Here is a 56,302-nt window from a genome sequence, read left to right as displayed (position 1 = left end):
CGACCGCATCCTCGTCTTCAATTCAGGTTCGGTGACGCGCGAACTCACCGGCGCGGATCGCACGCGCTACAACCTTTATCATGCCGCCTATGAGGCCGCCTGATGCAGCAGATTGCTTCTTCATCCTCCGCAGCCCGGGAAGGCGGCCTGAAAAGCGTGCTCCAGCGCTTCCCCTTCGTGCCGGCGCTGATCATCCTTGTCGCGCTGGTGGCGCTCAACGGCTTCTTCGAGCCGCGCAGCCTGAGTTTCGGGTCGATCACCGGGCTCGTCAGCACCTATCTGGCGCTGATGCTCCTGGCGGTCGCGCAGACCTATGTGGTGTATGCGGGCGACATTGACCTGTCGGTTGGCGCAATCGTGTCCCTGGTCAATGTCGTCATCATCGTGCTGATGGAGAAATGGGGCGGTGGCGGCCTGACCGTGCTTGCCGCTTGCCTGGTCGGCGTGCTGACCGGCATCGCCTGCGGCGTCGTCAACGGCATCATGATCGCGGGCCTGCGGCTGCAGGCCATCGTCGCCACTTTCGCCACCAGCATCTTCTTCACCGGGCTTGCGCTCTATGTGCTGCCGGTGGCGGGAACGCCGGCGCCGGAGGCATACTGGCTGACCTATGGCGGCACCTATTTCGGCATCCCCTTCGTGTTCTACGTCGTTGCGGCGGTTGCGCTGGTGCTCGGCATACTGGCGCGCATGAGGCTGAGCACCCAACTGCTGGCCGTGGGTGACGACGCAATGGCCGCCTTCCAGAGCGGCCTGCCGGTGACGCTGATCCGAATCAAGGGCTATGTGCTGTGCGGCCTGTTTTCCGCGCTGGCGGCGCTGTGCGTTACGGGCGACACCGCCAGCGGCGATCCGCTGGTTGGCGGCAAGATGACGCTCTACAGCGTCGCGGCCGTGGTGCTTGGCGGTTCGGCGCTGTCGGGTGGTGCCGGCACCGTCACCGGTTCGGTGATCGGCGCCCTGATCATCGGGCTTATCAATTCGCTGGTCTTCTTCGTCGGCACGCCGTCCGAATGGCAGAACCTGGTTCAGGGTCTCGCCATACTGATCGCGCTGATGGCCGGCGTTCTCGTCAGCCGGGGAGCGCGCGCATGAGCACCGAAACCGCTGTCTCGACCATCAAGGCGCCGTCGCGGGCGATCGAGTTCCTGAAGCGTCCGCTGGTGGTGGCGCTGATCCTCATCGTGGTGCTGCTGGCGCTCGGCGAAGCGCTGTCGCCGGGCTTTGCTTCGCCCATGCAGATCCTGCGCCTGCTCATCGTCGCTTCGGTCATGGGCATCGTGGCGGCCGGGCAGAACCTCGTTATCCTGGGCGGGCGCGAGGGCATCGATCTTTCCGTGGGGGGCATCGTCTCGCTGGCGGCAATCGTTGCCGGCAATGTCATGAACGGTGCGGACGGCGGCATCCTGCCGGCACTTCTGGCCTGCATCGCGGTGGGCGCGCTGTTCGGCCTGTTCAACGGGCTCGGCATCACGCTGCTGCGCATTCCGCCGCTGGTGATGACGCTCGGCATGCTCGGCGTGCTGCAGGGGCTGCTGGTGGTGATCCGGAACGGGCTGCCCTCGGGACGGGCAGCGCCGGCATTGTCGAGCTTCGTGACGCAGCCTTTCCTGCTTGGCCTGCCGGGCATCATCTGGCTCTGGATCGCCATCGGGCTCTTCATGGCCTTCCTGCTGAAGCGCACGGTGTTCGGCTATCGCATCTATGCCATCGGTTCAAATGAGCAGGCGGCCTATATGGCCGGTGTGCCGGTGAAAACCATCCGTGTCGGGCTGTTCATGCTTTCGGGCATGTTCGCCGCGCTTGCCGGTTTCTGCCTGCTCGGCTATTCGGGCTCGTCCTTCTCCAATGTCGGAGAGCAGTACATGCTGCCGTCGATCATCGCGGTGGTGCTTGGCGGCACGCCGTTGGCCGGCGGCAAGGGCGACTATACCGGCACCATGGCGGGCGCGGTGCTTCTGGTGGTGCTGCAGAGCATCCTCACCACCATCCATATCGACGAATCCGGACGGCAGATGGTGTTCGGCGCCACGCTGCTGGTGCTGATGCTGTTTTATGGCCGCGGCCGGGCGATGCGAGGCTGACCGTCGAACGATGAGCAGTCGCGCCAAGATCAAGGATATCGCAGAGCGTGCTGGCGTGTCGCCGGCCACGGTGTCGCGCGCGCTGTCGGATTCCGGTCTGGTCGCCGAGCCGACGCTGTCGCGCATCCGCGAGGCGGCGCAATCGCTGGACTACCGGCCCAACGTGCGGGCCCGCAACCTGCGCACCCAGAAATCCATGGCGGTGCTTCTGGTGGTGCGCGACGTCAGCAATCCGTTCTATCTGGAGATATTCAAGGGCGTGGAGGCCACCGCCCGCGAGGCCGGCTATTCGGTGCTGATGGGCAATACCGAGAACCATCCGGGCCGCGAACTCGAATATTTCGACATGCTGCGCGACGGCCATGCCGACGGCATGATCCTGATGAACGGCAAACTGCCTTTGAGCCAGTCGCGCGACCCCAAGCAGCTTGGCCGGCTGCCCATCGTCGTGGCGCTGGAGCTGATCGAGGATTGCGTGCTGCCGCATGTGCAGATCGACAATGTCGGCGCGGCCTGCGGCGCGGTGAAACACCTGCTTTCGCTTGGCCACCGGCGCATCGCCCATATCTGCGGCCCTGTGCCGGAAGTCATGAGCGTGCTGCGCCGGGAGGGCTATCGCAAGGCCATGGCAGCGGCCGGGCTGGCCATTCCCGAAGGCTACGAGCCGATCGGCGACTATACGATCGCCTCTGGTGCCGCGCTGTGCCGGGAGCTGTTTTCGCGGGCGGACAAACCGACCGCCCTGTTCATCGGCAATGACGAGATGGCGTTCGGCGCCATCAACGAACTGAGGCGGCTCGGGCTCGACGTGCCGGGCGACGTTTCCGTCGTCGGCTTCGACGACCTGTTCCTGAGCGAGTGCTTTTATCCGCCGCTCACGACCGTCAGCCAGCCGCGCGCTCAGATCGGCCAACTTGCCATGAACCAGCTTTTGAAGGTCATGAACGGCGACGCCGCTATCGAGCCGCTGGTCGAGATCGAGACGACGCTGAAAATCCGCGGGTCCACCGGCCCGGCCAAGACATCCGACAATTGATCGATTGAAAGGAAGGCATCCATGAGCAATCTGCCGAAGGAGAGGCTGCGCGTAGGGTTTGTAGGCAGCGGTTTCATTGCCCAGTTCCACCTGAAGTCCATGGTCGGCGTGCGCAATGTCGATGTCGTGGGCGTCTACAGCCGCAAGGCGGAAAACCGCGCGCATTTCTCGGCTATGGTGACGGAACTCGGCCTCGGCGCCTGCAAGAGCCATGAGACGCTGGAAAGCCTGCTGCGCGACGAAAGCGTGGATGCCATCTGGATCCTTTCACCCAACTACACCCGCCTCGACACCATGCGCACGATCCACGCCGAGGTGAAGGCCGGCCGCTCCAGGGTGTTCGCGGTGGCCTGCGAAAAGCCGCTGGCGCGCACCATCGCCGAGGCGCGCGAGATGCTGCGCCTCGCGCAGGATGCGGGACTGAACCACGGCTATCTGGAGAACCAGGTGTTTTCCACGCCCGTCCTGCGCGGCAAGGAGATCGTCTGGCGCCGTGCCGCCTCCACCACCGGCCGGCCCTATCTGGCGCGCGCGGCCGAAGAGCATTCCGGCCCACACGAGGCCTGGTTCTGGCAGGGCGACAAGCAGGGCGGCGGCGTGCTCTCCGACATGATGTGCCATTCGGTGGAAGTGGCGCGCCACCTGCTGACCGAGCCCGGGGCGCCGCGCAAGTCGCTCAGGGTCAAGTCGGTGAACGGCACGGTCGCCAATCTGAAATGGACGCGCCCGCATTATGCCGACCAGCTCAAGCAGCGCTATGGCAGCGGCGTGGACTATCGCAATCATCCGTCCGAGGATTTCGCCCGCGCCACCGTGTCTCTCGAGGACGAAGAGGGCAACGAGCTGATGATCGAGGCGACGACCTCGTGGGCCTATGTCGGCGCGGGCCTGCGCATCCAGCTCGAGCTGCTGGGACCTGAATATGCGATGGAGTTCAACTCGCTCGACACCGGGCTCAAGATATTCATGTCGCGCGCCGTTACCGGCTCCGAAGGCGAGGATCTGGTGGAGAAGCAGAATGCCGAGCAGGGCCTGATGCCCGTTCTGGAAGACGAAGCCGGAATTTACGGCTATACGGACGAGAACCGCCACATGACGGAATGCTTCCGCAAGGGCGAGACGCCGCTCGAGACCTTCGAGGACGGGCTCGCAGTCGTGGAAATCCTGATGGGGCTCTATCGTTCGGCCGAAATCGGTGAGACGGTGCGCTTCCCCGCACCTGAACTCGAAGATTACGTGCCGGTCGTCGCACGCCATATCAGCTAGGTCTGTCCCTCACTCGTCATGCCAGTACCGCCTCTCCTCGTCCTCGGAAACGTCAATGTCGATCTCGTCATGGGGGAAATCGACGGCTGGCCGGCTGTCGGCACGGAAATCGTGGTGCCGCGCAGCGAGATGCGACCGGGCGGCTCGGCAGGCAACACGGCGCTGGCGCTGAGCGGCATGGGCATTGCGCATCGGCTGGTGGCCAGCGTCGGCAACGACGGGATGGGCAAGTGGCTGGCCGAGAGTTTCGACGCAGCCTGCTCGACATGGGTGACGGACAATTCCGACACGACCATCAGCGTCGGCATTGTCCACAAGGGCGGCGACCGGGTGTTCTTCACCGCGCCGGGCCATCTGCATCATGCGAGGCTGGACGATCTGCTGGCGCAGATTCCGGCCGCGCCGAGCGGGTCGAGTTTTGCCTGCATATCCGGCGGCTTTCTGATGCCGTCGCTGGTCGAGGGCACGAGCGAGTTGCTGCGCCTGCTGAAAAGACAGGGCTGGCAGACCGCGATCGACCCGGGCTGGCCGCCGGAAGGGTGGACCGCGGCCAACATGGCCCGCTCCTTCGAGTGGCTCTCGCTGGTCGATTATGCTCTGCTCAATGCCGAGGAAGTGAAGGGGCTGGCGGAAGACGACGACCTCGATGCCGCCATCATCAAGCTTTCCGCGCGCCTGGGCGGCGGGCAGACCCTTGTCATCAAGAAGGGGCCGGATGGGGCTGCGGCAGTGCGCGATGGCATGCTGCTGTCGGCCAAGGCGCCGCCGGTCAAGGTTATCGATACGGTCGGCGCCGGTGATACGTTCAACGCCGCCTTCCTCGCGGCGCTGAGCCGGGAGGAGGGAGGGCAGGCAGCGCTGGAACACGGCGTGCGTGCGGCCTCGCTGGCGATCTCGACTTTTCCGCGCAAATACAGCGCCTGAGAATGTGCGCTGCCGCGCCGGTATCGGTTGTGAGCGATACCGGCAGCGCTTAAGCTCCATACCCTGAACCATTCCCCAGGCTTCTGAACGGGAGGTCGGCATGGGATTTCCGAACAGGGTGTTCGGCCGCGACACGCGCCATTCGGCGGTTCGGCGGCTGGCGGCCAGCCTGTCGCTGGTTGGCGCATTGCTTTTCTCTGCGACAGCCCTGACGCTGGCGCGCGCGGCGGAGAACCCGCCGTCTCTGGCGGTCGCGGGCTTCTTCCTCGTCGATACTTCCGGCGAGCAGCGCGATCAGACGGCGGAGCACGAGGCGCGCCTCGTCCGCTTCGATGCCATCATGCAGGATGAATTGTCGCAAAGCGGCCGCTTTACGTTGAAGCAGATGACGTGTCCCGACCCGCGCTGCTCCGGGCGGAGCATGACGCTTGCGCAACTGCTTGCCAGCGCGCGGGAAACGGACGCGCGGTTTCTCGCCATCGGCGCGGTGGAGAAGATGAGCACGCTGGTTCTCTGGGCGCGGCTGGAAGTCTACGACGTTGCGTCCGGCCAGATGGTGTTCAATCGCCTCTTCACCTTCCGCGGCGACAATGACGAAGCCTGGCGGCGCGCGGCGGATTATGTTGCGCGCGAGCTGATCAGGAACGCACCGGCCGGGTGAGGGGTCCTCGTCCCCGACGGAAGGATCGCCGCGCCGTGGCGGGTGTCCCGCCCCGATCCGTTACGAGCGTCGACCCTTCCCCCGGCAGGGGCAGGGAAGGGGAGCGGTCGCTTTTTCCCGGAGCAGTTCTGTCCGTGCTGCTTGAGGAGGATGCTTTCGGATGGCGGGATTTTTGGCAGCCCGGTCATGCTCCCGCTGCCGCGAGCGACGCCACGGCTCACGCCGCGGCGGTTTCAGCCTGCGAAAGCCGTTCCGACAGGTTTCCATGATAGAGCGCGGCGATCAGGTCCGACTGCGTGACGATGCCGGCCAGCTTGCCCTGTTCATCGACGATGGGAAGGTGATGCAGCCCCGCATCCGCCATCATCGGAACCAGCCTGGCGATCGGCGTTTCCGGGTCGGCGGTGCGGACCGGCGTGCTCATGGCCTCGGCGACGGTTCGCTTGAGGCTTTGCCGGGGCCGCATGGCGTGACGCAGCCGCCGTCCCAGCCCGAAATGCAACTCGCCATGCGGTCCCCAGGCGGCGTTCTCCATAAAGTCGGTCTGGGTGATGATGCCCACCACATTGCGGTCTTCGGCGACCACTGGAAGCGCCTTGATGTGGTGCTGGCAAAGCATCGTCCATGCCTCGTGCAGCGAAGCCTCGGGCGCAACGTTCGCCACGTCACGCGACATGATGTCGGCGCAGCGGATTTCGCCAAAGCGCCGGTGATAGGCCTGCATCTCGGCCTCGTGCAGAAGCGTGTCGAGATGGTCCGTGCCGACATCGACAACTTCGCCGCGCCGCGCCAGCGCCGCTTCGAGATCGGCGGCGGTGAAGCCGACGCGCTGCATGGGCAGAGGGTCGGTGGTGCCGTGCGGATTGGCCGCCGGCAGCGGCGCCAGATGCGGGTAGCGGCGACCGGTGAGATTGTTGAAGGCGAGTGCGGTCGCGAGCATGAGCAGCGAGTTGATGCCCACAGGCCAGAGCGCGAAGCCATACCCTGCCGCTTTCACCGCCGGCCCGCCCAGAACCGCCGTCAGCGCCACCGCGCCGGCGGGCGGATGGAGGCAGCGCAGCGGCAGCATCGCGCCGATCGACAGGGCGACGGCGAGCGCGGCCGCAATCAGTATATCGTCGATCCACAAAGCGCAGGTGATGCCGATGAAGGCGGCGGTCATGTTGCCGCCGATGATCGACCATGGCTGCGCGAGCGGGCTGGACGGAACAGCAAACAGCAGCACGGCCGAGGCCCCCATTGGGGCGATGAGCAGCGGCGAGGCGGCCGTCTCGCCGATCGCCATTTTCATGAGCAGTCCGGTGACGAAAATGCCGACGAGCGCGCCGCAGAAAATGCGCAAACGCTCGATATTCCCTACCGGTGGCAGGGTAGGGACAAGCCGTTTGAATGGACGCAAGGGATTCGGCATGAACAGGCGCTCGTGATTACGGGCGCGCAGTTATGCCCGGCAAGGCTGCCGTCGCAAGGCATGGCTTTGCGCAATCTGTCGCATTTGGGCAATTCGCGACTTTTCCGGCCCGCCTGGTCCTACTCGGGAGATTTTTCGTAATGCGCGGGATTTCCCGACAGCAGCACCGCCAGCCATCTGCTTGCGGGATATTGCGCGCAGTAGACGACAAAGGCGATCAGGATCGGCACGCCGATGAACGCGCCGGATATGCCCCACATGAAGCTCCAGAAGAACACCGCGAAAATGACGGCAAAGGGCGAGATCGTCAGCGAGGCGCCGGTCAGCAATGGCTCCAGATAGCTGCCGATGATGAACTGGATGAGGTTTAGGCCGACGAAGACGATGACCGCGGTCTGCCAGGAATCGAATTGAGCGATCGCAAACAGGGTCGGAAATACGGTCGCCACCAGCGGCCCGAGGAAGGGGATGTAGTTCAGCGCGAAGGCTATGGCCCCCCATGCGGCTGCAAGCTCAAGGCCGGCGACCAGCGCAAACCCCCAGACGACAAGGCCGGTCAGCACGCTGGCGAAGCTGCGCACCACCATGAAGCGTCGCAGCTTCCGGCCGATCTCGCGATTGGAGATGAGGATCTTCTCGCCATAGGGCTGGGCGGCGGGGGAGGCGAGACGGCGGTTGAAGTCATCGACCTCCAGCAGGCCCAGCATCAGGAAAATGAAGACCAGCACCGCAAACCCGGCAAAGCTGTTGAGACGGGAGGCGACCCCTTGCGTGAAGCGGACGAGCCAGGCCATGTCGAAATGGTTGGCGAGCGGGCCGGCGACGGTGATGCCATGACTTTCCAGCCACATCGCCCATTCCATATAGATGGCCTGATAGCGCCCGGTGTTGAGCAGCATCCATTGCGCGAGCTTGGTGAAGCCCCACACCACTGACGAGCCGACGATGACGATGACCACGATTGTTGCCGTCAGCGTTATCAGCAAGGCCAGCAGCTTCGGCATCCACCTCTGGAGATATGCCTGTACCGGCCAGACCATGGCGATGGTGAACAGCGAGAAGGTGAGCGGAACGAATATGGAGCGCGCGAAATAGAGGAAGGCCAGGACCAGCGTGGCCGTTACCAGCGGGTTGACCGAACGGCCGGCGGTTACACCGATCATCTCCCTCTCCACGATGGGGTGCGCATGATGCAAGGCGTAGCAGGTGCCGCGATTCTGCTCAATGCACCAGATTTGTGGCGGATGACGCAGCTCGGTCGAACCACGTCATCCGGCAGCTTTCAAGCCGGCCGGTGCGCTGGCGCACGCTGGGTGCGATAAGCGCGATCGTGCACCATCATGCCGGCGAGCATCGCGGCGACGAACAGCATGGTCTGCCACAGGCCGAGCGAGAGCGACGCGACCGCCGGGCCGGGGCAAAAGCCCGCCAGGCCCCAGCCCAGTCCGAAGATGGCCGAACCCGCTATCAGGCGCGCGTCGATCCGATTGTTCGACGGCAGGTGGAACTGCGTGTCCAATACCGGCCGTCTCATGCGCTTCGATAGGGTGACACCTGCGAAGGCCACCACCACGGCACCGCCGAGCACGAAGGCGAGGCTCGGGTCCCAATTGCCGAAAATGTCGAGGAAGCCCTGAACGCGAGCCGGATCGAGCATGCCCGACAGGGCGAGACCGAAACCGAACAGGACGCCAGCGAGAAGCGCGGCGGCGATTTGCGCGGGTCGTGACGTCATAGCCCCATTCCCCTGAGAAGAGTGACGGCCAGAACCCCGGCCGTGAGGAAAGACAGCACGGCCACGAAGGATCGTGGCGAAAGCCTTGCCAGCCCAAGCACGCCGTGGCCGCTGGTGCAGCCGGAGCCCATGCGCGTGCCGAAGCCGACGAGCAGCCCGGCGAGAATGATCAGCGGCCAGCCGACCGTGATCGTCACCTGCGGCCAGGAGCCGAAGAGCGCCAGGAACAGCACGGGGCCGGCCACCAGTCCCAGCACGAAGGCCAGATTGACGGAAATGTTGGCGCCTTGCGCCAACCGTCCCACAATGCCGCTGATGCCGGCGATGCGACCGTTGAGGACAAGCAGTATGGCTGCCGACAGCCCGATGAGCATGCCGCCGGCAAGTGATGAGAGATAGGCGCTCATGCGCGTTTGCCTTTCCCGCAGAATATGCCGTAGAGGGCCTCGATCAGCAGGGCCGCTTTTTCGGCGGTGAGCCGGTAGATGATCTGCTTGCCTTCCCGGCGTGTTTCGACGACGCCGGCCTGACGCAATACGGTCAATTGCTGGGAGAGCGTAGGCTGACGTATGTCCAGCATCTCTTCCAGTTCGCCGACGGAGTATTCGTTTCCCACGAGGGCGCAGGCAAGCATGAGCCGTCCGGGATGAGCCAGCGTCTTGAGCAGCGAAGCCGCATTCTCGGCCTCGGCGCTCATGGTCCGCAGGTCGTCCGGATGAGGCAGGATGCCGGTGTTCACCACGGCGCACCTCGCAAGGCATCGAGCGGGAATTTGAGATAGCGGCGTCCGTTTTCCTCCGGTTCCGGCAGACGGCCACCGCGGATATTGATCTGCAGCGCATGCAGGATCAGCTTGGGCATGGGCAGCGTGGCATCGCGCGTTTCGCGCAGCTTCACGAAGGAGGCCTCGTCCTGCCCGGCGATGTGCGGGTTGGACTTCTTCTGCTCGGCGACAGTGCTTTCCCAGCGCGGTGCGCGGTTCCTGGGCTGGTAGTCATGCCCGGTGAACAGCCGCGTATCGTCCGGCAGCGCAAGAATGCCCTGTATGGAACGCCACAATGCCTGCGCGCTGCCGCCGGGGAAATCCGCGCGGGCGCTGCCGCCGTCGGGCATGAACAACGTATCGTGGACAAAGGCGGCATCGCCGATCACATAGGTGATCGAAGCCAGCGTATGGCCGGGCGAGAACATGACCCGAGCGTCGATATTGCCGATCCTGAAGGTGTCGCCATCGGCGAAGAGGCGGTCCCATTGCGAACCGTCCGTCTGCAATTCCGGCCAGTTGTAGATGTCTTTCCAGAGCTTCTGGACGTCGATGACCCGCTCGCCGATGGCGGTGGGCGCGCCGGTTTTCCCCTTCATATAATGTGCCGCCGAGAAGTGATCGGCATGCGGATGGGTGTCGAGAATCCATTCGACTGCGAGCCCTTCCCTGCCGACATAGTCGAGGATGGCGTCCGCATTCATCGTGCTGGTCGAACCGGATTTCTCGTCGAAGTCCAGCACGGGGTCGATGATCGCGCATTTCTTCGTGGCCGGATCGGAGACCACATATTGCACACTGAAAGTGCGTGGATCGTAGAAGGCTTTCACATGCGGATGCCGTGCGGCGTTGCGCTGAAGCCAGCTGGCGGCGCCCGAGAGGTCGAAGCCGCGATCCTTGCCGAAAGCCAGCACGTCCTCGGCCTTCATGCGGCCGTCCAGCACTTCGCCCAGCACATAGAGGATGAGCGCTCGCGTGCCGGATTTGCAATGGGCCAGAACCGGCCCCTTTGCATCATCGAGCGTGGCCTGAAAGGCGCGGATGTCGGCTTCCGTGATGGTGGCGCCGGTGACGGGAATGAAACCGTAGGAGAGCCCGGCATTTTCTGCCGCGCGATGTTCCGCACCCGTGCCGGGCTGTACCGCGTCCTCACCGTCCGGCCGGACATTGACGAGCGCCTTGAACCCTTCCTCGGCAAAAGCGGTGAAATCGTTCAGGTCGGGCTGGCCTGCGACCGAAAGCCGGTCGTTGATCTTGGCGGTTTGCGCTGACATACGTGATCTCTCCAGATTCAATATTCACTTTAATATAATGTATTTTGTAATATTGTGAAGTGGAAATCGCAGGCTCATTCTTCGAGCAGGACACCAGCCTCGCGCGCGGCTTCAACGAAGGCGTGCCGCGCCTCGGCGGCCGAGCGCACGCCGTCCAGTGCTTTCAGGCAGGTGTCGCGGGCTTCATGATGGCGGGCGCCGCGCTCGCCCGGCCAATGCACGCTCATGAGGAAATCGACCGCTTCCCGCGTCGATCCGATGACGTGGACCTTGTCGAGCCTGATCTTGACGGGTTTCGTGAACCGTTTTTCGCTCATGGCAAGCCTCGAACCGGAATCAACGCCGGTGATCGGGCATGCGTTCCATGGCGCCTGCGGCCGAAAGGATCAGGCGCGGCAGAAAGCACTTGACGTTGCGACAATTTCGCATTGAAACTGGACCAATCCAGAATTGGTCCGGACCATTGTACCCATCCATGCAGCATGCCGATGGATAGTGCTCAGGGAAATTCCAACTACGCGCTGGAAAAGCTGCGCGAGCTTTTGCGGTCGGACGATGTGGCTGCGGACGGCAAGCTGCCGACCGAGCGGGCCCTGTCCGAAACGCTCGGCGTCAGCAGGCGCGCAATCCGTCGCGCGCTGGAGGTGCTGGAGACGGAGGGCCGAATCTGGCGGCGCCAGGGGGCGGGCACCTTTGCCGGCGCGAAACCGGATGACTGGAGCGAGCGCCTGGACGCCATCGTGGCAGGCACCGACTTCATGGAGATCATGGAAGTGCGTCTGCGCGTGGAGCCGCAGCTTGCTCAGCTCGCCGCGCTGCGCGCCAAGCCGTCCGATACGGAACGCATGTACGACCTGGTCGAAAAGATCGCCAGAAGCACCGACGCCGACGGGCGTGAGCTCTGGGACGGCGCGCTGCACAGGACCGTTGCCCAATGCGCCGGAAACCACTTTTTCCTGGCGATCTTCGACGTCATCAACCGGGTTCGACAGGATGAGGCGTGGCAGATCATTCGTGAGCGCGCCCGCAATGCCGGGGGAACGCGCCCCGTAACCCACAGCCAGCATCTGGCGATCGTCGACGCGATTGCCGCCCGCGACCCCGCGCGCGCGGGCGAAGCCATGCGCCAGCATTTGCTGACGCTGCAGGAAAGCCTCATTCGCATAACGTCGCTCGATCGCAGCGAAATGCAGACCGAGGAAGAAACCGGCCAAAGAATGATTTTGTAACATCGGGCCGGCACAGGGGCGAACTTTAAGGGAGGAAAACGAAATGAAGATCGCCAAGTTGCTGCCAGCATTGGTATCCACCGTGCTGCTCGCATTTCCCGCATATGCCGCCGAGTTGAAAATCGGGTTGCAAGACGATGCCGATGTGCTCGACCCGGCGCAGTCGCAAACCTTTGTCGGCCGTATCGTCTATACGGCCCTTTGCGACAAGCTGGTCGATATTTCACCTGATCTGAAGATCGTGCCCCAGCTCGCGACCGAGTGGAACTGGTCCGACGACGGCAAGGAACTGACGATGAAGCTGCGCGAGGGCGTGAAGTTTCACGATGGCACGCCGTTCAACGCCGAAGCCGTGGTCTACGACATAGAGCGTTCGATGACCTTGCCGGAATCGCGGCGCAAAAGCGAATTGAAGTCGGTCGAAAAGGTCGAGGCTGTCAGCGAATATGAAGTCAAGTTCACGCTGAATAACCCGGATGTGACGCTGCTCGCATCCTTGTCCGACCGTGCCGGCATGATGGTTTCGCCCACGGCCGCCAAGGAGATGGGCGCCAATTTCGGCAACAAGCCGGTCTGCTCCGGTCCGTTCAAGTTTGTCGAGCGCGTGCAGCAAAGCCGCATCGTGCTGGAGAAGTTCGAGGACTACTGGAACAAGGACAATATCTTCATCGACAAGGTCACTTATCTGCCGATCCCCGATACCACGGTGCGGCTTGCCAATCTGCGTGCGGGCGATCTCGACATGATCGAGCGGCTGGCCGCAAGCGATGCGGAATCGGTGAAGTCTGACCCGAACCTTTCCTATGAGAGCGTTGTCGGCACCGGCTGGCTGGGCATCTACTTCAATGTCGGCGACGATCCGAAAGCCGACAATCCGCTCGGCAAGGACAAGCGTGTCCGGCAGGCGTTTTCGCTGGCGATCGACCGGGAGGCGGCAAACCAGATCGTCTATGAGGGCACTTCCATGGCTGGCAACCAGCCATTCAGCCCGAAAAGCCCATGGTATGACAGCAACTTCCCCGTTCCCGCCCGCGATATCGAAAAGGCCAAGGCGCTGCTGAAGGAAGCCGGCCATGATCGCGTGCCGGTGGAAATGCTGGTCACCAACAACCCCGTCGCGATGCAGTTCATGCAGATCGTCCAGTCGATGGTGGCCGAGGCCGGGTTCGACGTCTCGCTGAAGACGACCGAATTCACCACCCTGCTCGATGAAATGAGTGCCGGCACCTATCAGGTCGGCCGCGCCGACTGGTCGGGCCGGTCGGATCCCGATGGCAATATCCATCAGTTCCTCACCTGCAAGGCAGCGCTCAACGATTCCAAATACTGCAATCCTGAAGTCGACAAGCTGCTGAACGAAGGCCGGCAGTCGCCGGACAACGCCGTGCGCAAGCAGAAATACGATGAAGCCATGGCGATCCTGCAGGATGACGTGCCGATGACCTTTATCGGCCATCAGGCCTGGATCTGGGCGCTCAACAAGAAGGTCAGCGGCTTCGTTCCGACACCGGACGGCATGATCAGGCTCGTTGGCGTGAAGAAAGCCGATTGAGACGCCGTGGAGCCGGGCGAAACCCAGGCCCGACTCCACATCACATATCGGTTGGCAGGAAACGCACATGTTCAGCTACATCGTGAAGCGGCTGCTCGTCGCCATTCCAACGCTTCTGATCATATCGGTGTTCGTCTTTTCGCTGCAGAAGCTTCTGCCCGGCGATCCGGTTCTGGCCATGGCCGGCGAGGAGCGCGATCCGCAACTCATCGAATATCTGCGCGAGAAATATCGCCTGAATGATCCGGTGCCGATTCAATATATCCATTGGCTGGGCTCCGCGGTGCAGGGTGATCTGGGCATGTCGCTGCGCACCAACCAGCCGGTCCTGACGCTTGTGGCGCAGAAGCTTCCGGTCACCGTCCAGCTTGCCATCATGTCGATGCTGTTCGCCTTCGCGATCGGCATTCCGATGGGCATTCTGGCGGCGGTGAAGAAGAATACGGCGCTCGACTATGTCGCCAACGTCGTCGCGCTGTCCGGGCTTTCGATCCCGAACTTCTGGCTCGGGATCATGCTGATCCTGCTTGTGTCGGTGCATCTCGGCTGGCTGCCCGCTTCCGGCTACCGGCCGTTCTTCGAAGACCCGCTGAACTCCATCAAGACCATGCTGATGCCGGCTTTCGTGCTGGGCAATGCGCTGGCGGCGACGCTGATGCGGCACACGCGTTCGGCCATGGTGAGCGTGCTCAGCGCCGATTATATCCGCACCGCCCGCGCCAAGGGGCTTGCGGAGCGCTCCGTGGTGCTTGAGCACAGCTTCCGCAATGCGGTGCTGCCGATCGTCACGCTGAGCGCCCTGCTGTTCGGCGAGCTTCTGGCCGGCGCCGTGTTGACCGAGCAGATCTTCACCATTCCCGGCTTCGGCAAGCTGATCGTCGATGCCGTCTTCACCCGTGACTATGCGGTGGTGCAGGGGGTGGTTTTGTGCACCGCGGTGGGCTTCATCCTGATGAACCTCGTCGCGGACGTCCTCTATGTCGTCCTCAACCCGCGCATGAGGGCCAGCCTATGACCACGCTCGACCAGGTCCGCATCCCCGTCGCCTCCGCGCAGCGGCCCGCCAGTCGCGCCTGGCGCAAGCTCAAGGCCAACAAGGGCGCTCTTGTCGGGCTGTTCATCATCGCCTTTTTCGCCCTGCTGGCGGTGGCCGCCCCGCTGCTTCCCATTCCCGATCCGAACGCCACGAGCTGGTCCGCGATCCGCAAGGCCCCTTCCGCCCTCAACTGGCTGGGCACGGACGATATCGGCCGCGACATCCTCTCACGCATGATCTGGGGCGCTCGGGCTTCCCTCATGGCAGGTGTTCTTTCGGTAGCGATCGCCGTCGTCGTCGGCGTGCCGTTCGGCCTCGTCTCGGGCTATTTCGGCGGCTGGATCGACCAGATCATATCGCGCGTCACCGAAGCTTTCCTGGCGATGCCGTTTCTCATCACGGCCATCGCGCTTGCCGCCTTCCTTGGTCCCAGCCTGATGAACGCCATGATCGCCATCGGCCTCTCGGCTATGCCCGTCTTCATAAGGCTGACGCGCGGACAGGTGCTTGCCGTCAAGACGGAAGACTATGTCGAGGGCGCGCGTTCGATCGGTCTCCGGCATTCCAGCATCATCACGCGCTACATCCTGCCCAATGTCTTCGCGCCCATTCTCGTGCAGGCGACGCTGACGATCGCCACCGCCATCATTGCGGAGGCCAGCCTTTCCTTCCTCGGCCTTGGCCAGCAGCCGCCTGCGCCGAGCTGGGGATCGATGCTGAATGTGGCGAAGAACTATCTCTCACAAGCGCCATGGATGGCGATGTGGCCCGGCGCGGCGATCTTTCTCGTGGTGATCGGGTTCAACCTTCTGGGCGACGGGCTGCGCGATGCGCTCGATCCGCGCGAAGCATGATTTTTCCAAAGGACATTCAGGCATGAACGCATTCACGACCCGTCCCGAAATCCTCGGCACCTTCGGCGTTGTCGCCTCGACGCACTGGATCGCTTCGAGCGTGGGCATGAGCATCCTCGAGAAAGGCGGCAACGCCTTCGACGCCGCGGTAGCCACCGGCTTCGTGTTGCAGGTCGTGGAGCCGCATCTGGTCGGCCCCGGCGGCGACATGCCGGCGCTCGTCTATTCCCGCAGGAAGGACAAGGTCGAGGTGATCTGCGCGCAGGGACCCGCACCCGCCGGCGCCACGATAGAGCGCTATACCTCCGAAGGGCTGTCGCTCATTCCCGGCGACGGTCTTCTCGCGACCGTCATTCCGGGCTCCTTCGACGGCTGGATGCTGATGCTGCGCGACTATGGCAGCATGAGCGTGCGCGATGTTCTGGAACCCGCGATCTATTATGCCGAGCGCGGCCATCCGGTACTGCCACGCGTCGTGGATACCATCGCCGGCGTTGCCGATCTCTTCGAACGCGAATGGCCGACCTCTCATCAGACCTGGATGCCCGGCGGCAAAATGCCGACTGCCCATTCGAATGTCAGGAACCCGGTCCTTGCCGAGACCTGGAAGCGGATCATCGCCGAGGCCGAGGCAAAGCGTGGACGCGAAAACCAGATCGAAGCCGCCCGCGATGCCTTCTACCGGGGCTTCGTCGCCGAGGCGATCGGCGTCTATCTCGAAACGGCGGAGGTTATGGATTCCTCCGGCAGCCGTCATAAGGGCGTGTTGACGGCAGACGACATGGCCGGATGGTCCGCCACCATCGAGGAGCCGCTGACCTATGATTATCACGACTGGACCGTCGCCAAGACCGGCCCATGGGGGCAGGGTCCGGTGTTCCTGCAGACGCTTTCGATCCTGAAGGGTTTCGACATTGCCGGCATGGACCCCGTGGGCGCGGATTTCGTCCATACGGTCACTGAAGCCATGAAACTCGCCTTCGCGGATCGCGAAGTCTACTACGGCGACCCGAAATTCGCGGACGTGCCGATAGAGCACCTTCTGTCCGATACTTATGCGGCGGCGCGCCGCAAGCTGATTTCCCCGCAGGCATCGCTCGACCTTTGTGCGGGAGTGGTGCCTGGCTTCGAGCGGCAGCACGATCTCGTCATGGAGATGCTGAGCAAGGATTCGCAGACCGGCGCCGTCTACGAGCCGACCATGGCGCATCTGTCGCAGAAGCGCGGCGACACCGTGCATATCGACGTCATCGACCGTGAAGGCAATTTCGTTTCGGTCACGCCCTCGGGCGGATGGCTGCAATCGTCGCCGACCATTCCGGGCCTCGGTTTCTGCCTGAATTCGCGGGCGCAGATGTTCTGGCTGCAACCGGGCCTGCCGACCTCGCTTGCTCCGGGCAAGCGCCCGCGCACGACGCTCACGCCCTCGCTCGCGCTCCATGAGGGCAGGCCGACGCTGTCCTTCGGAACGCCCGGCGGCGACCAGCAGGAGCAGTGGCAGCTTTCCTTCTTCCTGCGCCATGTTCACCACGGCCTGAACCTGCAGGCCGCCATCGACGGGCCGCTGTTCCACACGGCGCATTTTCCGGCATCCTTCTATCCGCGCACGCGCGAGCCCGGCAGCCTGATCGCGGAGGCGAATTTCGCCGCCGACGTGCTCAATGCGCTGCGGGCGAGGGGGCACCGGCTGACTGTCGCCGACGAATGGACGGTCGGTCGGCTGACGGCGGCCAGGCGTGATGCCGACGGGTTGCTGCGCGCGGCGGCCACGCCGCGCCTGATGCAGGCTTATGCGGTGGGACGGTAGCGATGATCCGTCCGAAAACCGCTTCACACTTTTCGGCATCATGGTCTTGCGAGTAGTGCGATGAATGCGACATTGCCTGGCTCCCGTGTTCCTGTCGGCAAGGCCCTGTCGAGGGAACCTGTGCTTTCGGTTTCCAATCTCACCACGTCCTTCCTGACCGATGGTGCGTGGCGCACGGTGGTGAGCAATGTCTCGTTCGACGTCGCACCGGGCGAGACTGTCGCCATCGTCGGTGAAAGCGGCTCGGGCAAGAGCGTGACCTCGCTGTCGATCATGCGCCTGCTCGCCAGGAACTCCAGCCGCATTGACGGCCGCGTCGTGCTCAACGGCAAGGAGCTGCTCTCCCTGTCGGACAAGGAGATGCGTCAGGTTCGCGGCAACGATGCCGCGATGATCTTCCAGGAGCCGATGACGAGCCTCAATCCGATCTTCACCGTCGGACGGCAGATTTCCGAGGCGCTGACCTGCCATAGCGATATTGGAAAAGCACAGGCGCGGGCCGAGACGATACGCCTGCTGGAGAAGGTGCGCATTCCCAATGCGGCGTCGCGTTTCGACGACTATCCGCACCAGTTCTCGGGCGGCATGCGCCAGCGGGTGATGATCGCGATGGCGCTGGCGAGCCGGCCGAGGCTCCTGATCGCGGATGAGCCGACGACCGCGCTCGACGTCACCATTCAGGGGCAGATCCTCGACCTCATCAAGGTCCTGCAGGAAGAAGAGGGCATGGCCGTTCTCTTCATCACCCATGACATGGGTGTGGTGGCGGAGATCGCCGACCGCACGATCGTCATGTACAAGGGGCAAGCCGTCGAGACGGGAAAAACGGCGGACATTTTCCACAATGGCCAGCATCCCTATACCCGCGCGCTGCTTTCGGCGGTGCCGCGTCTCGGCTCGATGAAGGGGCATAAATGGCCGCTCAGGTTTCCGGCCGTGGACATGGCGACCGGACAGCGCAGCAAGCCGGACGAAGTCGCCGGCACGGTCGATCGCAGCACTACGCCGATCCTGACGGTGAAAAACCTTTCCACGCGCTTCGACATCCATGGAGGGATTTTCGGACGCAAGCTTGGTGCGGTCCATGCGGTGGAAAACGTCTCGTTCGATCTCTTCCAGGGCGAGACATTGGCGCTGGTCGGCGAGTCCGGCTGCGGCAAGTCCACCACCGGTCGCTCCATCATGCGCCTGGTTCAGCCGAATGCCGGCAAGATCGATCTCGACGGACGTGATGTTCTGAACCTCGATACATCGCGGCTGCGCGATCTTCGACGCAATATCCAGATGATTTTCCAGGATCCGTTCGCCAGCCTCAATCCGCGCATGACGATCGGTGCGACGGTTTCCGAACCGATCGTCGAACACGGCCTGGGTACGCGGACGCAGGCCCGCGAGAAGGCGGCCGATCTGCTCGACCGCGTCGGTCTGAGCGCGGACATGATGGGGCGCTATCCGCACGAATTTTCAGGCGGCCAGCGCCAGCGTATATGCATCGCCAGGGCTCTGGCGCTCGATCCGAAGATCATCGTGGCCGATGAAAGCGTGTCGGCGCTCGACGTCTCGATCAAGGCGCAGGTCTGCAACCTGCTGATGGACCTTCAGCAGAGCCTGCGCCTCGCCTTCCTGTTCATCTCGCACGACATGGCGGTGGTGGAACGCGTCAGCCATCGCGTCGCTGTCATGTATCTCGGCGAGATCGTGGAAATCGGGCCGCGTGAGCTGGTCTTCGGCAATCCGCAGCATCCCTACACCAGGAAGCTGATGGCCGCCGTTCCGGTGCCCGATCCGTCGCGTCGCGGCATCAGGCGCAATCTTGCCGCGGATGAGCTCAAGAGCCCCATCCGGCCGGTGGGCTATATCGCGCCCGAGCGCATCTTTCGCGAGGTCGGGGCGGGGCATCTGGTGCGGATCGAGGAGGCGTCGGCCTGACGGCGGGGACAGCCTCCCGTGCCGTCCCCATCGCAAACATTTCCCCTCAGACCGGGTCGGCGACCATGTGGCCGCTGCCGACGTCGCGCAAAACCAGCCGTGCGGGTTCGTCGCCGACCGTACGCGCCGGGCTCGGAATTTCGCCGTCGAGGCGCGCGAAGCGTTGTCGGCGTCGGGCCGGATCAGGAACCGGCACGGCTTCGATCAGCCTGCGCGTATAGGGATGGCGCGGGTCGGAAAAGACCTGGTCGCGCGTGCCCATTTCCACGATCTGTCCCAGATACATCACCGCCACGCGGTCGGAGATGTTCTCCACCACGGCCATGTCGTGCGAGATGAACAGATAGGCGATGCCGAACTCCTGCTGCAATTCGCGCAGCAGTTCCAGCACGCGCGCCTGCACGGACACGTCCAGCGCCGAGACACTTTCGTCGGCGATGACCAGCTTGGGCTGCAATGCGAGAGCGCGCGCGATGCAGATGCGCTGGCGCTGGCCGCCCGAAAATTCGTGCGGATAGCGCTCCATCTGCGAGGCCGACAGCCCAACCCGCTCGAACAGTGCGGCCGCGCGCTCCTGCCTTTCGCGTTTTGACGCAACGCCATGAACGAGCAGCGGCTCGGCCACCAGATCGCCCACGCGCATGCGCGGGTCCAGCGAGGCAAAGGGATCCTGGAATACCATCTGCACGTCGCGGCGAATGGCTTTTCGCTCAGTGCCTTTCAGCCCGGTGAGATTGCGCCCGCCGATCAGGATGTCACCGGCATAGGGCAACAGCCCGGCCAGCGCCTTGGCGGTGGTGGACTTGCCGCAGCCGGATTCGCCCACCAGAGCCAGCGTCTCGTTGGGCTGGATGGCGAAGCTGACGCCTTCCACGGCATGGACGCGCCGCTGCACGGTGCCGAACAGGCCGCCGCGCAAGTCGAAGCGCACCTGAAGATTGCGGGCGACGACGACGGGTTGCGGTGCGGTTTCGGGGACTGCATCCCTGGTGGCCTGCCGCCCGGCGCCCGAGCCGATGCGCGGCACCGCCGCCAGAAGCTCGCGCGTATAGGCGACCTTCGGTCCCGCGAAGATATCCTCCACGCTGCCTTGCTCGACCATGCGGCCGTGGCGCATGACGATGACACGGTCGGCCATCTCGGCCACCACGCCCATGTCGTGGGTGATCAAAATGACGCTGGTGCCGTGCTGGCGCTGCAGGTCGCGCAGCAGTTCCAGCACTTCGCCCTGAACGGTCACGTCCAGCGCCGTGGTCGGCTCGTCGGCGATCAGCACTTCCGGCTCGAGCGCGAGCGCCATGGCGATCATGACGCGCTGGCGCATGCCGCCCGACAGTTCGTGCGGGAACTGCTTCAGCCGCTTTTCGGCTTCCGAAATGCGCACCGCCTTGAGCGCTTCAAGAGCGCGCCGCCGCGCCTGCGCGCGTGAAAGATCGGTGTGGGTCTCGATCGATTCCACCAGTTGCCGGCCGATCGACAGGACCGGGTTGAGCGAGGTCATCGGCTCCTGGAAGATCATGGCCACGCGATTGCCGCGCACGCGCCGCATCCGGCTCTCGTCCAGCGCGGCAAGGTCCAGTTGGCCGAGGCGGATGGAGCCGGCCGCAACGCGCGCGCCGGGCTGGGGCAGCAGCCCCATGATCGCCAGCGATGTCATCGACTTTCCGGAACCGGATTCGCCGGCAATGCAGAGCGTTTCCCCACGCCCAAGCGTGAAGGAAAGATCGGAAACGACCTCGCGCTCACCCTCTTCGCCACGCACCGCGATGGTGAGGCCGGAGACGTCGAGCACGGCCGCGGCCGCCTCCCGGTCGGCGGGGGCCGGAGCCCCCGTCCGGTGGTGGGTATCGGGCGCCATCATTCGAAAACGCAGCGCGGGAAGTAGAAGGACACGACCCAGTTCGGCATGTCGACGATTTCGCTGATGCGGAGATCGCCGCAGACCGACACCAGCATGTAGGCGTCCACCGGGTCCAGATTGTACTGGCCGGCGAGCAGGTCGACCATCTGCGCCACAGCGCTCCTTGCGCCTTCCATCAGGTCGGGGCCGATGCCGGTCGTCACCTCGTAGCCCTTGGCGTCGAGATGGCGGGTCACAGGGCCGGGCGTGGTGAAACGCGGCATTTTCAGGTTCGCGCCTTTCACCAGATCGAGCGTCAGCACCACGTCCATCGGGCTTTCGATGGCCGTGCCGCAGACTTCGCCGTCGCCCTGGGCCGCATGCGTGTCGCCGACGGAGAACAGCGCGCCCGCCACTTCCACCGGCAGGTAGAGCGTGGTGCCGGCGGCGAGGTCGCGGATGTCCAGATTGCCGCCGACGCGGCGCGGCGGCACCACCGAATGCAGCCCCTTTTCGGCCGGCGCATTGCCGATCGTGCCGGCGAAGGGTTTTAGCGGCACGCGCCCGTTCTTGCCGAACAGTGCCGGTTCCAGAGAGGACGGATCATATTTCCAGACCGTCAGCGCCGGTTCCTTGAACTGGTCGGCCAGAAGGCCGAAGCCTGGGATGTTCGCCGTCCAGCCGAAGCCGGACGGCTTGAACTGCTCGATAGTGACCTTGAGCGCATCGCCGGGCTCGGCTCCATCGACATAGATCGGCCCGGTCACCGGGTTGATCTTGCCGAAGTCCAGCGCGGCGATGTCCTCGACCGTGCTGTCGGGCGTCAGCTGCCCGCCCGAGGAATCGAGGCACTGGAACTGGATGGTCGAGCCCGGCGCCACCGTCTCGGCCGGGACAAACGAGTTGTCCCAGCCGAAGTGATGATGGCGTCCGTGGATGGTGTAGTTGCAGTTATTGCACATCGTTCACATACACATGGTCGTAGTTGACGGGGATGTGGACCGGGTCGACATAGAGGTTGTCGGCGCCGCCCATGCGCGAGGACTTGAGCGTGAAGCGCTGCTCGTTGAAGACCGGCGCCCAGGGGGCGTCTTCCATGATCTTCACGTAGATGTCGCTCCACATCTTGTTGCGCTCTTCGGCCTTTGCCGGATCGACGATGGAATCGGCCGCCTCGGCTTGCTTGTCCAGGTCCTCGTTGCAGTACCACGACCAGTTCCAGCCGCCCGGCACCGCGCCGCCGCAGCCCAGGATCGGACCGTAGAAGTTCGACGGGTCCGGGAAGTCGGCAATCCATGCCATGCCGCCCGACCAGATCATCGGCGCGCCTTCCTTCTCGCCGCCGGCGGCGATGACGTTGGCCTGGGCCAGCGCCTGGATGTTGGCCTTGATGCCGATGGCCGCCAGATCCTGCTGGATACCCTGCGCGATGCGCGGGTTCGGGTCGGTGTTCATGACATAGAGTTCGGTTTCGAAGCCATCGGCCTGACCGGCTTCGGCCAGCAGTTCCTTGGCCTTGGCCGGATCATAGGCGTAGCCCTTGTAGTCCTTGGCGTAGCCGGGCATCGACGGGGGCAGCGGCTGGTTGGCCGGCACCGCGCGATTGTTGATGAGCTGGACGATACGGTCCTTGTTGATAGCCATGTTGACCGCCTGCCGCACCTTGACGTTGTCGAAGGGCGGAACGTTGACGTTCATGGTGACGTAGCCGGTGTGGAGCTGACCGCCCTCGACCACGCGCGCCTTCTGCTCCGGATCGTTCATCACTTCCTGGAACTTGGCGGGCGGGATGCCGTCGCCCGGCACGTCGATCTCGCCCTTCTGGAGGCGCAGCAGCGCCACGATCGGCTCCTGGCCGATCTCGAAGGTGATCTTGTCGAGATAGGGCAGGCCCTTGTTCCAGTAGTCGGGGTTCTTTTCGAACACGACGCGCTGGCCGAGCGTCCACTCGCCGAGCTTGAACGCACCGGTGCCGACCGGGTTCTTGCCGAAATCGGCACCGTACTTCTCGACCTCTTCCTTCGGCACGACATGGCTGAAGTTGATGGCCATCACGTGCAGGAAGGTGGCGTCGGGGCGGGTCAGCTCGAACTTGATGGTGTAGGGATCCACCACGGTGATGCCGGAGACGCCGTCGGCCTTGCCTTCAGCGGCTTCGTCATAGCCCTTGATGGAGGCGAAGAAGCCCTGTCCAGGGCTCTGCGTCTTGGGGTCCACCACGCGATCGATCGAGTATTTCACGTCCTCGGCCGTCATCTCGCGGCCGTTGTGGAACTTGACGCCCTTGCGCAGCTTGAAGGTGAAGGTCTGGCCGTCCTCGGAAATCTCGTAGCTTTCGGCCAGGTCGGGGCGCAGCGTGGTGGTGCCGGCTTCGTAGTCCATCAGGCCGTCGAACAGGCTCTTGATCATCGACCAGTTCTGCCAGTCGTAGCCGATGGCGGGATCCAGCGTGGCGACGTCGTCCTTATAGGTGATGATGATGTCGCCGCCGGTCTTGGCGTTCGGATCGCGTTCCTCGGCCTGGGCGCTGGCGGACATGGCGAGCATCAGCGCGAGCGCCGAAGCCGCGACCGTGCTTGTCAGAAGTCTTTTCATCTCAAGTTCCCTTTCCCTCTGGTTATCTGAGTTTGATGCGTGGATCGATGAAGGGCGCAATGATGTCGGCAAGGAAGTTGCCGAGCACGATCGCAAACGCCGATACGAGCGTGATGCCCATGATGATGGGGATGTCGACGCGCTGGATTGCCTGCCAGACGAGCTGGCCGATGCCGGGCCAGCCGAACACGCTTTCCACCACGACGATGCCGCCCATGAGAATGCCGATGTCGATGCCGATCATGGCGATGATGGGCAGGATGGCGTTGGGCAGTGCGTGGCGCATCAGCACGGTGACACGCGCCAGCCCCTTGGCGCGGGCGGTGCGGATATAGTCCTGACGCAGCACGTCGATCATGGATGAGCGCATCATGCGCGCGTACCAGCCCGCGCCGAGGATACCCACGGTGAGCGAGGGCAGGACCAGATGCGAAAAGGTGCCGTAGCCGCCGATCGGAAACCAGCTCAGGCGAACCGCGAACACATAAAGAAGCAACAGCCCCACCACGAATTGCGGTGCCGACACGCCGATGAAGGAGGCGACCATGAGCGACTGGTCGGTGTTGGAGCCGCGCCGCACGGCAGCCACCACGCCCATGGTGAGCCCGATCGCCAACTCGCAGACGATGGCGCCGACCATCAAAAGCAAGGTGGCCGGAAGGCGCGCGACGATGAGCTGCGCGACCTCCGAGCGCTGGATGTAGGAGCGTCCGAGATCGCCGTGCAGCAGGTTCCACAGATAGCGCCCGTACTGAACCAGGAAGGGCTGGTCGAGACCAAGCTGGCGGCGGATGCTTTCCACCGTTGCGGGCGTGGCGCTGCGCCCCGCGATCTGGCGGACCGGATCGGCGGGAAGAAGGTACAGCAGTGCGAAGGTGATGAGCGAGATGCCCAGCAGGATCAGCACGGATTGGATGAGGCGGCGGCCGAGATAAGCGATCATCACCGCCCCTGTTGTGTCGGGTCGAGGATGTCGCGCAGCGCATCGCCGATCAGGTTGAAAGCCAGCGCCAGCGCGAGGATCGCGATGCCGGGGAAGAACACCAGCCAGGGTGCGGCCTGGAAATAGGTCTGGTTCTCGAAGATGATGTTGCCCCAGGAGGGTGTGGGCGGCTGCACGCCGATACCCAGATAGGACAGCGTGGCCTCAAGCAGGACCGTGGTGGAAATGCCCAGCGTGCCCCACACGATGATGGTGGGCAAAAGGTGCGGCAGGATGTGCCGGAACAGGATGCGCGGGCTGCCGGCGCCGATGGTGCGCTCGGCATCGATGAACTCGCGCTCGGCCAGCGAACTCGTCTGCGTGTACATGACGCGCGCGGTCTGCACCCAGTTCACCAGCGCGATCACCAGAGCCACGATCCAGAGGCTGGGCTGGAACACCGCGGCCAGACAGATAGCCAGAAGCAGCGCGGGAAACGCCATCATCAGATCGGTGAAGCGCATCAGCACGCTGCCCACCCAGCCGCGGAAATAGCCGGCGATGACGCCGACCAGCGTGCCTATGAGAAGCGCAATGCCATTGGCCACGATGCCGATGATCAGCGAGGTGCGCGCGCCATAGAGGATGCGCGTGAACAGGTCGCGCCCGAGCAGATCGGTGCCGAGCCAGAAGGTGGCATTGGGCGGCAGCGGCTCGCCCGAAAGCGTCAGCCCGTCGAACGTCTGGTCGTTCGGGCCGAAATTGGTCAGCCATGGCGCCAGCAACGCGCCGCCGACGACCAGCGCGACGATCACCAGCCCGATGAGCGCCAGCGGACGCTGCGCCAGCTTGCGCAGCACGCCGGGCCGGGGCCTGGTGATCGGGCTTTCCTGAACCGGCAGTTCAGGCGCGACGGGACTGCTCATCCGAATCCTTTCCATCCGCCATGGCCACGACGCGGCGCGCGGCTTCCTCGACACTGATCTGCCAGCCCATCGCCAACGATCTCAACTGCGCATAGCCTCGCTCATGTTCGCCATCCCTGGTGAGCGCGGCCACCGCCCGCACGATGGTCTGCCGTTCGGCCACACGCGCTTCCAGCGCGGCAATCTCCGCCGCCAGCCGCTTGCGTTCCTCGAAGCTCTGGCGGGCGATGAGGAGCGAGGAATAGACCCCCGAATTGCCGACGGGCTTCATCAGATGTGCGTCGGCCTTGTGCGAGAAGAGCGCCCATTCGATGCGGCCGGGCGCCTCCGAACCGACCAGGGCGATGAGCGGCATCGGCGCCTCGCCCGGCCTCCAGGGAAACTGCTCGTCAAAGCCGAGGTCCACGTCGAAAAAGACGAAATCCGCGGAAAGCACCGCCGGCGGCAGCTCCGGCCAGCAATCCGTAACCCGCAGGCCGATGGCCGACAATTGCCGGGTGATGGTCTGCACGGTGGGATGCGGACGGTGCAGCACGAAGGCGCAGGCGCCGCCGAGATTGGGAATGCGCGCGGTCTTGCTCATGGCACGACCCTCAGGCGCGGTTGCGCAAAGACGCGCGCGCGGTCATAGCGCGACAGATATGGGTCCGGCGCAACGGCCTCCTGCCGGCTGATCGTGCGGAAGCCCATGCCGTCAATCTCACCGATCACCACCGGCAGCGTCGCGTGCTGGGTTTGCGGATCGATGGTGGTGGCGCCGAAGGGCGTGGCAAAGGTGCGACCGGCAAATGCAGAGGGCAGTTCCGACCAGCGCATGTCCGGATCGCCGGCAAGAATGTCGGCCAGCACGCGCACCGAGGCATAGGCAGAAGCCTCGAAAGAGGAGGCGGGCATGTGCTTGCCCGCACCGTCGGCGGCCGGATCGTGGAAATAGGGACCGGCAGACAGATGGCCGCGCCCGGCTTCGCCTATTGCCGGCAATTCGCATTCGGTGAGGTTGCAGGACACGACCGGGCAGCGCTGCGGCAGGAAATGAGCGTCTTCCCGGCCGAGTTCGGCATAGGCCTTGAGGAAGGCGTAGGAGGAAAGGCCGATCAGGTTGTTAAGCACGAAATCCGGCCGCGTGGCCCGGATTTCCTCGATGAGGCGCGACACGTCGGTTTCGCCGAGCGGCAGGTAGCGCTCGCCGCGGACCTCGCCGCCGGCGTCGGCGATCAGGTCGCGCGCGACGCGGTTGGTCTCCCAGCCCCAGATATAGTTCGAGCCGAGCAGGAAGCCGTTGACGCCGAAGCGCGGCACGACATGGGCAAACAGCGGCACGAGCTGCTGGTTCGGGCATGCATGCATGTAGACGACATGGTCGTTCGCCTCGAAACCTTCATAGGGGCAGGCATACCAGAGTGTGCCGCCGTCCCGTTCCAGCATGGGAATGGCTTCCTTGCGGCTCCAGGAGGTGACGCAGCCGACGATATGCCGGGCCGAGCTGTCGCGCAGGATCTCGGCGCAGCCGGCGGCATAGCGGTCGGCATTGCCGCCGGGATCGCGTTCCACCGGCACGAATTCAACGCGGCCTTCGGGGTCGGCATTGATGTCTGCGATAGCCGTCAGCGCACCGGTGCGGCACGCCTCCGACACCAGCCGGTAATTGCCGGATCGCGAAAAAAGAATGCCGATTTCGACGCGGCGCTTCAAACCCTCTCCCCCAAAACGACAATGCCTCGCAGCCATCACCCGGGAAGGCGAGGCATGCGAGGCATTGTTGCCGCCCGGCACTCAGGGCCGGTATTTCATCTTACCCTAGTTCGCGGTGCGCATCAGTCAAGCGGGAAATAATTCAGTCACCCGAAATCGATTGGGAGCGGGATTGTCTCCGGTTGGCTGGCTTAGTTGCCGCGCAGGAAGCAGGTTATGTTGTGTGCAAGCCTCTGTCGCAGCTTGTCGCCTGCAACAGCCTGATCGGGGCTGGAGGTTGGCCGACGCCATTGATCGATCAGTGGAATACGAAAATATACAGCAAAATGATCACGAAGATCGGCACGCCCATGAGCCAGAGGATAATACCCTTCATGTGATGATCCTTTCTTGGTCAGGAAACTAAGCGCTCGGCGGCGGCAAAGGTTCCGTATTCCAGGAATATGCCTCATTTGCCGACCTGCAGGGACCTCATGCAAAACGGAGCCGACGGCGCCACTTCGTGCTGTCATCACGCGATGAAGAGAGCAGGAGATCGTCTTCCAGACCTACGCAAATCCGAACTGTTGAGCGATCACGGTGAACATAAACACGATGACGGCGACATATAAGGATTCATGAAGTATATCGTCGGTTTTTCGAGCGTAAGCTCGCTGATGTTCTGGCATGTTACCCAGCCCTACATAATGAACGCAGGCAGTATTAAGTCATAATTTTGAAGTTAACAAATTGTTACGGTTGCATGTGCGCGTAACTTCAGTGCTAAATTTCATGAAGAGGCATTTCTACAACACTGGAGAGATTATCGCTGTGGAGGTTGATAGAAGGGCCATCGTTATGCGTGGGCGAACGTTACCATTGCATGTGCGCCGTGATGTGAGTATTTTCTGTTCGGAAAAGTGCTGGGCGGAATCGAGTATCCATCGCCGATTATAGTGAACGTATTTATATAACTGCTGGGATGCTCGGCCATGCATTTAGCGCATTCGAGCAACGCGATCTAGGAAACAGGAACTGAAGCCGAGGAGCTTTTTCAGTTCAATCGCGGGGGTGGCTTTGCCAACTGGCTGGCGGCGCGACTTTCCTAAATCAATCAACGCGCGGCGCACAAGCGATTCAGCCATACGAAGGCGCCGAAGTGTCAAGCTTTCGAAACGGTGCAAGCCTCGTGCTCAACGCCTTGCCTCCCGCTAAACCCTCATCGCCGACCAGGCTGTGAGAGCTCCGCGTTTCGCCGGGCGCAGGACCTTGAAAGTCAAGGATTGTCCGTCGCAACACGGTCACGACATGAAAAGCGGAAATTTCTGCTTAAGTCATTGAAAAATTTGGTAGCGGAGGAGGGATTTGAACCCCCGACACAAGGATTATGATTCCTCTGCTCTAACCAACTGAGCTACTCCGCCCCGGCGGCGGAATGCCTGAAAACTCGCCGAACCGGCAGGTGTTTTCGGGGCGCTTCGCCAAGGTCGGGCGGATATAAGGTTGCGAGGCACGCCCTGTCAAGCATGGAAAACCGGGTCGGGGAGAAGAAATCGTCACAGGTCGGCAACTCTCGTGTTTGCATCGGGTAGACGGCTTGCGGGGTTGAGTTCCGGCCCGCCTGCCATTATGTCTCCGCCCAGTATTTTCTCGAGTTCGGAATTTGATGAAACCGCGAATTGCAGTCCTGGGATGTGGGTATTGGGGCTCCAACCATATCCGCACCCTCAAGGCGCTGGGCGCCCTTTATGCGGTTTCCGACGCCAATCGCGCGCGCGCCGAGGGTTTTGCCAGCGAGCAGGAATGCCTCGCCATCGACCCCGACACGCTGTTCACGCGACCCGATGTCGATGCGATCGTCATGGCATTGCCGCCGCAATATCATGCGGAAGCAGCGATCAAGGCCGTCGAGAACGGCAAGGACGTGCTGGTCGAGAAGCCGATTGCGCTCAACGTGCCCGATGCCGAGCGCGCCGTTGCGGCGGCCGAAGCCAATGGCCGTATCTTCATGGTCGGCCATGTCCTGCGTTTCCACCCCGCTTTTGAGAAGCTGAAGGAACTGATCGACCAGGGCGAACTCGGCGAGGTGAAATATATCCATTCGCACCGGCTGGGGCTCGGCAAGTTCCATACCGAAAACGACGCGCTGTGGGACCTTGCGCCGCATGACCTGTCAATGATCCTGGCGATCACCGGCTCTGCGCCGGTGGAAATCCGGGGCGAGGGCGCTGCAATTCTCGACCATCTCAGCGATTTCGCGCATTTGCACATGCGTTTCCCCAACGGCCTGCGCAGCCATCTCTTCGCTTCAAGGCTCAATCCCTACCGTGAACGCCGGCTAACGGTGGTCGGCACCAAGGCGATGGCCGTGTTCGACGATGTCGAGCCGTGGGAGCGCAAGCTGGCCGTTTATCGCCATGCCGTCTGGCAGGACAGCGGCCACTGGGCATTCACCACCAACGAGCCGACCTACATCCCGGTGGAGGATGGCATGCCACTGACGCGTGAGCTCGAGCATTTCATGACGTGCATGCGCACCCGGCAGGAGCCGCGCACAAATGGCGAAGAGGCCATTACCGTGCTGCGTATCCTGACGGCGGGGGCGATCGGCCACGGCTGATCACAGGCGCGCGCTTGCATTCTCAGTCTGGCGCGGACGCGGTCCGTGAAAATTCGCTGTTCGGCTACTCGGCGGCGATGGGGCCGGGCATGGCGGCCAGCCGGTTCAGCATGGCCTCGGCTTCGGCGCCGCGCTCGGAGCGCTCGATGAAGCCGCCGCCGAAGACGCGGGCTTCGTTGCCGTCGTCGCTGTAGAGGACGCAGGCCTGGCCGGGCGCGATGCCGGACTCGCCGTCGCCGAGCTCGACCCAGGTGATGCCGTCGCGATTGTGCAGCATGGCGGGGCGAGGCGGGCGCGTGGAGCGGACTTTTGCGAAAATTTCCATGCCGTCCCGCGAAATGTCCTCCAGCGGCGCGTCGCCCAGCCAGTTGATGCTGCGCAGATAGATCTTGTGGGTTTCCAGCGCTTCGCGCGGGCCAACGACGACGCGGGCATGTTCCGCGTCGAGATGCACGACATAGAGGGGTTCGCCGGAAGCGATGCCGATGCCGCGGCGCTGGCCGATCGTATAGCGCAAGATGCCTTCATGCTTGCCCAGCACGCGGCCGTCTATATGAACGATGTCGCCAGGGGTGGCGGCGGTCGGCTTCAGTTTGGCGATGATGTCGGAGTATTTGCCCTGGGGCACGAAGCAGATGTCCTGGCTGTCGTGCTTGTTGGCGACCGACAGGCCGAGCCGTTCGGCAATAGCGCGCACTTCGGGCTTCGACATGCCGCCGAGCGGGAAGCGCAGATAGTCGATCTGCTCCTTCGTGGTGGCAAACAGGAAATAGCTCTGGTCACGGTCGGCATCGACCGGGCGATAAAGCGCGCGGTGCGCGCCATTGGCGCGGCTGCGGATATAGTGGCCGGTGGCCAGCGCGTCCGCGCCCAGTTCGCGGGCGGTTTCCAGAAGGTCGGCGAACTTGACGGTCTGGTTGCAGGAAACGCAAGGGATGGGTGTCTCGCCCGACATATAGCTTTCGGCGAAGGGGTCGATCACCGCCTTGCGGAAGCGCTCTTCATAATTCAGCACATAATGCGGAATGCCCAGCGTCTCGGAAACGCGGCGGGCGTCGTCGATATCCTGCCCGGCGCAGCAGGAGCCCGCGCGGTGCGTTGCCGCGCCATGATCGTAGAGCTGCAGTGTAACGCCGACGACATCATAGCCTTCGTGCTTGAGAATGCCGGCGACGACGGAAGAATCGACGCCGCCCGACATCGCAACCACGACGCGGGTGTCTTCAGGCCGTCCGGGCAGGTCCAGGCTGTTCATCGAAAAATGGTCCGTTTCAGCTATTGCGGGCGTTTCATGCCAATGGGCCGAATATAGGTCAAGCGTGCCAAAAGTGCCACCGCCGGCAACCGGTCGACGTGGCGAGCGGGTGACGGCGGCGCCGGATTCCGACTAAGACACTGATTTCCCGAAATTCTTATGGTGAATAAGGAGTTTACGATCATTACTCAAGGCTTACCGCGCGTTTAGGCAATTTTTAAAGCTGCGGCAGTAATGTGATCGACGATTGGGTCTTTGAGTTTTTGTAGAGAGTACTATGACCGATCTGGTTAGACCGCGTGTCAAATATGTTATTGGGCCTGACGGCAGCCCGCTTACGATTGCCGACCTTCCACCGTCGAATACGAGGCGCTGGGTAATCCGGCGCAAGGCTGAAGTCGTCGCTGCCGTGCGCGGCGGCCTGCTCAGCCTCGATGAGGCATGTCAGCGCTACAAGCTGACCACCGAAGAATTCCTGTCCTGGCAGGCGTCCATCGACGAATACGGCCTTGCCGGCCTGCGCACCACGCGCATCCAGCAATACCGCCACTGAAGCCGGGCGCCAAGGCGTCCGCGTAGCTATCAGGCATCCAGAAGAACCGATCCGGCCGGGCCTATGGGCTCGGCTGTTTTCGTTGGAGCGCGCGTTCGCGCGTGAACGAAAGTCAGTCGTCGAAAAAGAGCACGCTAAAACAAACAGATAGATTCCCGATGGCGTTCGGGAAAACGTCATCAGGCTCCCGGTGCTGGGCGGAAACGGGCAATATGGCGTTGCGATGCCCGCCCTGAAGTGACGATGCCGTTCTGCGATATGGGAGGATGCGCGATGGCGCGCAATGCCGAAATTCTCCCCAGGCAGGCGCGTTCCGGCGAATTGCGTACGCCGTCTCGCGATGCAGACGGCTTTCAGGGCATGCCGGGCCGGACAAAGCGGGGGAGGAGGGGGGCCGATCCTGCTGCCGGCCCGCGCTTCCGGTCAGCCGATCATGGCGCTGCGGCCGTCGTTCGAATCGCGGCTTTTGGCATCGCGCGATTCAAGCAATTCGGCCTTCGCCAGCTCCGCTTCAGCTTCGGCGAGTAATGATTCGGCCATGGCCTTCTGCTGCATCAGATCGGCCTGCGAGTTCTTCAGATTGTCGCGGCGCAGGCGCGCAGCCTTGGCAAAGGTCGGATAGGCGAAATGGCTGATGTCGGTAATTCCGGCCTTCTTTTCCTCGGCATTGATCTGCATGTCGAGCTCTTCGGCCATGCGCTCGAATTCGGCGATCATCATGTCGAGTTGCAGCAGCTGGCGTCGTTTCTCGCTCACCTGGAACTGCTTCAACCTGACGAGGTTCTCACGTGACTTCATGATTCGATACTCCCGCGCACGCACACATTATCAACCAAACCGCTTTTCACAGCCCCAGCAGGTTCGATCGCCTGCGAAACCGCGCCGGTTGTACGGCGCCAAAGGAAACAAATTCCTAAAGATTTTTCGCGGCGGTAACCATTCGTTTACGGGCATTGTTAATCATATGGGGTAGGGCTTAAGGGCCGGTAAAAATTCAGCTTCGAAAGCTAACGATTGCTGGCGGAATCAAAAGAGTCGCTTAACGACGCTTATTAAAGTGACTCATTAGAAATTGGGTGTTCAGATTCGTTATTAGATTCAAGAGGGTGTATCCAACGGTTAAAAAATCTGATATGGCTGACGAGGCGAAATTAGGTTTTGTTAACCATTCGATGGCAGCCTGTTTACCAGGCAATCACTGCTCCGGTTCCGGATGGTTGGCGAGACGGTCTGGCGGCAGAAAAGGGGATTGAAATGCGCGTTCTGCTGATTGAAGACGATAGTGCGACCGCACAGAGCATCGAGTTGATGCTGAAATCGGAGAGTTTCAACGTCTATACGACGGATCTCGGCGAAGAGGGCGTCGATCTCGGCAAGCTCTACGACTACGACATTATTCTTCTCGACCTGAACCTGCCCGATATGTCGGGCTATGAGGTGCTGCGGACGCTGCGCCTGTCCAAGGTCAAGACGCCCATCCTGATCCTGTCGGGCATGGCAGGCATCGAGGACAAGGTGCGCGGTCTCGGCTTCGGCGCCGACGACTATATGACCAAGCCGTTCCACAAGGACGAACTGGTGGCGCGCATCCATGCCATCGTGCGGCGCTCGAAGGGGCATGCCCAGTCGGTCATCACCACCGGCGATCTCATCGTCAATCTCGACGCTAAGACGGTCGAGGTCGGTGGCCAGCGCGTGCATCTGACCGGCAAGGAATACCAGATGCTGGAGCTGCTTTCGCTGCGCAAGGGCACGACGCTGACGAAGGAAATGTTCCTGAACCACCTTTATGGCGGCATGGACGAGCCGGAGTTGAAGATCATCGACGTGTTCATCTGCAAGCTGCGCAAGAAGCTCGACACCGCGTCCGGTGGCCAGAACTACATCGAAACCGTCTGGGGCCGTGGTTATGTGCTGCGCGAACCGGAAGAAATCCGCGAAAGCGCCTGATCGCCCGCGTTTTTCAGAACCGTGATTTTTCATGGGCCCGGCTTTGCCGGGCCTTTTGCTTTGAGGCAGGGGGCGCTTGCGTCAGGCCGCCTCGAGATTGCGGAAGCAGTTGAGCAATTGCGAGCGGTCGAACGGTTTGAGCAGATAGTCCTGCGCACCGGCGCGCCGGGCGCGCATGATCGCGCCGATATCGACTTCCACCAGACAGATTGCGATCTTCGGCTTCACCGGGCTCGGGATGGCGCGGATGCCGCGGATCACGTCTTCGCTCGCCATGTCGGGCAGGGCGCCATCGACGACGACGATGTCCGGCATTTCGGTGGCGCAGAGGTCGAGCGCCTCGGAACCGTTCGCGGCTTCGATCACAAACATGTCGGGGCCGCCCAGGATGCGCTTTGCAACCTTCCGGATCACGCTTGAATCATCGACGAACATGCATCGTTTCATGGGGCCCGTTGCTCCTTGCTATCCCCGCCTGAGCCGGGAGTGTCGGGTTTTGTGGCGGCAAGCTAGTCGCTGTTGCGTAAAGAAGCGGGAAATCCGTTGGGTAAAGTTTCGGTAAAATGCGCAATCGTAGTGCGGACGTATGACAAAAAACGCCCGCGCTTTTGCGCGGGCGTTGAACGCGAAGTTCGATGTCAATCCGAAGCCGGCGACGTTCAGCTTGCGGTGAAGGTGATCTCTTCAGGCGTGGCGTGGATTGAAATCGTCATGCCCGCCTGTTCCGCCAGAAGCAGCGTGTAATAGGGCTGGATCGCGTGCGCGTCGATGGCGTCCTCGGGCTTCTGGCCGGAATGCAGCTCCAGGAATTTAGGCGGCACGCGCAGCATCGGTCCGCTTGCCCTGATGACGAATTTCGGTTCGGTCTCGACGTTTTCCAGGGCGACGTCGATCTTGCCGCCACGCGGAATGGCTGCATTGGCCACCAGAATCATGTTGAGCAGCAGCTTGACCTTGTTCTTGGGCAGCAATGCGCGCCCGCCCGTCCACACAAGTTCCGGCTTCTCGTTCTTCAGGAAGGCGGTGGCCACGGATTCGGCATCGCCGGTGTCGATCATCATGCCGGCGGAACCGGCGGCACCGAAGGCGAGACGGGCGAATTGCAGCCGCGCCGAGGCATTGCGGGCACTGGCGCGGATGAGGTTCATGGCGTCTTCGTCGGCGCCACCTTCGTCCAGCAGTTCCAGACCGTTGTTGATTGCGCCCACGGGGGAAATGATGTCGTGACAGACCCGGCTGCACAGAAGCGCCGCAAGATCGGGTGCGGACAGGGTGAAGAGTTCAGCCATGGAATAAATTCCTCAATTCAGAAGGACGACGCGCGACGGATGCCGGTGCGGACGAATCATTTCGAGCCGCCATGATACAGTCACTGCAAGGGGCTCGTGAATCCTGCGCACGAGCTTGCCTCGCCGATGTTGCGGCCGCCATCAGTCATTGAACGGCCATCTTCATGAGCGAGCTTAATGGTTGAAAAAGAATTACGACATAGCTTGCAGGAATCGTTCGAAAGCGGCCGCCCAAAGAGCCGCGACGGGCAGAGGCGTCGGCGAGTGCGCTCGCGGACGGAGAATTGGAAATATGCTTTTGCGCAATTGCAACCGGATACTGTTCCGGCTGATCGCAGTGATGTTCGCGGTGTCGAGCATGCTGGTCTTCACATCATCGACCCTCAGGGCGCAGGAATATACCGCGCAGGAGATCGTCGATTCCGGTCATCGCTTCTTTGGCGCCACCTCCGGTGGGCTGGCGTCGGCGATCGAGAAGATCTTCGCCTCCTACGGATTGCCCAACGGCTATATCCTGGGCGAGGAAGGGTCCGGCGCGCTGATCGGCGGCCTGACCTATGGCGAGGGCACGCTCTATACCAAGAACGCCGGCGACCATAAGGTGTTCTGGCAGGGGCCGTCGCTGGGTTGGGATTTCGGCGGGCAGGGCTCGCGCACCATGATGCTGGTCTACAATCTCGATGATGTGACCAACCTCTACACCCGCTTTGGCGGTGTATCCGGCTCGGCCTATCTGATTGCAGGCGTCGGCTTCAACGTGATGCGGGCCGGCAATATGCTTCTGGTTCCGGTGCGTACGGGCGTCGGGGCACGGCTTGGCATCAATCTCGGCTATCTGAAGCTCACCCCACAGCCTACCTGGAATCCCTTCTGAGGGGCAGCAATCGGCGTTCGATGCGAACGGGAGCTTGGCGCAATCCGCCGGCCACGCGGAACGCGTAGCGTCCTGCTTCGTTAAGTTTGGCCGGGCTTCATGGATTGCCCGGCCCGGTGCCGTGTGGCAGAGATTCCATGTCCTGACACCGGCACGAACCGGCAGCACGCAGCGGATAGTATGACGTGATCCAGTCCATCCTGTTCTTCGTTCTCGGCTTTCTGGTTGCCGGCTTCATCGCCCTGCTGCTCGCGCCCGCCATGTTGCGGCGGGCTTCGAAGCTGACGAGGCGACGGCTGGAAGCTTCCTTGCCGCAGACGCCGGCAGAGATTCGAGCCGACAAGGACCGTATCCGCGCGGAAGCGGCGATGACGATTCGGCGGCTGGAGGTGGAGACGGCGCAAGCCAGGGAAAAAGCCACCATCCAACTGGTGGACATCAGCCGTGGTCTGGAACAGATCAAGGCGCTTGCCAATGACTGCGACGACAAGGCCAAGACGATCGCCGAGCTGGAGGCACGGGTCGAAACGCAGGAGGCCGACCTGGCGCGCCAAAGCGAGGCTTTGCAGAAATTGTCCGAACAGCTCGCGCAGACCGAGAAGGCAAAGGCCGCGGATCATGAGGAGATGGAAAAGCTGGGCGTCATGTATGATGAGGCCAGCCTGACCGCCAGCAGCCACCAGATCGCGCTGGTAGCTCGTGAGAGCGATGTCGATCGGCTCAACAATGATCTGCATCAGGCCAGGCTCAAGCGCAAGGAAGCGGATGCGCGCGCGCAGGCGCTGTCGCTGGAGGCGCGAGTGGCCCGTGATGAGGCCAAGGCAGAACGGAAAAAGGCCAACGAATTGGACCGGAAAGTCAATCAACTGACCGCAAAGCTGGCGGATAGCGAGGAAAAGCTGCATCGTCGCGAAACGGAACTGGAAAGGCTGCGCGAAGCAAAGGGCGATAGCTCCGGTAGCGCGGTGGGGGCCGGCAATGGCGGGGAGACGCCGGCGCGCGTGGTGGCTGCGCAGGCCAATGTCGACCAGGCGCTGGCAAAACTCTCCGTCGATCGGGAACGCCTGGAGGAACGCCTGACGGCGCTGGCGCGTGAGAACAAGCGGCTGAAACAGGGATCGGCCGCAAATTCGCCGAATACAAGCGGCCAGGACGCCGCCCTGCGCGAACAGATGAACGAACTGGCCGCCCAGGTGGTCAATCTCGCAGCCCATCTCGAAGGGGCCGATTCGCCGATTTCAAAGGTTCTTGCCGAAAGCCCCGACGCGACCCGTCCGGCTGGCGCACAGGCCCCGCTCAGCCTTGCGGATCGGATCCGCGCATTGCAGAAGGCCGCTCAGCCGGCCGGGCATACCTTGTCGGAAAAGTGATGCAGGGCGATTGCCGAGGCGGCAGCGACATTCAGGCTGTCGAAGCCTTCGGCCATTGCGATGCGCACCGTCTTCAGCCGATTGAGGAGAGTGCCGGGCAGGCCTTCCCCCTCGGTGCCGAGATAGAGCGCCAGCCGATCCGCTCTCGCCAGATCGGTTATTTCGGAAGCGCCGGAGGGCGATAGCGCGATCTGTTCGAAACCACGTGCAGCAAGGCTTTCCAGCAGCATTCCCGCTCCGGCACCGATGGCGAACGGCACTTTCAGTGCCGCACCCACCGAAACGCGGATGGCCTTGCGGTAGAGCGGATCGCAGCAGGTTTCATCGAGCAGAACGGCATCGGCGCCGAAGGCGGCGGCGTTGCGGAAGATCGCGCCCATATTGTCATGGTTGGAAATGCCGACCAGCACGGCCAGCAGGGCGCGCGGCGGCAACGCATCCAGAAGCGCCTCGACGGTATCGGCAGGCCGCTTGCGACCGATTGCCAGCACGCCGCGATGCATGTGGAAGCCTGCGATGGCATCGAGCACTTCGCTGGAGGCGACATAGACGGGCAGATCCGCAGGCGCGAGCGAAAGCGTGTCGGCCATGCCGGCGAACCGGTTTTCAAGCAGCAATACCGATTCCGGCTCGAACCGGCGCGCGCCGAACAGGACGTTGAGCACGACCTTGCCTTCCGCGATGAAGCGGCCCTGCCTGCCGGCAAGGTCTCGCTCGCGAATGTTCATATAGCCGGCGATGCGCGGATCGGACGGGTCGTCAATGCGTATCGGCTGCATCGGGCAAAAGCTCCTGAAACGTTCTGTCCGCCAGTCGTTAAAGAGACAGGCGGCAGTCAGTCAACTTTTGCCGGGAAACAGGCGTTACAACGCAATGGCTTCCTTGGGTCGATCCGCCACCTGCCGGTTTTCGCCGAAAATCTCGTTCAGCGTGCGGACAAGCTGCTTCACCGCATCGGACTTGCAGGAATAATAGATGGTCTGCCGGTCGCGACGCGTCTCGACCAGTTCGATGCCGCGCAGTTTGGCCAGGTGCTGCGACAGTGCCGACTGGCTCAGTTCCACCTTTTCGGCGATGGCGCCAACGGACATTTCGCCTTCCAGCAGGTGGCTGACGATCATCAGTCGCTTTTCGTTGCCCAGCAGCGCCAGAAGAGTCGCGGCGGCGTTGGCGTTTTCAATGACAGACCTGGAAAACATGTGTCCCCTATGCATTCTTTTCCCCGCGCAACGTTATGGGGGCAATAACGTCACGCAGAATAAATCTGACACCACGCGGAGTTGTCCGCGTCGCGCCCATCCTTAAAAACCAAGCGTCCCGCCGACGCGAAAACCCGACCGGCCCGTCCAGCAGGCGGTCAAGCCTGCAACGCCTCTCTCCCGGTCTTGGCCATCTCAACCAGTATCTTTCTCAATTCCGTGGCCTGCGTCAACTTCTGCGGGAAGAATATACGCTTGATCATATCACCCGACGCGATGTCCATACCCTCCGGATCGAGGCCGGTGATGGTCCAGTCATGATCGCCACGCATATTGGCGAAATGGCGCGCATAGACTGCAATCGCATCGCGATGGTCGGCGTTCATATGGTCAATGGACGATTGCTCGCTCTCGGCAATCGCGTCGAGCGCAGGGCTTTCCACGACCAGGTCGGTACGGCTGAAATTATAAGCCTTTCCAAAGCCGCCATTCAGACTCGCGCCCTCGATTTCGAGGCGGAAGAAGGAGAAATCGCCCAGTCCGACATAAAGCTCGGCCTTGGGATTGCGGTTGAGGTAACGGCGCTGCGCGCGGACCTGCTCGGGGCTGCCGCGTTCCAGCTTCCTGGCGCGGCAGGCGATGGAAATGCGCGGATGCGCCAGCGGATCGCCCTTGCCCGGCGCGCCGAGCAGCAGTGAACAGCGCGGATCGGCAAGCAGGGCAGGCGTGTGCGCCGCCAGCATCGAAACCAGAATCAACGGTGTGCCGTCCGAATCATTGGCGACACCGACCCGGCTTGCCAGCGGAGCGCCGGTCCTGGGGTCGATGACGGCAATCGCGCCATAGCGGGCGGTGCGCAGGACCGATTTTCCGAGCGTTATCGCGTCGGGCGTCGTCTCCTGTATGACGTCCTTCTTCTTTTCCTGGGTCATGGGCCTGTCCTGCCAAAATCATGAGTTCAATTGTCTACTTATCGCGCGACAACTCCTCTCATGGCAAGGCTCTCCCCGCTGCTTTTCAGGATGCCGGTAAAGCGGCGGTCAGCCTATTTCGGGGCCATGCGGATCGCGCCGTCGAGGCGGATCGTCTCGCCGTTCAGCATCTGGTTCTCCACGATGTGAAGGGCAAGGGCCGCATATTCGGAGGGTTCGCCAAGACGCGGCGGGAAGGGGACCGAGGCGCCGAGCGAATCCTGCACGTCCTGCGGCATCGCGGCCATCATCGGGGTCTTGAAGATGCCGGGGGCGATGGTCATCACGCGGATGCCGGAACGGGCAAGGTCGCGCGCGATGGGAAGCGTCATGCCGACCACGCCGCCCTTGGAGGCCGAATAGGCCGCCTGTCCGATCTGGCCGTCGAATGCCGCCACCGAGGCGGTATTGAGGATAACGCCACGCTCGCCGCCTGCAAGCGGCTCGAGCTTTGCCATGCGGTCGGCGGCCAGGCGGATCATGTTGAACGTGCCGATGAGGTTGACCTCGATGACCGTGCGGTAAACGTCGAGCGGATGCGGTCCATCCTTGCCAATGGTTTTCATGCCCACGGCGATGCCGGCGCAATTGACCAGAATGCGCGGCGTGCCGAGCGTGTCGACCACTTCAGCGATTGCATGTTCGGCATTTTCGGCGCTGGTCACGTCGCATTTGACGGCCAGGCCGCCGATCTCGCCGGCGATCTTGTGCGCGCGCTCGATACCGATGTCCAGCAAGCCGACCTTGGCGCCATGCGCGGCGAGCGCGCGCGCCGTTGCCTCCCCCAAGCCGGAGCCGCCGCCGGTGACGATTGCAATCTGCTCCTTCGGGTTCATGGGCGCACCTCCGTGGCTGTTTGGGTTATGCTACGGAGGCGCGGGCATGCGCGCAACCGGTCTGTATATCCGCCGGCATGCCATCCACCTGCCATGCGTGCTGGACGTGGCCGATCAGAGCCGCAACAGCACCGGCGCGAAGCTCGACCGCCAGAAAGCGATTGGGATCCACGGGACGTGGCATGACCATCTGCCCGGCCGGGATCCTCCTGAAGCCGAGCGGCCCGTAGTAGGGCTCGTCGCCCACCAGAAGCACGGCAGGCGCCCCGGCCCGGCGCGCGGCATCTGTCGCCATCGCCACCAGCTTGCGGCCGATGCCCATATTCTTGAAGGCAGGGCGCACCGCCAGCGGGCCAAGCAGCAGGGCACGGCCCTTGCCTGCGGCGATCCAGGTCATGCGCACCGAGGCGATGACGACCTCGTCATGCATGGCCACGAAGGACAGGTTGCGGTCATGCGGCCCGCCTTCACGAATCTTGTAGGCAGCGCGTACGAACCGGCCTGGCCCGAAGGCTTCTTCATTGATGTCGTCGATCTCGGGATCATGCGCCGGTGCTTCCGGCAGATAGGTCACGGCAAGGGTCATCGTCTGTGCATTCCGGTCGAGGAAGACTATCCGCTGCGCGAATGAAAAGGGGCAGCGGTCGCTGTCCGCGCTACTCAGGCGCGGTCGCTGATTCGTCGTCGGTCGAACCGGATATGTGCGAAGACGGTTTGCATCGATTGATCCGCTAGCATCATTTTGGTGCCGCTGCAATCGCCGTTTTTGAACGCCGTCGGCCGGACGTGACGAACTGTTCAGCCATTCGGGGGTTTCCGCCGGCGCCGCGCAGACCCTAGATAGGCAGGAAACAGAAGGAGCCTGCCATGGGACTGCTGGTTGACGGCAAATGGGTCGACCGTTGGTACGACACCGAGAAGACGGGCGGCCGCTTCGTGCGCTCGCAATCGCAATGGCGCGACTGGGTGAGCCCTGACGGACGGCCCGCACCGGGCAAGACGCGCGGTTTCAAGGCCGAACCCGGCCGCTATCATCTCTATGTGTCCTGGGCCTGCCCATGGGCGCACCGCACGCTGATTTTCCGTGCGCTGAAAGGGCTTGAAGACATCATCTCCGTTTCGGTGGTCCACTACTATATGGGCGATCACGGCTGGACGTTCCTCACCGAGGACGATGCGACCGGCGACACGCTCTATGGTTCGGATTACCTCCACCAGATCTACACCAAGGCCGATCCGCATTATTCCGGCCGGGTGACGGTGCCGATACTGTGGGACAAGAAGGAGCAGACGATCGTCTCCAACGAATCCTCCGAAATCATCCGCATGCTTAACTCGGCTTTCGACGAGTGGGGCAACGCCGAACTCGATTTCTATCCGGAAGCGTTGCGCGAGGAGATCGATGCGGTCAACGACATGGTCTATCCGGCCATCAACAACGGCGTCTATCGCGCGGGCTTTGCCACCACGCAGGCAGCCTATGAGGAGGCGTTCAACGAGGTCTTCGGCGCGCTCGACACGCTGGAGGACCGCCTTTCACGCCAGCGCTATCTGGTCGGCGACCGGCTTACCGAAGCCGACTGGCGGCTGTTCACGACGCTGGTGCGCTTCGACCCGGTCTATGTCGGGCATTTCAAGTGCAATCTGCGCCGCATTGCCGATTATCCGAACCTGTCGAACTATCTGCGCGAGCTTTACCAGGTGCCGGGCATCGCCGGTACGGTGAACATCGCCAATATCAAGGGCCATTATTACACCAGCCACGCCACCATCAATCCAACGCGTGTCGTGCCGGTCGGGCCGGAACTCGACTACGACGCTCCGCATGATCGCGACAGGCTGCCGAAGGCGCCGCTTCACCAATAGGGGGAAGGCGGTACGCCTTCGAATGCCTCGGCGATGCGTCTCAGCGTCGCCGGGGTGGTTGCCTGCGGCAGCGCGTTGAGGGGAAAGAAGCCGGATTCCGCGATTTCCCGGTCGGGAAGTTTCGGGCCTGCCTGCCGGAAGGTTTCTATCAGATATATCGCGACATGATCGCGGCGGCTGGCCTGCCGGTTGAGGTGGACAGACAGCAACCGAGGCGGCGCGCCAAGCTCGATATTGCCTTCCTCACGCACCTCGCGCGCCAGCGCCTCAAGCATTGTCTCACCGATCTCCACGCCGCCGCCGGGCAGGTGCCAGCCCGGAACATAGGTGTGGCGAATGAGAAAGACGGAATTGCTCTCCTTGTCGTGAACCACGCCGCGCACGCCAAGCGTCATAGGGCGGCTCAACAGGAAATAACCGTGAAACAGCCTGGCGCGCAGACGCGCCAGAAGGGTGCGCCGGGACGGGGAGGCCGCGTTCATATGCCCGCTCCGGGCAGGTGGAAAGCGGCGATCTCCTGCTCTACAAGAGAGCCATGTTCAGGCTTGCGCATATTTCGGACGTCCACCTTGGGCCTCTCCCCGCCGTAACCTATCGCGAACTCGCTTCCAAGCGGGTGGTGGGCTATGTCAATTGGCAGCGCCACCGTCGGCATTTCCTGCATGACGGGGTGATCGACGCGATCGTCGGCGATCTGAAAGGCGCTTGCCCCGACCATCTGGCGGTGACGGGCGATCTGGTCAACCTTGCGCTGGACGGCGAGATAGAACTGGCGCGCCAATGGCTTGAAACGCTGGGCGATCCGCGTGACGTCTCGGTCGTGCCGGGCAACCACGATGCCTATGTGCCGGGCGCTTTCGACAAGATATGCCGCGCCTGGGGACCGTGGATGGCCGGTGACGGACAGGCCGATCCGGTCGGACGCTACACTTTTCCCTATATGCGCGTGCGCGGGCGGGTGGCGCTGATCGGCATTTCGACGGCGCGCGCGACCGCGCCTTTCATGGCAAACGGCTTCTTCGGCAACGGACAGGCAAGGCGGCTGGCCGCGCTGCTGGACGATGCCGCCGGCAAGGGCCTCTGCCGCGTGGTGATGATTCATCATCCGCCGGTCAAGGGCGCGGTGGCGCAGCACAAGCGGCTCGTCGGCATTGGACGCTTCCAGCAGGTCGTTGCCCGCCACGGGGCGGAACTGGTGCTGCACGGCCATTCGCATCTGCCCTCGCTCTACTGGATCGGCACGGCGCAAAAGCCGGTTCCGGTCGTCGGCGTCGCCGCCGCCGGGCAGGGGATGGGCGGGCGCAATCCACCCGCGCAATACAACCTCTTTGGAATTGAGGGCGAGGCCGGGCAATGGCGGGTTCATCTGGAGCGTTTTGGGCTGGTGGGTGCGGCAGTGCTGCCCGCGCGCATTGCGGAACTCGAGCTTGCCCCGCATTCGGCGCAAGTATCGCTGTCGCCGCATTGATCAGAAGAATGCCGACAGGCTGCCGCGTAACCATGCCAGCGTAAGCGCGAAGCCTGCCAGCGCGCCAGCCGCAAACAGGCCGAAGCCGGCGAAGAAGCTCTGCCAGCCATTGGCATGCGGCCGCTGCATGGCGACGAGCGCTTCGGGCACGTCCTTCGCGCCGGCATAGGAATGCTCGATGCCACCCTCCATCATCCGCTGGCGCTCCACGATGCGCTCGGCAATGTAACGCGTCACCTGATCGGCGACGGGCTTCAGGTCGGTGGATTCGGCCAGCACCACGCGGCCGATGCGCGTATCGCGCAGGAACCGGTAGGTGCGACGGTCGCGCCCCAGCGCGACATGGCTTACCGCATCGATCCAGAGACGCGGCTGCAGGCCGGAGGAAATCGCGAAGTCGAAAATATCCACGTCGTCAGGGACTTCCGCGAAGACCGGCGCAAGTTCCTGCGCCAGCAGATCGAGCCGCATGCGGCTGGCCTCGCGCAGTTCGACCACCACGTCGTCGCGGTCGGCTGCAATGTTTTTCACATCGCGAACCGCGTCGGCAAGGCGATGCGGGACATTCGGCGTTGCATTTTCTCCTGCATCGCTCATGGCAGGACACTCCATCCTGAACCGATAGGTCACGGACGTTTTTAACATAGCGCCACCGGCAATGCACCTGTCGCACAAGACGGGGCGGGGTGCAGCCGTAGCTTCAAATGGCCGGCGAGTTGCGTGATGCTGCTACCGCTTCGAGAATGAACCCTGCGACGGCATCGGGCTTTTCCTCGACCAGCATGTGGCCGGCGGCCTCGATCGGCCGAAGCGTCATATTGGCAGGCAAATTCTCGACCTGCGTGAAAGGGAGGACGGGATCGGCCGTTCCCCAGAGGACGGACACAGGCATCGCCAGTGTCGCCAGTTGATCGCGCGGGATCACGCCCTGCCTTCCGTCGCGGGTGATCAGGGCGGCGATCTCGATCAGCTTTTCGCGCTGGCCCGGCGCCGCGCGCATGGCGGCGAGTTCTTCGGCGATTGCGGCAGGCGGCGTGAAGTCCGGAGCCGACATGGCCGCAAGGCACTGCTGAAGCTCGTCGGGCGCGGTTGCCGCCGCATAGCGCCGGAGCAGAGGCGCGTTGATCTCTTCTCCGAAACCGCCGGGCGCCAGCAGGGTCAATGAGGCGATTGATCCCGGCTCGACGAGTGCGACCAATGCAGCAATGGCCCCACCCATCGAATGGCCAACCAGATGCATGCGCTTGAGGCCGCGCCGTTCGATGTCGGCCACTATCGCCCGCGCCGCAATTCTGGGCGGGCCCGCCTGAGGCCAGTCGAGCGATCGGCCGTGGCCGGGCAGGTCATAGGCGATCACGTGGCCTGTTGCCGCCAGTTGCGATGCCAGCGGCCGCCAGACGCCATGATAGGCCCCGAAGCCGTGCAGCAGCACGACCGGCTCGCCACCGGTTCCTTGCTCGAATGCGAAAAGCGACGGGTTCATGGCGGCTCCGCTCAACTCGGGCTCGTCAGGCCGGCGGCGCGCAAGGCATTCACCAGCTTGGCGGCCAGGTCGGCGGGATAGTTGGCGTTGTCATAAACCTTGCGCGGATCGGCCGCGAAAACCGGATAGTCCCGGGTGATCTCATCGATCAGGGCGCTTGCCTGCGTGGCGTTGCCGCTCTTGCTGGCGATGATCAGGCGCGCGGCGAGATAGTGCGCGCGTTTGGTGGAGGTCAGGGCTTCGGTGGCGCGCGCGGCGCGTGCATCATCACCGATCATGAATTCGGCGAGAAAAAGCGCATAGTCCCACCAGTTCGGATGGGCGCTGGAGGCTTCTACCGCCCGTTCCATGATGGGCTCGCCGGTCATGTAGTCGCCGGCAAAGATCAGCGCATAGCCATAGGCGGCGGCCATGCTGAGATCGTAGGTGTTCAATTCATAGGCCTTGCGCATGAAGCGGATCGATTCCGTCATGTCGCCGACGCGCGAATTCAGGAAGCCATAGGCCCGGTGGGCATAGGGGCTCGTCGGTCCCATCAGCACCGCGCGGTGCGCCAGCGCCAGCGCCTCCTCCGCGCTCGGCTGCGGCGGATAGGACAGGCGGTCGGTGATCGCCTTCAGGTGGAGCGCGGCGAGCTCGCCGTAGATCAAGGGAGATTTGCCGCCACGCTCGGCCAGATCGGCAAAGCAGCGATAGGCCATTTCGTGCTTCTCGTTGACCGGATCGAGATAGTAGCGATCGTTGAGGATCAGGCAGCGGACGAGGCCGGAACCCAGTCCCTGCCGCTCGATGAATCCATAGATGGCGCCCGAGACCGGAATGGTGGAACTGAGCAGGTCGGCGATGCGGTCGTCCAGCTTTGCGGAATCGAGGTCATCGGGGCCCAGCACGCGCGACACCAGCACCTTGCCGCTGGCGCTGTTGATGAGGTTGATGGTCACCGAACCGGCCGTGACCCCCGACGAAACGTCGAAGACGAACTGGATCGGATTGACGGGACCTTCGGCCTCAAGCTCCCCGGCCGGCTCGCGCGCTATCAGGTCGATCGTGTCGAAACCGGTCAGCCCGGTGCGCAGCACCGCGGCGATGCCGGCAACCTGAGCACTGTCGGAATGCGTCTTCACATAGACCGGCGGCAAAGCTTCCAGCATCGGCGAAAGCGCGATGCTTGCGGTCGGCGCGAGCGATACGCCATCGGTGTGGGCAATTTGCTCGCTCACGGGTGCGGGTGTCAGGATGCGGAAGATGACGAAGCCCAGCATGGCGATGACAAGGATCATCGCTGCCCAGAAGAAGCGCAGATGCTGCATCACCCGGACTTCAGTGGCCAGGGGCAGGGCGCTCGCGGGGGCTTTGTCGGGCTCGGCCGCGGCCGGATCATGCTCCGGCGGTTGTTGAGCGAGCAGCGGCTCCTCGCCCGGGGGCGCGGGATCGTCGCGAACCTCGCTGACGGCCTCATAGGCCGGTACGTAGCTGCCGCGTGGAATCGTGATGCGGATCGGCTCGCCGACCCCTTCGGTGGCGAAATATTGCGCCAGCAGATCGCGCAAACGCCCCGCCTGCACACGCACGACGGCGTCGGACGCGGAATCGAAATCGGCATCGCGGCCGAACACGTCCACCGCGATGGCGAACCCCTTCAGGCGATCCGCCTGTCCGGCCAGTTCCTGCTCCACGAGATAGCGCAACAATTCGCGCGCTCGCTCAGACCGTGCGAAGGTCTCGCTTGCTAGTAGCTTCTCCAGCGTTGCGCGCACTGCGGGGGCAGCAGGGCTGTCATGTGGCAAGCGTCGGACCTTTCGAGAGCGGCGCCAGAATGTTGCCCGATCATAGCGCGCCGCTGGCGCGGCACAAGAATGCAAACCCCATCGTCAATCGGCCCAGCCCGAAAAAACACTGGCTGGGCCGATTATGGTTAACAACCTCGCGTCAGCCGATGATCGAATTGGCTGCCGAGACGACAGCTTCCAGCGAAGCCGCCACGATGTTGGTGTTGACGCCGACGCCGGAGATGCGGCCGCCGGGATGTTCGATCTCCATGTAGCAGATAGCCGCGGCATTGGAGCCGCGCTGGATCGAGTGCTCGGAATAGTCGAGCACCGAGAGCGGCACGCCGATATGGCGCGACAGCGCGTCCACGAAACCGTCCACAGGGCCGTTGCCATTGCCGGTAATGTGGATTTCCTGGCCGTTGTCGATGATGGTCGCCTCCACCACCCGCTGGCCTTTGCTGGCGGCGGTGTCGGGATAGGTGTGGTGATCGACGAATTTCAGCCGCGCGCCGGGCTGTTCCACATAGCGCTCGATGAAGCGTTCATAGATACGCCTGGAAGGTACTTCCCTGCCTTCCGAATCGGTGATGGACTGGATGTCCTGGCTGAACTCCACCTGCAGGCTGCGGGGCAGGTTGAGGCCGTAGTCGGCCTGCAGCACATAGGCGATCCCACCCTTGCCCGACTGCGAGTTGATGCGGATGATCGCCTCGTAGGAGCGACCAACGTCCTGCGGATCGATCGGCAGGTAGGGCACTTCCCACAACGGCTTGTTGGCCACCTTGATGGCCTTCATGCCCTTGTTGATCGCGTCCTGATGCGAGCCGGAGAAGGCAGTGTATACCAGTTCGCCGACATAAGGATGACGTTCGGGAATCTTGAGCTGGTTGGAATATTCGTAGACGTCCTTCATCCTGTTGATGTCGGAGCAATCCAGCTCGGGATCGACGCCCTGCGTGTACATGTTGAGCGCCAGATTGACGATGTCGACATTGCCCGTGCGCTCGCCATTGCCGAACAGCGTGCCTTCGACGCGATCCGCGCCGGCCATCAGCGCCAGTTCGGTGGCGGCCACGCCCGTGCCGCGGTCATTGTGCGGATGCAACGAGACGATGAGGTTTTCGCGGTTGTCCAGATGGCGGATCATCCACTCGATGCGGTCGGCATAGGTGTTGGGCGTCGCCATCTCGACAGTGGAGGGCAGGTTGACGATCAGCTTGTTTTCCGGCGTAGGCTTCACGATCTCGGTGACCGCGTTGCAGATCTCCAGCGCCACTTCCAGCTCCGTGCCGGTGAAGCTCTCCGGCGAATACTGGAAGCGGTAGCCGCCGCCGGCCTTGGCCGCCATGTCGGTGATCATCTTCGCGGCATCGGTGGCGATCTGCTTGATGCCGGCGACATCCTTGGCAAAGACGACGCGGCGCTGCAACTCGCTCGTGGAATTGTAGAAATGGATGATCGGCCGATGCGCGCCTTCGAGAGCCTCGAAGGTGCGGGTGATCAGCTCGGGCCGGCACTGGACCAGCACCTGCAAGGATACGTCCTCGGGCACGTTGCCTTCCTCGACGCACCAGCGGGCGAAGTCGAAATCGGTCTGCGAGGCCGACGGGAAGCCGATTTCGATCTCCTTGAAGCCCATGTCGAGCAACAATTTGAACATGCGCACCTTGCGGTCGTGCCCCATCGGATCGACCAGCGCCTGATTGCCGTCGCGCAGGTCGACGGAACACCAGATCGGCGCCTTCTCGATCGTCCGGGAGGGCCAGGTACGGTCCGGCAGGTCGATTTTCGGATAGGGCTCGTATTTGGTGCCGGCTGTCGGCATGCCGCGGCGACTCGATACAGCGGGTTCGGGGGTCATCTTGTTCATCTCGGTCTCGTTCTCTTTGCCGCCATGCGCAAGGCACATCGTCAGGCGGTCTTAAACCAGAATTTCAGTTCGGTTGTGAAGAGCAAAGGAGCGCATGCCTGGCGGCAAATCCGACCGCCGGACGCTCCTTCAACGAGCCCGGCGATCGCCGATAAGGCCGAGAAGAAGAAGCGTAGCCGAAAGCGCGCGAACGGTCTCGCCGGCGATGATGGCCGGGCGGGAGGCGTGCTTGTTGGAACGCTTTGACATGGGCCGTTTCATATAACACGCGCGGGACCGGCGCAAGGGGCATTGGACGCGACCGGTTTCGAGGCATATCCTGCGACGGGCAGGGACCGACGCAGATGAAGCTTACGCTCAAAATGGCCGTCCTCAGTGTCGCCGGCACGCTCGCCTATCTCGCTCTTGCGATTTTCGGACGCGGCGGGGTTGCCGCCTTCTTCGCGCATCCGCAACTTGCCGCGACCGCCGCCGTGCTCATCGCGCTCGGCGTGGCGGCGCTGTTTACCGAAGGCAATATCAGTTCCGGCGAGCGCGAAGACCGGTCCAACCGCTGGGTGCTCGGCGTCTTTGGCGTGCTTGGCCTGCTCATGGGCTATCTGCCGGCCTATGCCGACCGCATCGATTTCTGGACATTCGGCGGTGAGGGCGTGCGCTGGCTGGGCGTGGCGTTGTTTGCCGCCGGCGGCGCGTTGAGATTGTGGCCGGTTTTCGTATTGGGCCGTCGTTTCAGCGGGCTGGTGGCGATCCAGCGCGACCACAAGCTGGTGACGACCGGCATCTACGGCCTTATTCGCAATCCGAGCTATCTGGGCCTGCTCATCAATTCGGTCGGGTGGTCGCTGGCGTTCCGCTCCGGTGTGGGCCTGATTCTTACGGCGCTGCTCGTGCCGCCGCTGATTGCCCGCATCCGCTCCGAGGAAACGCTGCTGCGATCCCAGTTCGGCGCGCAATACGATGCCTATCGGGCCCGCACATGGCGGTTGCTGCCGGGGATTTATTAGGTTCACTCCCTTACCAGCCTTGCCACCAGCCGTGCGACCGAGGGGCCGAAGATCAGCACGAACAGGAAGCGCGCGGTCTGCAAGGCCATCACGAAGGATATGTTCACATTGTCGGAGGCGGCGGCGATGATCGCCACCGAATCCATGCCGCCGGGACTGGTCGCCAGATATGCCGTCAGCGGATCGATGCCGAGATAATGGTTGAGCATCCAGGCAAGCCCGCCGCAAAAGGCTATCAGCGCAAGGATGGACAGGATGATCTGCGGCAGCGCGCGGGTCGCGTGGATGAGGATGCCGCGCGTGAAATTCAGCCCGATCGTCCAGCCGATGACGGCATAGCTGATGGCGAGCAGCCATTGCGGCAACTGGAACGTGACGAAGCCGCCGAGATGCAGCGCGACGCCCAGGATCATGCTGCCAAGGAAGAAAGGCGAGGGCAGGCGCAGCCATTTGCCCGCAAACGCCCCGATGGCGGCAATGCCGATCGTGGACAGGAACGACTGCCATTGGATTGCCGGAAACCACGGCACCGGCGGCAGTTCGACGCCCGAGGTATCGACCCAGAGCCGGGCGATCAGAGCGGCCATGACCGACACGAAGATGACGCGCAGATATTGCATGAAGGCGACGAGGCGCGCATCCGCGCCGAAAGCGCCCGCCATCAGCACCATGGCGGTGGATGCGCCGGGCGCCGTGCCCCAGACGGCCGTGGTGCCGGGCAACACCTTCCACCGGCTGATGAGCCAGCCGAGAAAGCTGGAAGCCACCAGCGTGGCGATCACCGCACCCAGGAAAAGCGGCCAGTCATGCGCGAAGGAGACGAAGATTGCGAACTCGATGGAGGACGCCACGAGACAGCCGATGACCGCCTGCGCCGAGAAAAAGATGGGGCGCGGCAGGCGCACCGTCGCACCGTTGATCCCGCAGAGGATGCCAGCGACCATCGGACCGATCAGCAGGGCTGCGGGAAGGTCGGCCAATTCGAGCAGGCTTGCAAAGAGGACGGATACCAGCAGGATGATGCCCCATTGCAGGCCGGGCGTCAGACGGGACATCGGTTCCGGGGCGGTGGGTTGCTGTGGGGCTTGCATCGATGCTCCGTGCTTTCGCCGGCAAGGGCGGCAAGTCCCGCCCCTTCCCTCCCTTACGCGATTCCTTCCACATCGCGAACGGCGGCGCGGCTGGATGGTGCCGGCCATGGTCACGCGTTTGACGCGAAAGATTATCCGATCCGGCTATCTGGACGCGATAAACAGGCCTGAAAGCCCGATAATTCCTTCATGGGGCCAGAAACCGGGCGTAGTAAGGCCACAATTGCTGCTGAAAGTACGCCCTACATTGGTGCGGGGGACCTTGCCGGATCGGCCGGGCGCACCGTGTTTCGCAGCGTGGAATTCCGGCGAAGACGAGTCTCTAAGCGTTCGATTGTTCCAGGCAAACCCATGCGTGGAGTAAACCCGTGACAGCTTCCAGACTTGCCGATGCCCCCAACGATGCCCCTGCGCTGGAGCAAGAACTCTGGCGCAGCGTTTCGCTTCCCGCCCCTCAGTCCGCTCCCGGACCTTCTCACCCACTGATGCCGGAACGGCCACTTTCCGCAGGGTTCAATCGCCCGCTGCCTGCGCCCGCCAACCAGAGTGTGCCGCCCGCGGCCCTGAAGCCGGCACGGATGCCGCCGGCCGCCGCGCTGCCGGCCGCGCCGGCGCAGGAGGCGGCTCAGTCTTCGCCATCCCGGCCGGTAGCGCCGCATCGGCCTGCCAATGACGGCGTCACCGCACATCAGCGCCGCTACGACTGGAATGCCCGTGGAGTGCCTGCTGAAGAGCCGGCGGCCACCGAATCGTCGATCGTCGAAAAGGCGGTCGGGATTTATGCTTCACTTGCCCGGCAGGCCACCAGGCTTGCGGGCATCAGCACGCCGCGCCGCTGGGCCGTAGGCGTTGCGGGTGCGGCGGTCGTCGCGGTTCTCGGTGCGGCAACGGTCGGCATGACGCTTTTCCTCGACGCCCCGCGCGACGTTGAAAAACCGGTGGTGCAAGCCGCTGCGGCGGAGACAGTCGCAGCGCCTGCTTCTCAGGCGACTGACCAGCAAGCACTGGCCCCGCAACCTGCCGCGCCCGCGAAGGAACCGACAGCCGCCATTCCGGCGAGTGTGGTCGTTACTCATGATGCTTCCGCGGTTCCGGCAAATGCCGCAGCCGCGCTGTTGCAACCGCAGGCCTCCGCGCCGGCGGCGGTTGCTTCCATGCAGACGCTCGAAACCGGCGATGCGCGCTGGGCACGCAACGACCAGGCCACGTCCGCACAGGCGGATCAGCAGGAAAACGCATCCGCGCCCCGACAGGAATTGGCACAAAACGACGGAACGGACAGCGCGACGACGAGCGGCATCGTGCCGATCAAGCCAGCGGATGCGCAAAATGTGCTGGCCGATGAGCAACCGGCTGAACCTGCTGCTGCACAGCCGGTCGCGGCCGATGGCGGAAACGGTTCATCTGCCGTGACGACCGTGGCCGTGAAGATGCGCGCCAAGGAAAGCAACGATGCCAAAGTGATCGCGGTGCTTCCGGCACGTGCCCCTGTGGATGTGCTGGGCTGCAAGGCCTGGTGCAAGGTTTCATACAAGGGCCAGGAAGGCTTCATCTACAAACGCTTCGTGCAGCGCTGATTTGCCGGAGGCAGGAGGGGAAGCCCGCATGGCCGCAACGCCATTTCCCCTCTTGCTCCGTTTCCCATTCGCAGCTATGAAAAGTGCATGATGATGATTTCGCACACGACGCAATGGTGGTGGGCCTGCTAAAAGCGGCCTCGAGAGCGCGTGCGCGTTAAAACTTTGGTGGCCGCAGGAGAAATCCGGGCGGCCATTTTTCGTTTTAGGGCTTTCCCGGTCCACCTGCCGACAAGAGGAAGGAAACGGGAATGTCGGTCGAAACGCTTGAAGATGGTTCGGAACGCTACGTCACCGCTGGCGGCGTAGCAGTTATCCGCCAACGTCACGATGCCGTTTATGGCAGCGCGATCGAGGCCTATATCGATGGGCTGAACTCGCGGCGCGGCGCGGTCTTTTCCTCCAATTACGAATATCCCGGCCGCTACACCCGTTGGGACACGGCCATTATCGACCCGCCGGTGGCGATCAGCGCGCGCGGCCGCGCCATGCGCGTCGAAGCGCTGAATGCGCGCGGCGAGGCATTGCTCACCGTGATAGCCCCGGCGGTGAAGGCGCTCAAGGAAGTCAGAGTCACCGGCGAGACCAAGCGCCTGATAACGCTCGACGTGGCAAAGCCGGGCCGCGTCTTCACCGAGGAAGAGCGCAGCAGGGCCCCTTCGGTCTTCACGGTCCTGCGCGCCATAACCGGCATTTTCCGTAGCGAGCATGACAGCAATCTCGGTCTTTACGGCGCTTTCGGCTACGATCTCGCTTTCCAGTTCGATCCGATCGAACAGACGCTGAAGCGTGCGCAAAGCCAGCGCGACCTGGTGCTTTATCTGCCCGACGAAATTCTCGTCGTCGATCACCATGCGGCGAAAGCCTGGCATGACCGCTATGACTATGCCGGGGAGGGCTTTTCCACGGAGGGACTGCCGCGCTACGGCGACATCGAGCCCTTCCGTCCTTCCGACCGCATCCCGCCGCGTGGCGACCATGAGCCGGGCGAATATGCCAAAATCGTCGAGAAGGCCAAGGAAAGCTTCCAGCGCGGCGATCTGTTCGAGGTGGTGCCGGGCCAGATGTTCTATGAGCGCTGCGAGACGGCTCCATCGGAAATTTGCCGGCGGCTGAAGAAGATCAACCCGTCGCCCTATTCCTTCTTCATCAATCTGGGCGAGGGCGAGTATCTGGTGGGCGCTTCGCCTGAAATGTTCGTGCGGGTCGTGGGCCGCCGGGTCGAGACCTGCCCGATCTCCGGCACCATCAAGCGCGGCGATGACGCCATCGCCGATGCCGAGCAGATCATCAAGCTGCTCAACTCCAAGAAGGACGAGTCCGAGCTCACCATGTGCTCAGACGTCGACCGCAACGACAAAAGCCGGGTGTGCGAGCCGGGCTCGGTGCGCGTCATCGGCCGTCGCCAGATCGAGATGTATTCGCGGCTCATCCACACCGTCGATCACATCGAGGGGCGTTTGCGTGAAGGCATGGATGCTTTCGATGCCTTCCTGTCCCATGCCTGGGCCGTCACCGTCACCGGTGCGCCCAAGCTGTGGGCCATGCGCTTCATCGAGAAGAACGAGAAGAGCCCGCGTGCGTGGTATGGCGGGGCCATCGGCATGGTGCATTTCAATGGCGATCTCAACACCGGGTTGACGCTGCGCACCATCCGCATAAAGGACGGGATCGCCGAGGTGCGAGCCGGTGCTACACTGCTGTTCGATTCCATCCCGGAAGAAGAAGAAGCCGAAACCGAACTGAAGGCATCCGCCATGCTCTCCGCAATCCGTGACGCCAAGGCCGGCAACGCCCCTTCGACGGAGCGCCAGTCGGCGCGCGTCGGCGACGGGGTGAAGATATTGCTGGTGGACCACGAAGACTCCTTCGTCCACACGCTGGCGAACTATTTTCGCCAGACCGGCGCGGATGTCTCGACCGTGCGCGCGCCGGTGCCGGACGAACTGTTCGACGAGTTGAAGCCCGACCTCGTTGTGCTTTCGCCCGGACCCGGTTTGCCGAAGGATTTCGATACGGCAGCCACCATCAAGAAGGCGCGCGCGCGGGATCTGCCGGTGTTCGGCGTCTGCCTCGGCTTGCAGGCGCTGGCCGAAGCCTATGGCGGCGAGTTGCGCCAGCTTCATGTGCCAATGCACGGCAAGCCCTCACGCATCCGCGTCTCGAAACCCGGCGTGATATTCTCCGGCCTGCCGAATGAGGTGACGGTCGGGCGTTATCACTCGATCTTCGCCGATCCGGCCAGTCTGCCGCGCGATTTCGTGGTCACGGCGGAGACGGATGACGGCGTCATCATGGCCTTCGAGCACAGCAAGGAGCCGGTTGCCGCAGTGCAGTTCCATCCCGAATCGATTATGACGCTTGGCCAGAATGCCGGTATGCGCATGATCGAGAATGTCGTGGCGCATCTTCCCCGCAAGGCACGGGAAAAGGCGGCTTAAGGGTTTACCCCCGCGGGGTCGACCCGCTCTGGGAATTGACTTATTGAGGCATGGCCCTGTTCACGCAGGGCCGTGCCTCGATCTATTTGGGACCATGGCAGGCCTGAGGATATGACAGACGCGAACCGCACCCTGACCTCCAAGCAGAAGATCGAGCGACTGGCCGCATGGTCAATCGTGATCGCCTTCGGCGTCATGGCGCTGAAATATCTCGCCTACCAGCTTACCGGCTCGGTGGCGCTCTATTCGGATGCGCTGGAATCGGTGGTTAATGTCATTGCCTCGACAGCGGCACTATGGGCGATCCGCGTCAGCCACAAGCCGGCCGACCAGGAGCATCCTTACGGCCATCACAAGGCCGAATATTTTTCCGCTGTGCTGGAAGGCGTGCTGATCGTGCTGGCAGCCCTTCTCATCCTGCGCGAGGTGTGGCTCGCATGGCAGACGCCACGTTCGCTGGAGCAGCCCTGGCTCGGCCTCGCCATCAATGCCGCCGCCGCCGGGATCAATGCGTTCTGGGCGCTGCTGCTCATCCGCACCGGCCGGCGGCAGCGCTCGCCCGCGCTGCTGGCCGACGGGCAGCACATCATGACCGATGTGGTCACTTCCGTCGGTGTCATCATCGGCCTGGTGGCGGCGGTGGTCACGGGCTGGCGCTTCCTCGATCCAGCGCTTGCGGTGATCGTCGCGCTCAACATTCTGTGGCAGGGCTGGCATGTCATCGGCGCCTCCCTGCAGGGGCTGATGGATGTCGCGGTGGACCATGAGGAGACGCTGCGCATACGCGACGTCATTTCCGCCAATTCAAAGGGCGCGCTGGAGGTGCACGACCTCAAGACGCGCATCGCCGGCCGCGCCGTGTTCATCGAGTTCCATCTGGTGGTGGATGCCAAGATGAGCGTGGGCGACAGCCATGTCATCTGCGACCGCATCGAGGATGCGCTGAAGGCGGAAATCCCTTCGGTGCGCGTGACGATCCATGTCGAGCCGGACGACGAGGCCAAGCTGCCGAAGGGAACGCCGGCGGTGCCGTTCGCATAAGGTGCGGCAGGGCATCCTGATGGATACCCGCGTGCTTTGAGCATGATCCCGAAACGTGGGCCGGTTTTCGGGAAAGATCACGCTCAAGCAGATAGATGGAGTCCTGTCGAACGTATGAATGCAAACGGCCCGGCGCGATGCGCCGGGCCGTGTCTGGTTTGCTGCGCCGCGTAGCGGCGGATTCGTCAGAACAGTCCTTCGATCTGTCCGTGTTGGTTGAGGAAGATCTTTTCGGATGATGGGACCTTCGGCAGTCC

At 63.0% G+C, this 56,302-nt stretch carries 53 protein-coding genes and 1 tRNA gene (1 of these 54 cut by a window edge); 24 read left to right on the top strand and 30 right to left on the bottom strand.

What is annotated here, in order from left to right; genetic code table 11:
- From C7441_RS12395 to C7441_RS12365, 7 genes are all read left to right on the top strand, one after another.
- Positions 1-103, top strand: the end of a protein-coding gene (locus C7441_RS12395; RefSeq protein WP_109613135.1) for a sugar ABC transporter ATP-binding protein. It extends 1,400 nt beyond the left edge of the window; the window shows 103 of its 1,503 coding nt (coding positions 1,401-1,503); its start codon lies off the left edge, out of view; the stop codon is at positions 101-103.
- Entirely contained in the window at positions 103-1,095 is a 993-nt protein-coding gene (locus tag C7441_RS12390) for an ABC transporter permease (RefSeq protein WP_109613134.1), read from the top strand. The genes C7441_RS12395 and C7441_RS12390 overlap by 1 nt, the downstream gene beginning before the upstream one ends.
- On the top strand, positions 1,092-2,084 hold the full coding sequence (locus C7441_RS12385) for an ABC transporter permease (protein ID WP_109613133.1): 993 nt from the start codon (positions 1,092-1,094) through the stop codon (positions 2,082-2,084). The genes C7441_RS12390 and C7441_RS12385 overlap by 4 nt, the downstream gene beginning before the upstream one ends.
- Positions 2,085-2,094: 10 nt before the next feature.
- Positions 2,095-3,120 (top strand): LacI family DNA-binding transcriptional regulator, encoded by a 1,026-nt coding sequence (locus tag C7441_RS12380; protein ID WP_109613132.1) that lies wholly within the window; start codon positions 2,095-2,097, stop codon positions 3,118-3,120.
- A 21-nt stretch (positions 3,121-3,141) separates the two neighbouring features.
- Positions 3,142-4,386: a Gfo/Idh/MocA family protein gene (locus tag C7441_RS12375; protein WP_109613131.1), complete on the top strand. Its 1,245-nt coding sequence runs from the start codon at positions 3,142-3,144 to the stop codon at positions 4,384-4,386.
- An 18-nt stretch (positions 4,387-4,404) separates the two neighbouring features.
- Positions 4,405-5,310 carry a carbohydrate kinase family protein gene (locus C7441_RS12370; protein WP_109613130.1) on the top strand — a complete coding sequence of 302 codons (906 nt, stop codon included), beginning with the start codon at positions 4,405-4,407 and terminating at the stop codon, positions 5,308-5,310.
- 100 nt (positions 5,311-5,410) lie between these two features.
- Positions 5,411-5,971, top strand: a complete 561-nt coding sequence (locus C7441_RS12365; protein ID WP_109613129.1) for a DUF2380 domain-containing protein — start codon at positions 5,411-5,413, stop codon at positions 5,969-5,971.
- 217 nt (positions 5,972-6,188) lie between these two features.
- On the opposite strand, the gene C7441_RS12360 is transcribed toward C7441_RS12365, so the two are convergent.
- The 7 genes from C7441_RS12360 to C7441_RS12330 all read right to left on the bottom strand — a co-directional run bounded on the left by C7441_RS12360 (position 6,189) and on the right by C7441_RS12330 (position 11,471).
- Complete coding sequence (locus C7441_RS12360) at positions 6,189-7,382, bottom strand: HPP family protein (protein WP_109613128.1); 1,194 nt, start codon at positions 7,380-7,382, stop codon at positions 6,189-6,191.
- A 119-nt stretch (positions 7,383-7,501) separates the two neighbouring features.
- A complete protein-coding gene (locus C7441_RS12355; RefSeq protein ID WP_109613254.1) occupies positions 7,502-8,545 on the bottom strand; it encodes an AI-2E family transporter in 1,044 nt (347 codons plus the stop codon).
- 119 nt (positions 8,546-8,664) lie between these two features.
- A complete protein-coding gene (locus tag C7441_RS12350) occupies positions 8,665-9,117 on the bottom strand; it encodes a YeeE/YedE family protein (protein WP_109613127.1) in 453 nt (150 codons plus the stop codon).
- Positions 9,114-9,524 carry a YeeE/YedE family protein gene (locus tag C7441_RS12345; protein ID WP_109613126.1) on the bottom strand — a complete coding sequence of 137 codons (411 nt, stop codon included), beginning with the start codon at positions 9,522-9,524 and terminating at the stop codon, positions 9,114-9,116. Before C7441_RS12345 ends, C7441_RS12350 begins: the two co-directional genes overlap by 4 nt.
- A complete protein-coding gene (locus tag C7441_RS12340; protein WP_040693123.1) occupies positions 9,521-9,814 on the bottom strand; it encodes an ArsR/SmtB family transcription factor in 294 nt (97 codons plus the stop codon). The genes C7441_RS12345 and C7441_RS12340 overlap by 4 nt, the downstream gene beginning before the upstream one ends.
- A gap of 38 nt (positions 9,815-9,852) precedes the next feature.
- Positions 9,853-11,154, bottom strand: a complete 1,302-nt coding sequence (gene blh / locus C7441_RS12335) for a bifunctional sulfur transferase/dioxygenase Blh (protein ID WP_109613125.1) — start codon at positions 11,152-11,154, stop codon at positions 9,853-9,855.
- A gap of 74 nt (positions 11,155-11,228) precedes the next feature.
- Positions 11,229-11,471: a DUF982 domain-containing protein gene (locus C7441_RS12330; protein WP_019173236.1), complete on the bottom strand. Its 243-nt coding sequence runs from the start codon at positions 11,469-11,471 to the stop codon at positions 11,229-11,231.
- A 165-nt stretch (positions 11,472-11,636) separates the two neighbouring features.
- Here C7441_RS12330 and C7441_RS12325 point away from each other — a divergent pair, with 165 nt between their 5' ends.
- From C7441_RS12325 to C7441_RS12300, 6 genes are all read left to right on the top strand, one after another.
- Positions 11,637-12,383 carry a FadR/GntR family transcriptional regulator gene (locus tag C7441_RS12325; protein ID WP_109613124.1) on the top strand — a complete coding sequence of 249 codons (747 nt, stop codon included), beginning with the start codon at positions 11,637-11,639 and terminating at the stop codon, positions 12,381-12,383.
- A gap of 43 nt (positions 12,384-12,426) precedes the next feature.
- A complete protein-coding gene (locus C7441_RS12320) occupies positions 12,427-13,935 on the top strand; it encodes an ABC transporter substrate-binding protein (protein ID WP_019173867.1) in 1,509 nt (502 codons plus the stop codon).
- A gap of 67 nt (positions 13,936-14,002) precedes the next feature.
- Entirely contained in the window at positions 14,003-14,950 is a 948-nt protein-coding gene (locus C7441_RS12315; protein ID WP_109613123.1) for an ABC transporter permease, read from the top strand.
- Complete coding sequence (locus C7441_RS12310) at positions 14,947-15,825, top strand: ABC transporter permease (protein ID WP_019173865.1); 879 nt, start codon at positions 14,947-14,949, stop codon at positions 15,823-15,825. The genes C7441_RS12315 and C7441_RS12310 overlap by 4 nt, the downstream gene beginning before the upstream one ends.
- Positions 15,826-15,847: 22 nt before the next feature.
- Entirely contained in the window at positions 15,848-17,632 is a 1,785-nt protein-coding gene (locus C7441_RS12305) for a gamma-glutamyltransferase family protein (protein WP_109613253.1), read from the top strand.
- Between the two features lie 60 nt (positions 17,633-17,692).
- Positions 17,693-19,561 (top strand): ABC transporter ATP-binding protein, encoded by a 1,869-nt coding sequence (locus C7441_RS12300; protein ID WP_109613122.1) that lies wholly within the window; start codon positions 17,693-17,695, stop codon positions 19,559-19,561.
- 46 nt (positions 19,562-19,607) lie between these two features.
- On the opposite strand, the gene C7441_RS12295 is transcribed toward C7441_RS12300, so the two are convergent.
- The 8 genes from C7441_RS12295 to C7441_RS12255 all read right to left on the bottom strand — a co-directional run bounded on the left by C7441_RS12295 (position 19,608) and on the right by C7441_RS12255 (position 28,939).
- Positions 19,608-21,419, bottom strand: a complete 1,812-nt coding sequence (locus C7441_RS12295; protein ID WP_109613252.1) for an ABC transporter ATP-binding protein — start codon at positions 21,417-21,419, stop codon at positions 19,608-19,610.
- Positions 21,419-22,363 (bottom strand): acetamidase/formamidase family protein, encoded by a 945-nt coding sequence (locus C7441_RS12290; RefSeq protein WP_109613121.1) that lies wholly within the window; start codon positions 22,361-22,363, stop codon positions 21,419-21,421. Before C7441_RS12290 ends, C7441_RS12295 begins: the two co-directional genes overlap by 1 nt.
- Positions 22,353-23,996 carry an ABC transporter substrate-binding protein gene (locus C7441_RS12285; protein WP_109613120.1) on the bottom strand — a complete coding sequence of 548 codons (1,644 nt, stop codon included), beginning with the start codon at positions 23,994-23,996 and terminating at the stop codon, positions 22,353-22,355. Before C7441_RS12285 ends, C7441_RS12290 begins: the two co-directional genes overlap by 11 nt.
- Before the next feature lie 22 nt (positions 23,997-24,018).
- The gene (locus C7441_RS12280) at positions 24,019-24,939 is read right to left on the bottom strand and encodes an ABC transporter permease (RefSeq protein WP_109613119.1); all 921 of its coding nucleotides are present in this window, start codon (positions 24,937-24,939) and stop codon (positions 24,019-24,021) included.
- Positions 24,939-25,844, bottom strand: a complete 906-nt coding sequence (locus tag C7441_RS12275) for an ABC transporter permease (protein WP_109613118.1) — start codon at positions 25,842-25,844, stop codon at positions 24,939-24,941. Before C7441_RS12275 ends, C7441_RS12280 begins: the two co-directional genes overlap by 1 nt.
- Positions 25,822-26,427 carry an ANTAR domain-containing response regulator gene (locus C7441_RS12270; protein ID WP_109613117.1) on the bottom strand — a complete coding sequence of 202 codons (606 nt, stop codon included), beginning with the start codon at positions 26,425-26,427 and terminating at the stop codon, positions 25,822-25,824. The genes C7441_RS12275 and C7441_RS12270 overlap by 23 nt, the downstream gene beginning before the upstream one ends.
- Entirely contained in the window at positions 26,424-27,536 is a 1,113-nt protein-coding gene (locus tag C7441_RS12265) for a transporter substrate-binding protein (RefSeq protein ID WP_109613116.1), read from the bottom strand. Before C7441_RS12265 ends, C7441_RS12270 begins: the two co-directional genes overlap by 4 nt.
- Before the next feature lie 1,326 nt (positions 27,537-28,862).
- Positions 28,863-28,939: transfer RNA gene (locus C7441_RS12255), tRNA-Met, on the bottom strand.
- A 242-nt stretch (positions 28,940-29,181) separates the two neighbouring features.
- Between C7441_RS12255 and C7441_RS12250 the strand changes: the two genes are divergently transcribed.
- Positions 29,182-30,135: a Gfo/Idh/MocA family protein gene (locus C7441_RS12250; RefSeq protein ID WP_019173845.1), complete on the top strand. Its 954-nt coding sequence runs from the start codon at positions 29,182-29,184 to the stop codon at positions 30,133-30,135.
- Positions 30,136-30,199: 64 nt separating this feature from the next.
- On the opposite strand, the gene mnmA is transcribed toward C7441_RS12250, so the two are convergent.
- On the bottom strand, positions 30,200-31,390 hold the full coding sequence (gene mnmA, locus C7441_RS12245) for a tRNA 2-thiouridine(34) synthase MnmA (protein ID WP_109613114.1): 1,191 nt from the start codon (positions 31,388-31,390) through the stop codon (positions 30,200-30,202).
- A gap of 277 nt (positions 31,391-31,667) precedes the next feature.
- Between mnmA and sciP the strand changes: the two genes are divergently transcribed.
- Positions 31,668-31,943 carry a CtrA inhibitor SciP gene (sciP, locus tag C7441_RS12240; protein ID WP_019173843.1) on the top strand — a complete coding sequence of 92 codons (276 nt, stop codon included), beginning with the start codon at positions 31,668-31,670 and terminating at the stop codon, positions 31,941-31,943.
- A gap of 423 nt (positions 31,944-32,366) precedes the next feature.
- Here sciP and C7441_RS12235 read toward each other — a convergent pair whose 3' ends face one another.
- On the bottom strand, positions 32,367-32,741 hold the full coding sequence (locus tag C7441_RS12235) for a flagellar export protein FliJ (protein WP_109613113.1): 375 nt from the start codon (positions 32,739-32,741) through the stop codon (positions 32,367-32,369).
- 456 nt (positions 32,742-33,197) lie between these two features.
- Here C7441_RS12235 and ctrA point away from each other — a divergent pair, with 456 nt between their 5' ends.
- Positions 33,198-33,893 (top strand): response regulator transcription factor CtrA, encoded by a 696-nt coding sequence (ctrA, locus tag C7441_RS12230; RefSeq protein WP_019173841.1) that lies wholly within the window; start codon positions 33,198-33,200, stop codon positions 33,891-33,893.
- Positions 33,894-33,974: 81 nt separating this feature from the next.
- Here the strand turns inward: ctrA and C7441_RS12225 are convergent, their stop codons facing one another.
- Complete coding sequence (locus tag C7441_RS12225) at positions 33,975-34,340, bottom strand: response regulator (protein WP_109613112.1); 366 nt, start codon at positions 34,338-34,340, stop codon at positions 33,975-33,977.
- Positions 34,341-34,552: 212 nt separating this feature from the next.
- Entirely contained in the window at positions 34,553-35,182 is a 630-nt protein-coding gene (gene chpT / locus C7441_RS12220) for a histidine phosphotransferase ChpT (RefSeq protein WP_109613111.1), read from the bottom strand.
- 340 nt (positions 35,183-35,522) lie between these two features.
- On the opposite strand from chpT, the gene C7441_RS12215 reads away from it, so the two are divergent.
- Together C7441_RS12215 and C7441_RS12210 are read left to right on the top strand one after the other, a co-directional pair.
- Positions 35,523-36,056, top strand: coding sequence for a DUF1134 domain-containing protein (locus C7441_RS12215; RefSeq protein WP_244425442.1), 534 nt, complete (start codon positions 35,523-35,525; stop codon positions 36,054-36,056).
- A gap of 185 nt (positions 36,057-36,241) precedes the next feature.
- Positions 36,242-37,426: a coiled-coil domain-containing protein gene (locus tag C7441_RS12210; protein WP_109613109.1), complete on the top strand. Its 1,185-nt coding sequence runs from the start codon at positions 36,242-36,244 to the stop codon at positions 37,424-37,426.
- On the opposite strand, the gene C7441_RS12205 is transcribed toward C7441_RS12210, so the two are convergent.
- The 5 genes from C7441_RS12205 to C7441_RS12185 form a co-directional block, all read right to left on the bottom strand.
- On the bottom strand, positions 37,393-38,205 hold the full coding sequence (locus C7441_RS12205; RefSeq protein WP_019173837.1) for a TrmH family RNA methyltransferase: 813 nt from the start codon (positions 38,203-38,205) through the stop codon (positions 37,393-37,395). The two genes, C7441_RS12210 and C7441_RS12205, sit on opposite strands and share 34 nt — an antisense overlap.
- Before the next feature lie 84 nt (positions 38,206-38,289).
- Entirely contained in the window at positions 38,290-38,625 is a 336-nt protein-coding gene (locus C7441_RS12200) for an ArsR/SmtB family transcription factor (protein ID WP_109613108.1), read from the bottom strand.
- 158 nt (positions 38,626-38,783) lie between these two features.
- Positions 38,784-39,557, bottom strand: a complete 774-nt coding sequence (locus C7441_RS12195; protein ID WP_109613107.1) for a HugZ family pyridoxamine 5'-phosphate oxidase — start codon at positions 39,555-39,557, stop codon at positions 38,784-38,786.
- Between the two features lie 113 nt (positions 39,558-39,670).
- A complete protein-coding gene (locus C7441_RS12190) occupies positions 39,671-40,432 on the bottom strand; it encodes a 3-hydroxyacyl-CoA dehydrogenase (protein ID WP_109613106.1) in 762 nt (253 codons plus the stop codon).
- A gap of 25 nt (positions 40,433-40,457) precedes the next feature.
- Positions 40,458-41,018, bottom strand: a complete 561-nt coding sequence (locus C7441_RS12185; protein ID WP_109613105.1) for a GNAT family N-acetyltransferase — start codon at positions 41,016-41,018, stop codon at positions 40,458-40,460.
- Positions 41,019-41,299: 281 nt separating this feature from the next.
- Here C7441_RS12185 and C7441_RS12180 point away from each other — a divergent pair, with 281 nt between their 5' ends.
- The gene (locus tag C7441_RS12180) at positions 41,300-42,298 is read left to right on the top strand and encodes a glutathione S-transferase family protein (protein WP_109613104.1); all 999 of its coding nucleotides are present in this window, start codon (positions 41,300-41,302) and stop codon (positions 42,296-42,298) included.
- Here the strand turns inward: C7441_RS12180 and C7441_RS12175 are convergent.
- On the bottom strand, positions 42,289-42,780 hold the full coding sequence (locus C7441_RS12175; RefSeq protein WP_109613103.1) for an NUDIX domain-containing protein: 492 nt from the start codon (positions 42,778-42,780) through the stop codon (positions 42,289-42,291). The genes C7441_RS12180 and C7441_RS12175 overlap by 10 nt on opposite strands.
- A gap of 53 nt (positions 42,781-42,833) precedes the next feature.
- Between C7441_RS12175 and C7441_RS12170 the strand changes: the two genes are divergently transcribed.
- Entirely contained in the window at positions 42,834-43,766 is a 933-nt protein-coding gene (locus tag C7441_RS12170) for a metallophosphoesterase family protein (RefSeq protein WP_109613251.1), read from the top strand.
- Here C7441_RS12170 and C7441_RS12165 read toward each other — a convergent pair whose 3' ends face one another.
- The 4 genes from C7441_RS12165 to leuA form a co-directional block, all read right to left on the bottom strand.
- Positions 43,767-44,363 carry a hypothetical protein gene (locus tag C7441_RS12165; RefSeq protein ID WP_019173830.1) on the bottom strand — a complete coding sequence of 199 codons (597 nt, stop codon included), beginning with the start codon at positions 44,361-44,363 and terminating at the stop codon, positions 43,767-43,769.
- Positions 44,364-44,466: 103 nt separating this feature from the next.
- Entirely contained in the window at positions 44,467-45,249 is a 783-nt protein-coding gene (locus C7441_RS12160; protein WP_109613102.1) for an alpha/beta fold hydrolase, read from the bottom strand.
- Positions 45,250-45,260: 11 nt separating this feature from the next.
- Positions 45,261-46,940, bottom strand: coding sequence for a tetratricopeptide repeat protein (locus C7441_RS12155; RefSeq protein WP_109613101.1), 1,680 nt, complete (start codon positions 46,938-46,940; stop codon positions 45,261-45,263).
- Between the two features lie 238 nt (positions 46,941-47,178).
- Positions 47,179-48,846, bottom strand: a complete 1,668-nt coding sequence (gene leuA, locus C7441_RS12150) for a 2-isopropylmalate synthase (protein WP_170125117.1) — start codon at positions 48,844-48,846, stop codon at positions 47,179-47,181.
- A 389-nt stretch (positions 48,847-49,235) separates the two neighbouring features.
- On the opposite strand from leuA, the gene C7441_RS12145 reads away from it, so the two are divergent.
- Positions 49,236-49,895: a methyltransferase family protein gene (locus C7441_RS12145; protein ID WP_109613100.1), complete on the top strand. Its 660-nt coding sequence runs from the start codon at positions 49,236-49,238 to the stop codon at positions 49,893-49,895.
- A 2-nt stretch (positions 49,896-49,897) separates the two neighbouring features.
- Here C7441_RS12145 and C7441_RS12140 read toward each other — a convergent pair whose 3' ends face one another.
- Positions 49,898-50,950, bottom strand: coding sequence for an AbrB family transcriptional regulator (locus C7441_RS12140; protein ID WP_109613099.1), 1,053 nt, complete (start codon positions 50,948-50,950; stop codon positions 49,898-49,900).
- Between the two features lie 932 nt (positions 50,951-51,882).
- Between C7441_RS12140 and C7441_RS24055 the strand changes: the two genes are divergently transcribed.
- The 3 genes from C7441_RS24055 to C7441_RS12125 all read left to right on the top strand — a co-directional run bounded on the left by C7441_RS24055 (position 51,883) and on the right by C7441_RS12125 (position 56,045).
- Positions 51,883-52,563, top strand: coding sequence for an SH3 domain-containing protein (locus C7441_RS24055; protein ID WP_170125105.1), 681 nt, complete (start codon positions 51,883-51,885; stop codon positions 52,561-52,563).
- 251 nt (positions 52,564-52,814) lie between these two features.
- A complete protein-coding gene (locus C7441_RS12130) occupies positions 52,815-55,004 on the top strand; it encodes an anthranilate synthase (protein WP_109613097.1) in 2,190 nt (729 codons plus the stop codon).
- A 111-nt stretch (positions 55,005-55,115) separates the two neighbouring features.
- On the top strand, positions 55,116-56,045 hold the full coding sequence (locus tag C7441_RS12125; protein WP_109613096.1) for a cation diffusion facilitator family transporter: 930 nt from the start codon (positions 55,116-55,118) through the stop codon (positions 56,043-56,045).
- The last annotated feature ends 257 nt before the right edge of the window (positions 56,046-56,302 follow it).

Origin of the sequence: Pseudaminobacter salicylatoxidans (assembly GCF_003148475.1) — a bacterium.
GTDB lineage: Bacteria > Pseudomonadota > Alphaproteobacteria > Rhizobiales > Rhizobiaceae > Pseudaminobacter > Pseudaminobacter salicylatoxidans.
Note: the sequence above shows the minus strand (reverse complement) of the source record. Positions and strands in the feature narration are given on the sequence as shown.

What these genes read in the sequence shown, in the direction of transcription:
- C7441_RS12340 (WP_040693123.1), bottom strand. Translation starts at nt 9,814, where the DNA reads ATGAGCGCCGAGGCCGAGAATGCGGCTTCGCTGCTCAAGACGCTGGCT.
- C7441_RS12275 (WP_109613118.1), bottom strand. Translation starts at nt 25,844, where the DNA reads ATGAGCAGTCCCGTCGCGCCTGAACTGCCGGTTCAGGAAAGCCCGATC.
- C7441_RS12215 (WP_244425442.1), top strand. Translation starts at nt 35,523, where the DNA reads ATGTTCGCGGTGTCGAGCATGCTGGTCTTCACATCATCGACCCTCAGG.
- C7441_RS12300 (WP_109613122.1), top strand. Translation starts at nt 17,693, where the DNA reads ATGAATGCGACATTGCCTGGCTCCCGTGTTCCTGTCGGCAAGGCCCTG.
- C7441_RS12330 (WP_019173236.1), bottom strand. Translation starts at nt 11,471, where the DNA reads ATGAGCGAAAAACGGTTCACGAAACCCGTCAAGATCAGGCTCGACAAG.
- C7441_RS12315 (WP_109613123.1), top strand. Translation starts at nt 14,003, where the DNA reads ATGTTCAGCTACATCGTGAAGCGGCTGCTCGTCGCCATTCCAACGCTT.
- C7441_RS12185 (WP_109613105.1), bottom strand. Translation starts at nt 41,018, where the DNA reads ATGACCCTTGCCGTGACCTATCTGCCGGAAGCACCGGCGCATGATCCC.
- C7441_RS12365 (WP_109613129.1), top strand. Translation starts at nt 5,411, where the DNA reads ATGGGATTTCCGAACAGGGTGTTCGGCCGCGACACGCGCCATTCGGCG.
- C7441_RS12190 (WP_109613106.1), bottom strand. Translation starts at nt 40,432, where the DNA reads ATGAACCCGAAGGAGCAGATTGCAATCGTCACCGGCGGCGGCTCCGGC.
- C7441_RS12285 (WP_109613120.1), bottom strand. Translation starts at nt 23,996, where the DNA reads ATGAAAAGACTTCTGACAAGCACGGTCGCGGCTTCGGCGCTCGCGCTG.
- C7441_RS12200 (WP_109613108.1), bottom strand. Translation starts at nt 38,625, where the DNA reads ATGTTTTCCAGGTCTGTCATTGAAAACGCCAACGCCGCCGCGACTCTT.
- leuA (WP_170125117.1), bottom strand. Translation starts at nt 48,846, where the DNA reads ATGCCGACAGCCGGCACCAAATACGAGCCCTATCCGAAAATCGACCTG.
- C7441_RS12125 (WP_109613096.1), top strand. Translation starts at nt 55,116, where the DNA reads ATGACAGACGCGAACCGCACCCTGACCTCCAAGCAGAAGATCGAGCGA.
- C7441_RS12380 (WP_109613132.1), top strand. Translation starts at nt 2,095, where the DNA reads ATGAGCAGTCGCGCCAAGATCAAGGATATCGCAGAGCGTGCTGGCGTG.
- C7441_RS12345 (WP_109613126.1), bottom strand. Translation starts at nt 9,524, where the DNA reads ATGAGCGCCTATCTCTCATCACTTGCCGGCGGCATGCTCATCGGGCTG.
- C7441_RS12325 (WP_109613124.1), top strand. Translation starts at nt 11,637, where the DNA reads ATGCCGATGGATAGTGCTCAGGGAAATTCCAACTACGCGCTGGAAAAG.
- C7441_RS12375 (WP_109613131.1), top strand. Translation starts at nt 3,142, where the DNA reads ATGAGCAATCTGCCGAAGGAGAGGCTGCGCGTAGGGTTTGTAGGCAGC.
- C7441_RS12370 (WP_109613130.1), top strand. Translation starts at nt 4,405, where the DNA reads ATGCCAGTACCGCCTCTCCTCGTCCTCGGAAACGTCAATGTCGATCTC.
- C7441_RS12305 (WP_109613253.1), top strand. Translation starts at nt 15,848, where the DNA reads ATGAACGCATTCACGACCCGTCCCGAAATCCTCGGCACCTTCGGCGTT.
- C7441_RS12140 (WP_109613099.1), bottom strand. Translation starts at nt 50,950, where the DNA reads ATGTCCCGTCTGACGCCCGGCCTGCAATGGGGCATCATCCTGCTGGTA.
- C7441_RS12385 (WP_109613133.1), top strand. Translation starts at nt 1,092, where the DNA reads ATGAGCACCGAAACCGCTGTCTCGACCATCAAGGCGCCGTCGCGGGCG.
- C7441_RS12290 (WP_109613121.1), bottom strand. Translation starts at nt 22,363, where the DNA reads ATGTGCAATAACTGCAACTACACCATCCACGGACGCCATCATCACTTC.
- C7441_RS12225 (WP_109613112.1), bottom strand. Translation starts at nt 34,340, where the DNA reads ATGAAACGATGCATGTTCGTCGATGATTCAAGCGTGATCCGGAAGGTT.
- C7441_RS12160 (WP_109613102.1), bottom strand. Translation starts at nt 45,249, where the DNA reads ATGAACCCGTCGCTTTTCGCATTCGAGCAAGGAACCGGTGGCGAGCCG.
- C7441_RS12320 (WP_019173867.1), top strand. Translation starts at nt 12,427, where the DNA reads ATGAAGATCGCCAAGTTGCTGCCAGCATTGGTATCCACCGTGCTGCTC.
- C7441_RS12310 (WP_019173865.1), top strand. Translation starts at nt 14,947, where the DNA reads ATGACCACGCTCGACCAGGTCCGCATCCCCGTCGCCTCCGCGCAGCGG.
- C7441_RS12270 (WP_109613117.1), bottom strand. Translation starts at nt 26,427, where the DNA reads ATGAGCAAGACCGCGCGCATTCCCAATCTCGGCGGCGCCTGCGCCTTC.
- C7441_RS12145 (WP_109613100.1), top strand. Translation starts at nt 49,236, where the DNA reads ATGAAGCTTACGCTCAAAATGGCCGTCCTCAGTGTCGCCGGCACGCTC.
- mnmA (WP_109613114.1), bottom strand. Translation starts at nt 31,390, where the DNA reads ATGAACAGCCTGGACCTGCCCGGACGGCCTGAAGACACCCGCGTCGTG.
- C7441_RS12390 (WP_109613134.1), top strand. Translation starts at nt 103, where the DNA reads ATGCAGCAGATTGCTTCTTCATCCTCCGCAGCCCGGGAAGGCGGCCTG.
- C7441_RS12280 (WP_109613119.1), bottom strand. Translation starts at nt 24,939, where the DNA reads ATGATCGCTTATCTCGGCCGCCGCCTCATCCAATCCGTGCTGATCCTG.
- blh (WP_109613125.1), bottom strand. Translation starts at nt 11,154, where the DNA reads ATGTCAGCGCAAACCGCCAAGATCAACGACCGGCTTTCGGTCGCAGGC.
- C7441_RS12350 (WP_109613127.1), bottom strand. Translation starts at nt 9,117, where the DNA reads ATGACGTCACGACCCGCGCAAATCGCCGCCGCGCTTCTCGCTGGCGTC.
- C7441_RS12130 (WP_109613097.1), top strand. Translation starts at nt 52,815, where the DNA reads ATGTCGGTCGAAACGCTTGAAGATGGTTCGGAACGCTACGTCACCGCT.
- C7441_RS24055 (WP_170125105.1), top strand. Translation starts at nt 51,883, where the DNA reads ATGACGCTTTTCCTCGACGCCCCGCGCGACGTTGAAAAACCGGTGGTG.
- C7441_RS12235 (WP_109613113.1), bottom strand. Translation starts at nt 32,741, where the DNA reads ATGAAGTCACGTGAGAACCTCGTCAGGTTGAAGCAGTTCCAGGTGAGC.
- C7441_RS12295 (WP_109613252.1), bottom strand. Translation starts at nt 21,419, where the DNA reads ATGGCGCCCGATACCCACCACCGGACGGGGGCTCCGGCCCCCGCCGAC.
- C7441_RS12175 (WP_109613103.1), bottom strand. Translation starts at nt 42,780, where the DNA reads ATGAACGCGGCCTCCCCGTCCCGGCGCACCCTTCTGGCGCGTCTGCGC.
- ctrA (WP_019173841.1), top strand. Translation starts at nt 33,198, where the DNA reads ATGCGCGTTCTGCTGATTGAAGACGATAGTGCGACCGCACAGAGCATC.
- sciP (WP_019173843.1), top strand. Translation starts at nt 31,668, where the DNA reads ATGACCGATCTGGTTAGACCGCGTGTCAAATATGTTATTGGGCCTGAC.
- C7441_RS12195 (WP_109613107.1), bottom strand. Translation starts at nt 39,557, where the DNA reads ATGACCCAGGAAAAGAAGAAGGACGTCATACAGGAGACGACGCCCGAC.
- C7441_RS12355 (WP_109613254.1), bottom strand. Translation starts at nt 8,545, where the DNA reads ATGATCGGTGTAACCGCCGGCCGTTCGGTCAACCCGCTGGTAACGGCC.
- C7441_RS12170 (WP_109613251.1), top strand. Translation starts at nt 42,834, where the DNA reads ATGTTCAGGCTTGCGCATATTTCGGACGTCCACCTTGGGCCTCTCCCC.
- C7441_RS12205 (WP_019173837.1), bottom strand. Translation starts at nt 38,205, where the DNA reads ATGCAGCCGATACGCATTGACGACCCGTCCGATCCGCGCATCGCCGGC.
- C7441_RS12360 (WP_109613128.1), bottom strand. Translation starts at nt 7,382, where the DNA reads ATGCCGAATCCCTTGCGTCCATTCAAACGGCTTGTCCCTACCCTGCCA.
- chpT (WP_109613111.1), bottom strand. Translation starts at nt 35,182, where the DNA reads ATGGCTGAACTCTTCACCCTGTCCGCACCCGATCTTGCGGCGCTTCTG.
- C7441_RS12180 (WP_109613104.1), top strand. Translation starts at nt 41,300, where the DNA reads ATGGGACTGCTGGTTGACGGCAAATGGGTCGACCGTTGGTACGACACC.
- C7441_RS12165 (WP_019173830.1), bottom strand. Translation starts at nt 44,363, where the DNA reads ATGAGCGATGCAGGAGAAAATGCAACGCCGAATGTCCCGCATCGCCTT.
- C7441_RS12250 (WP_019173845.1), top strand. Translation starts at nt 29,182, where the DNA reads ATGAAACCGCGAATTGCAGTCCTGGGATGTGGGTATTGGGGCTCCAAC.